This is a genomic window from Methanobrevibacter sp. (assembly GCF_036307625.1).
GTDB lineage: Archaea > Methanobacteriota > Methanobacteria > Methanobacteriales > Methanobacteriaceae > Methanocatella.
Window position 1 is genome coordinate 57,672 of the sequence record NZ_JAXJXF010000066.1, and the last position, 47,412, is coordinate 105,083.

The window sequence follows — 47,412 nt, forward strand, 5'->3', positions numbered from 1 at the left end:
AAAAACGCTAAAGAAGGAAAAATCGACAGAATAAACATACCTACCAATTGTCTGGACGTGTTGGCACAGCATATCTATGGAATGAGCATTGAAAATCCATGGGATATTGATTACGCTTATGAAGTCATCAAAAAAAGTTATTGCTACAAAGACCTGACAAGAGATGATTATGAGGATGTTTTAAGTTATATGGCTGGAGAGTATCCTGAACTTGAAGAGAGATATGTTTACGCCAAAATTTGGATTGATTATGAGAAAAATACATTTGGAAAGCGTGGAAAGCTAGCAAGAATGCTTTATTCAACAAATATAGGTACAATACCTGACAGTTCTGGTGTTTTGGTTAAATGCGATGGTGAAACCGTTGGAAGAATCGAAGAAGACTTTATGGAAAGGCTTAAAAAAGGAGATACATTCGTTCTTGGAGGAAATACATACAGATTCAACTATGGAAAGGGAATGACAATCAACGTGACTCCAGCAATGGGACCTCCAACAATCCCTTCATGGTTTTCACAGCAATTACCATTATCTTTTGATTTGGCAATGGATATCCAAAGATTTAGAGCACACATGGATGTCAAATTTAGATACAGAAGAAGTAAAGAAGAGATAATGGAATTCATTCATGAATATCTCTATGTTGAGGATTTTGCAGCAAATTCAATATATGAATATTTTGTAGAGCAGTTCAAATATGCAAAAATACCAAGCAATCAGCTTTTACTAATCGAATATTACAAAGGATTTGGAGGAAGACGATTCGTAATATTCCATTCCCTGTTCGGCAGGAAAGTTAATGATGCTCTTTCAAGAGCAGTTGCATACATAGTTGCCAAAAGATACAACATTAATGTCACCATTTCAATATCAGACAACGGTTTTTATTTAAGTTCAGATGGCAAAATCGGTGGGCTGGAGTCATTTAGGGAATTAACCCCCGAAAACTTTGAAAACATACTGTCACAATCATTAAATAAAACCGAAACACTGGCTTCAAGATTCAGACATTGTGCCGGACGATCATTAATGACCTTAAGAAGATACAAGGGAGAGTCAAAATCTGTCGGACGCCAACAGGTCAGGGGAAAAATACTATTAAAATTCGTGCAGGAAATGGATGAAAATTTTTCAATTTTAAAAGAGGCCAGAAGGGAAGCATTGGAAGACTATATGGATGTTAAAAATGCTTTGAAAATAATCGAATGGGTTGCTTCAGAAGAAATGGAAGTGAAAACAATAAATACTGTTATACCAAGCCCATTTGCATTTAATTTAATATCTCAAGGATATCTAGATGTATTGAATCAAAATGATAAGGCAGAATTTACAAAAAGAATGCATCAAGCTATTTTAGATCAAATTAGAGATAAATTAAAAGACATATATTGAACATTCAAACTAAAAAAAATTAAATACTCTCATGAACAATATTAAATATTGACTAAAGGTGATAATCATGACAAAATGGAGAGCAGTAATTATAGGTTTTATATTATCTGTAATTGTTCAATCATTCTTTGCACATTATGATTTTATTGGATTATTAATTATTGGATTCATTACCGGATATATTGCCCATGATGGAGCCCTTGGAGGCTTATGGAATGCAGCCCTTGCCGGTGCATTAGGTACAATTGTCTGTGCAATACTATTCATACTGACCACAACAATTGGCGGAAGCTTTATGGGAGTATTTGGAGGCCTTACTGGATTTACAACATCCAGCATAGTAAGTATTCTCGCAATTATCGAAGAGTTACTTTATTATGCAATTGTCATGGGAATAACAGGAGCCATAGGAGGAGCAATAGCTTCTAAGAAATAAGTTTTTGGAGAAATAAAATGAGAAAATTCACTAATTATAACTTTAAATCACTAGTATTTGGAGCGGCAATAGCTGCAGGATTTGTAATATTGGGATCAATGTATAGCGAATTCCTTTATGCATTCGCATCAATCGGATTTTTGTATGTGGGATACAATGCGCCAAATATAAAAACATCAGCACTACTTGGAGCTTTTGCATCAACACCAGTAATGTACCTTGCATTAGATGGAGTATTTAAAGAAGTACCACCAACAGAACAAGGAAGAATAACCATGATAATTGCAATCCTCATTGTTGGTATGCTTGTTGCAGTCATTGGTGCATGGGCAAAAAGAAGCCGTGTAAAAGCAAAAGAAGAATACGAAAAAAAGCAGAAAATAGGCAAAAACAAAAAGAAAAACAAAAACACTAAAGAACCCCAAAAAGAAAATAAAGGTCTTTTAAGTAAAATTTCAAAAAAAGAATAAAAAAATAATAACTAAATTATGTTATTATTTTTTCTAATTCATCTCTTTCTATACCACGTTTAATTTCTAAAGCAATTCTTCTACCCATACTCATTGGTTTGCCGTATGTTAAGTAGGAGTAAGGAGAACCATCCATAAATGTATTTGTTCCACCATCAGTTCTTGCACTGATTTCAAAACAGATTACTTCAAGATTATCATTGACTAATGTTTGCATACAGAAAGGACCGTTTAATCCAGGAGCAACTAATTTTTTAGCACTTTCTGTTAATTTATCTGCAATATCAAATACTTGTGGAAGTAAAGATTCACGAATTACCGCAGGATGGTTACCAGTTACAACATAAGAAGGACTCAAATCAATGTCCAATTGATCTTTTGCAGGCATTCTTACAAATCCGTCAATACTGGATTCATATCTTGTATCCATACCCATCAATTCTACAGAATCATCAAGTGCAGAGTAGAAATAGTGTATACAGTAATTACATCCTGAAACGTATTCTTCAATGTGAGCTGCTTCAACATCACTGTCTTCTAACCATCCACGTGCTTTCATAGCATCAATTTTTGAATTGAACTCTTCTGTAGATGAAGCTACAAAGTAACCTCTACCGCCTCTAGCACCAGGGAACTTGACCATAACAGGTCTGTCAATTTCATCAGGTCCATTATATTTGAAAGGTATTCTTACATCACCTTCAACAAGCAAAGCTCTTTCCTTATCTCTTTCTGCTTCCCATCTAAGTACATCCCTATTTCCAAACATCGGAACGTTGAATTTATCTTCAACATTATCTAATCCGGCATAAGCAACAAAAGATCCATGAGGTACAACAATTGCGTTCATATCCCTAAGTTTTTGCTGAACATCTTCATTGACAATATCCTTGAATTCATCGACAATAATATATTCATCAGCGACATCGAAACGTTGATATGGAATTTCACGACCTTTTTGACATACGATAGCTGTTCTAAACCCTTCTTCTTTAGCACCTTGCAAAATATGTAAAGAAGTGTGGCTTCCGAGAGTAGCTATTGTGATTTCACTTTTGTCATATCCAGATAAAATATCTAAAATATCTTCCTTTTTAACTTCTCCCATTTTATCTTCTCCTCAAAGAATGATGATATTATATATGTTTTTAGGAATTTATAATATTTTTTATTATTCATGAATGAATTCTAAAAAAAATATTAAAGTGAGAAATTACAAATAATAAGACTATATTTTTATTGAATTATTAAAGGTTGAAAAAAATGTTAATAGGATTAATTTCAGACACACATATCCCAGATAGAGCTAAGGAAATACCTCAAAAAGTATTTGATGCATTTAGTGAAGTTGATTTGATATTGCATGCAGGCGATTTGACTTCACTAAAAGTAATAGAAGATTTGGAAAAAATAGCTCCGGTTATTGCAATTCAAGGAAATATGGATAGGGTCAATGGAATTAATCTACCTGTTGCAAAAGTCATTGAAGCTGAAGGGCTAAAAATTGGAATTGCACATGGGGAAGTTTATCCAAGAGCAGACACACAGCAACTGGTTTATCTTGCTAGGGAACTGGATGTTGACATATTAATTACAGGACACTCCCACCAACCAAAAATAGAGCAAACAGATGGAGTATTATTGCTAAATCCAGGAAGTCCAATTGTACCAAGACTTGCAGACAGAACCGTAATGATACTTGAAATCAATAATAAAGAAGTGGATGTCGAAATTATAAAAATTGGGGCTCCAGTATGCAGTGCTCTGGATTTTGACCAATACAAGAGGGATTGAAATGGGAAGCAAATGGCAAATGGAAAAACATAATGATCCATATTATAAAAAAGCAAAAAAAGAGGATTACCGTTCAAGAGCATCTTATAAACTTAAACAATTAGATAAAAAATATAAAATCATAAAGGAAGGAAACACCGTTGTAGATTTAGGGGCGGCTCCCGGTGGATGGTCACAGGTCGCATTGGAAAAAGTTGGAGAAGAAGGAATAGTTGTTGGTGTGGACCTGAACAGATTCAAAAAGTTCCATGAAGAAAATTATTATGGAATAAGAGGAGATTTTACAACTCCTGAAGTTCAAGAAAAGATTATGGACATCATCGGAGGAAAGGCAAAAGTTGTAATGTCCGATGCATCACCATCCCTTAGCGGAATTAAAAATATAGACCAATTACGATCAATTGATTTGGTAAATGTGGTTATTGAAATAGCCGAGAATATTCTTGAAGAAAAAGGAAATCTGGTAATGAAAGTTTTCCAAGGTCCCGAATATAAATCAATGTTAGATTCCCTTAAAGGAAAATTCAGACATGTCAGGACAACCAAACCAGCATCCTCACGTAAAAAAAGTTCTGAAATGTATGTAGTAGGCTTGGAGTATAAACCAAAAAATAGAAAAAAAAGAAATTAAAGTTTATTGTAGGCATCATTAGCGGATTGAAGTTCCTTTTTAGCGAAATCAATCCTACTGTCCACTTCATTAGATGGTTTACCAGCATCTAAAGCACTTTGAACGTTTTCAATAGCTGAATTAGCTCTAGATAACTCTAGTTTTGCATCATTATAAACCTTAATGTCATTAGCACCACCAGCATAATAAGTAGATTTGACACTCTCAAACTTGGCGGACAAATTAGAATATGATGATTTTAACTCTGCAAGGTCATCATATTGGGTACCTGAAGATATTCCATCTGTAATACCTTCCGAAACCATACTATATCCTACATAAGCTACAACAATAATTGTTGAAATAATCATGATGATTCCAACAACAGAAATTAACATTGAAGTTGATTTGAATATGCTTAGTCTAGATTTCCTCATAATACCCTCAAAATAAAAAAAATTTTTGTATATAAGTATTATTATTAATTTTACTATTTAACATTTACCAATACTATTAGTTATCATATGCTCTGATACAATAATTTTTAAAGTATGAAAAAATAATAATATAGATAATGAATTCTACTGCTAAATCACAAACATCAATTGCAAAATTTGAAGAATTTTTTTCAACTTCATACAAGGACGATGTTTTTGAAATACTTGAAAAATACCCTGATGAAAGATCACTCAATGTAGATTATAATGCATTGGAAATATTCGATCCTGACTTAGCAGATTTATTAATTGATAAACCTGAAGAGGTTATTCAAGCAGCACAAATAGCTATTAAAAACATAGACCCCCTTGTAAAAGATGCGGACATACACATCCGATTTGAAAATCTTACAAACATAATTCCTTTAAAAACATTATTAAGTAAGTATATTGGAACTTTTGTTGCAGCTGATGGCATTGTAAGAAAAACTGATGAAATAAGACCACGTATTGAAACTGGAGTATTTGAATGTAGGGGCTGTATGAGATTGCATGAAGTTGAACAGACTTCAAGCAATACCATTATAGAACCATCATTATGTAGTGAATGTGGTGGACGATCCTTCAGATTGCTTCAAGAAGAATCAAAGTACATAGACACCCAAACCGCTAGAATGCAAGAGCCTTTGGAAAATTTATCCGGAGGAACAGAACCAAAGCAAATGCTAATGGTATTGGAAGATGATTTAGTAGATGAATTAAATCCGGGAGATAAAGTAAGAATTACCGGAACATTAAAAACATTCAGAGAAGAAAGAAGTGGTAAATTCAAAAATTATATTTATGTGAATCATATTGAAGCATTAGAACAGGAATTTGAAGAATTGCACTTATCTGAAGAAGACGAAGAAAAAATTATTGAATTATCAAAAGACCCTAAAATTTATGAAAAAATAATCAAATCCACAGCACCTTCAATTAGAGGATATCGTGAAGTAAAGGAAGCTATTGCATTACAGCTCTTCGGAGGAGCCGCAAAGCAACTGGAAGATGAAACCAAATTAAGAGGAGACATTCATATCCTCATAGTAGGGGATCCAGGTATAGGTAAATCACAGATATTGAAATACGTATCAAGATTAGCGCCCAGAAGTATTTATACAAGTGGTAAAGGTACTACAGGTGCGGGTTTAACTGCAGCAGCAGTCAGAGATGAACTTGGAGGATGGTCTCTTGAAGCAGGTGCATTAGTGCTTGGGGATCAAGGAAACGTATGTGTTGACGAACTGGACAAAATGAGGTCTGAAGACAGATCTGCACTTCACGAAGCACTGGAACAACAGACTGTAAGTATTGCTAAAGCAGGAATCATGGCAACATTAAACTCAAGATGCTCAGTTCTTGCAGCGGCAAACCCTAAGTTTGGTAGATTTGACAGATATAAAATCCTTGCAGAACAAATTGACTTACCTGCACCGATTATTTCCCGTTTCGATTTAATCTTTGTTGTAGAAGACAAGCCAACCAGAGAGGGAGATGCGAAATTAGCAGACCACATCCTGAAAATACACCAGTCAAATACAGTAGATTATGAAATAGAACCAGAATTACTTAGAAAATACATTGCATATGCCCGTAAAAATGTGAATCCTCATTTGACTGATGAAGCAATGGAAGTTTTAAGAAATTTCTATGTGGACACCAGGAACAGTAATCCTGAAGAGCAAGCAGCAGTTCCAATTACTGCAAGACAACTGGAAGCTATTATCCGTTTATCAGAAGCAAGCGCTAAAATAAAACTCAAAGAAACAGTAGATAAGGAAGATGCACAAAAGGCTGTAGCCTTACAGATGGCATGTCTCAAGGAAGTTGGTGTTGACCCTGAAACCGGAGAGATGGATATTGAGGTAATGGAAGGAAGAACACCTAAATCAGATCGAGATAAAATACAAAGAGTTACTGAAGAAATTGCACTTTTAGAAGAAGAATATGCTGGAAATGCACCATTAAATGTTTTAATATCAAATATGAATGAAAAATATGGAATAAGTGAAGATAAAGTTGAAAGCATTGTTCGCAATTTAAGGCAAAAAGGTGTGATTTACGAACCGAATACTGGATATTTCAGAAGAGTTTCCTAAACTCTTTAATTTTTTTATTTTTATTTAACTATTTTTTTTAAAAAAATTTTCCAAAACAACAATACATTAATAAAGGATTAAAATAAAATTTAATATATTATACTTATACTAATTTTTTACGGAGAGATAATATGGATAAATACGAAGAATTATTAGAAAGAGCAATAGACCAATTACCTCCAGAAGTATTTGAACACAAAAGATTTAAAATTCCTAAAGCTTATTCAGATATCCAAGGTAATAGAACATTCATTAAAAACTTTAAAGATGTTGCAGAAGGTTTAAATAGAGACCCACAACACTTATTAAAATTCTTAATGAGAGAATTAGGTACTGCCGGAAATATTGAAGGTCAAAGAGCAATTTTACAAGGTAAATTTACTCATTACCTAATTAATGAAAGAATTGAAGATTATGTGGACAAATATGTTATTTGTCACGAATGTAACAGACCAGATACAAGAATTATCAGAGAAGGTAGAATATTCTTACTTAAATGTGCTGCATGCGGTGCAACAGCACCTTTAAAATCATTATAATTTTACCTTTTTTACTTATTTTTTATTGATAACATGTTTTGTGTAGAGTGCGGAAGTACTGAAAAAAAGATGATTGGAAACATCTGCATAGACTGTTTTTTAAAAGATTTTCAGATGATTGAAATACCTGAACGTATTGAAGTTCAGATTTGCAGCCATTGTAACAGTAAACTTGAGGAAGGTAAATGGAGTGAGGAAAACATTCCAGAAGAAGAAATCATCTACAGAGCACTCGAAAGAAACATCCAAATAGCTGATGAAGTTTCAAATGAAATAATCAACCTTGAAATTGATTCAATGAAAGGAACAATTGCCAGCTGTTATGTTGAAGTTGTTGGAGAAGTTTATGGAGAACAACTTGAGGAAACACATGACAGCGAAGTAAAAATATTAAAAACTGTCTGCCCAACTTGCAGTAAATTGCAGGCAGGATATTATGAATCCGTTATTCAATTCAGAGCAGACAGTAGAGAAATTAAAAAAGAGGAATATGCAAAAGCAGATGAAATTGTTGAAAGAACATTAATCAAACAAAGCAAAAAAGACAAACTTGCATATTGTCCGCAAATAGCTAGATTAAAAGAAGGATATGATTATTACATAGGTTCATTGAAATCCGGCAGAAAAGTGGCCGAAGCATTGAAGGATGAATTTGGAGGAGTTATTAAAGAATCTCCAAGGCTCATCAGTGAAGACAAGTCTACAGGAAAAGGACTTTACAGAATTTGGATTTCAGTAAGAATTCCCGAATTTGAAATAGGAGACTTTATCAGATATGAAAATAGAATTTCACAAGTTCACGACATCGATAAAAATAGAATTATCTGTATTGACATTGCAAAAGATAATAAACAGTTCACAATCCCTTTAAAGAATATGGAAAAGGTAGAGCTTGTTAAAAAAGAAGAAGAAATTGAAACTACAACAATAATATCCAAATCTCCAAAAATGATTCAAATCCTAGATCCAAGCGATTATTCAGCTGTAGATTTGGAAATGAAAGAAGGATTTGAAGATTATAATATCGGAGAAGAAATTAAGCTAATTAAAATTGATGATTACATTTATTTAATAAATTAAGTGATAAAATGAATATTGAAGAAAAAATTCAATTAATTGAAGAAGGAACCTTAGAGATTATAGATATCGAAGAATTAAAAGAAGTTCTTAAAAAAGAACAACCTATAGCTTATACAGGTTATGAACCTTCAGGTAAAATCCATTTAGGACATGCAGTAACCGTGCAAAAATTAAAACAATTACAAAGTTTAGGTTTTAAAATTAAAATCCTTCTTGCAGATTATCACGCATTTTTAAATGGAAAAGGAACTGTTGAAGAAATTGCAGAAACTGCAGAATACAACAAAAAATGTTTCCAAGCATTAGGGCTTGATGAAACAACCAAATATGTTTACGGTTCTTCTTTCCAATTGGAACCTGATTATACAGATAAAGTTTACCAATTAGCAACAATGACCACTTTGAAAAGAGCCAGAAGAAGTATGGATCAAGTAAGTCGTGCTGATGACAACCCAAAAGTAGCAAGCGTTATTTATCCAATTATGCAAACTGTGGATATGGCTGCATTAGATGTTGATGTTGCGCTTGGTGGAATGGAACAGAGAAAAATCCAAATGTTGGCACGTGAAAACTTAGAAAAAATAGGCGAAAACGTACCTGTCTGTATTCACACCCCATTATTGCACGGTCTTGACGGTGATGCTAAAATGTCTTCCAGTAAAGGAAACTACATAGCTGTAGACGATTCCGTTGAAGAAATCACTAAAAAAATCAAAAAAAGCTTTTGCCCACAAGGAGAAGTCAATGACAACCCGATTATTGAAATTGCAGAAACTTTTGTTTTCCCAAATCAAGATACTTTACTTATCAAAAGACCTGAAAAATTCGGAGGAGACATCGAATTAACCCACGATGAATTAATCAAAGACTTTAGTGAAGGTAACTTACATCCAATGGATTTAAAAAATGGAATTAAAGATTTCTTAATTGAATTCTTTGCTCCTGTAAGAGAATACATGGAGGAAAACTAAAATGGTTGAAGAAAAAGAAGAGTTTGAAATGGGTTTGCCAAATGGTGTTGGCGAACAAATGCTTGCACATGCTTTTGAAAAATTCGATATTAAATTAGAACAAACAGAATTCGGACCTAAATTAATAGGTGAATATGATGAGCTTGTTAAAGCAAGAGAATTTTTAGAAAATGCAATTCGTGAAAGAATAAAAGAATTATCAGGAGAATAGATTTCTCCACATACTTTATTTTTTGAAACAATTCCCATATTCAACATAATCCCCAAATTAGCTTTTGGAATGTTAAATTGTTTTTTTAATTCAAAATCATTATCAAACTAATTTTAGACAAAAACGATTTGATTAAATCATTTTTTTACATACTCATTTTTAATGTCCTAAAATATAATTTTATAAATTAAAACCAGTTATTTTAATTAATATGATTTCAAACAAGTTATTTTTTAAATTATTGCTCAAATCAATGAATTTGGAAAATAATCATGATTAAATATGGATAATAATTTATTTTTAGATAAATTAAAGGAAATCATAAAATAAAAGTTATTTAGACTTATCATCAAGTATACTTTATATGTAATAAATATTTGTCAAAAACAAAGCCCTACAAAAAATATTTTTACAATTAAACAGTTAATTAAATCTTATTAAAAATATTATAAAATTTTCAGTAAAGTTTATATATATCTAAATAAAAACAATTAGTTAGACTTAACTTGAATTTTAATAAAGTTAAAATGAATTAGTTAAGTCATAATAAACGAGGTTAAATTAAATGTTTAAATTTGATAAAGAACAAGAAATTTTTGACTTCGCAGGAGTCAAAATGGGTGGACAACCTGGAGAATATCCGACCGTTCTAGCAGGAACTATTTTCTATGGTGGACACAACATCATAAATGATGAATTAACTGGTGACTTCGACAAAAGTAGAGCTGAAACATTAGTAAATGACATGGCATCTATTTCCGACGTTACCGGTAATCCTTACATTGTACAAGTTTTCGGACAAACCGTTGAAGCACTTCCAAAATATATTGAATATATTGGAGAAATTTGTGATGCTCCATTCCTTATAGATTCTACATCCGGTGATGCAAGAGTTGCTGGTGCGCAGTACGCTGATGAAACCGGATTAACAGAAAGAGCAATCTATAACTCCATTAACATGGCAGCAGATAAATCTGAATTAGATGCCCTTGCTGAAACCAACATTTCTGCTTCAATTATTTTAGGATTCAACCCAATGAATGCTACAGTTGAAGGAAAAATGGCCATGTGGGAAGATGGAGACGACGGTGCATATGAAAAAGGTTTACTTGAAGTAGCTGCAGAGTGTGGAATCGACAAATTCATGATGGACACTGCAGTTACTCCATTAGGTCAGGGTGCAGGTATCGCTGCGAGAACTTCATTTGCTGAAAAAGCAAAATGGGGATATCCTGTAGGATCAGGAATTCACAATGTACCGTCCGCATGGGACTGGTTAAGAGATTACAAAAAAGAAGGAAACAAAACCGCATTCACTGTTTGTGATATCGGTGCAAACATTGTTCAGGTAATGTGCGCAGGAGATTTTGTTCTCTTTGGACCTATTGAAAATGCAAGCATCGCATTTCCTGCAGTAGCACAAACAGACATGTTCATATCCGAAGCTGCAAAACCTTTAGGAACAGAACCTGTAGATTACCACCCTATGAACAAGTTAGTATAATTATCAATTGTTAATGCATTTTCAAACCTCAACATCGATTTGTTCCAAAATATCCTCAAAAGTGATATTGCAAATCTTAAACATTAATCCAAAAAATACCGAAAAGCACTGGAGCAAGCACCTCCAGTGCCCCAATTTAAAATTTAACCAAAAATCCACCAACATTTCTAATTTTTAGTTTTAATTTCGCCACCAGAGTTCAGTTTTCAATTGAATAGAATATCATTAGCCAATTCTTTGACATTTAATATGCAACAACTTTATCAAACATACTTTATTTTTTAAACACAATTTATAAAAGTTCAAATAGAATTTATGTCAGTAATTTTTTTAATGAAAATTAATAAAATCAAATAGAATCCAAAAAAACATTATAAAATCTATTTTATAAATTAAATATTATTTTTAATCAATTTTTTAAAAAAATAAGACGAAATAAGAAATATGAAAAACAGAGATATTGTAAAAAAATATCAACCTTACTTGAAAAATCAAGCCCATTTATATACTATAAGAAATTACTTTTAATTAACTGTAGGTGATTGTATGAAACGATTTACAAAAATGGAATATGAAAATCCAGACGACATGGTTTTTGGATTTGCAAAACATCCTGTAAAAACAAAATATGATATGGAAATTGGAGCAGGATATGTAAACCCAATAATAAAAGTAGCTCCCAAAGAAGGCAGCGAAAATTCCATGGAAAGTATGGTTGCAGAATGCAGAAACATAACAATAAGTGCATGTCAAAGAGCCTTAAATATTGGTCTTCCTTCTTTCATCATAGAACAAGAACATATTGCTCAGCAGACCTCAAATCCAGAATGGGCAGGTGCATGTACCCAGGCACAAGTAGAAGTTCTGGAAAAATTCCATGACGAATATGGAATTAAGGTAGCTCTTAAAGCAACCCCTGCAGACATCAGGGACGAAGAAAAAGGCTCAAACTACAGGACATCAGAACAATATCAAAATGTGATGGAATCCATCGAGGAATGCTGTGAAAATGGAGCATCAATAATCTGTATTGAAACCACTGGAGGAAAATCAGTTTCCGATTATGGCATTTCACGAGGAGATCCAAGGGCCATACTGTTCGGTATTGGAGTTTTAGGAAGCATAGACATGGAATTCATGTGGGAAGAGATTGTAAAAATCTGTAACAAACACAATGTAATTCCAGGAGGAGACACCAACTGTTCACAATCCAATACTGCAATGTTTTTAGCTGGAGGATTGCTTGATAAAGACTGTTCACATACCCTTGCCTCAATTGCAAGAGGTATTGGAGGAGCAAACAGTTTGGTTGCTGTTGAATGTGGTGCAAAAGGACCTTTAAAAGATTGCGGATATGAAAACCCAATAGTCAAGTCCATTAGTGGAGTTCCAATTGCAACAGAAGGTAAAAATGCAGTGTGTGCACACTCAGATTTGATGGGTAACCTGATTGCAGGAATCTGCGACTGCTGGAGTAATGAATCAGTTTACCACAGAGAAGAAATGGGCGGAACTACACCTGAAGTATGGCTTCAGGCAACAGGATTTGAAGCTGCTTTAATGAATACTTCAATCCAAACCGGCGAAGAAAAAACATTAAGGGACTTATACACCTTAGCCGACAAGTACAGAGACCCCCAAGCATTAATATTAGCATATGACAATGCATACAGAATAGGTGAAGCGATTGTGGAATATGGTGATGACCCATATCTAAGAAGCATTGCAGCGGCATTGGAAGTTGGAAAAATCATTACCGAAGCTGTTGAAGCTAAAAAGATACAATTAACAAGATTCGAACAAGACAGTTTGAACAGTGCAATTAGAACATTTAATAAATTGCCTGATGACTCAGCTAAATTTATTAAACGTAGCGTCAGAAGATACGGTCGTAAAGTTGAAGATTTCGACCCTAAAAATTATGAATTATAAGAGGGATTGAAATGAGTTATAAAGATTTGGAAGATAAGATAAGCCAAGACAAAATAGCTATCAGATACAATGTTGTTGCTGAAGGAGCTGCAATGAAAGCGGAAGACTATCCTGAAGTAAAAGAAATATTGCCAACTGAAGAGCCATTCAGAAAAATAGCTCTGGAAATTTTATACGAAGACAAGATTAATGCATTGAAAGATGTTAAAAAATCCCTTGAGGAAGGATATTCACCAATAGAACTTATCAACAATGCTTTAATGAAAGGAATCGATGCAGTAAGTACATTATATACAAAAGGAGTTTATTTCCTACCTGATTTAATGCTTGCCGGAGATGCAATGATGGAAAGCGTTAAGGAATGTGAAAAAGTCCTTGGCCACAAAAGCGATACAAAAGGAACAGTAGTATGTTTTGTAGCTGAAGGAGACCCTCACGACATAGGCAAAAACCTAATTTTAATGTTTTTAAGAGCCGGAGGATTTGAGGCAATTGACTTAGGACGTGATGTTGCAGCACAAAGAGTCGTTGAAGCCGTGAAAGAATATGATCCATTATTCATGACAGGTACCGCACTCATGACCACAACAATGACCGCATTTCCAAAAGTTGTTGAAGCACTTAAGGAAGCCGGCCTTGAAGTTCCTGCTATAGGATGCGGTGGTGGAGCAGTCAGAAAAGATTATGTGGAAACAATGGACATGACCGTTTATGGCGTTGAAGCATACCATACTCCAAAATTGGCAGATGCAATCCTGAATGACAACAAAAATTGGGAAGATTTAAGAAAAGAATACAGCGACATTGTTGGAGAATTCGTATCAGAATATGCAAGCTAAGATAATATGGCAGAACATACTGGAATTGCAATAGATATTGGAACAAGCGGCATCAGAGCCCAAAGCTATGATTTGACCACTAAAAAAACAATATCTACAGCAATCACATTAAGACATCCCTTGCCTGGTGCAAATGTAATTGATCATTTGCATTTTGCCATTGATGTTGGACAAAATCAAGCCCATAAACTGTTAATTGACTCAATCAATAAAGTCATAAACAGCTTAGATGTTGAAAATGTTGAAAGACTATCAGTCTGCGGAAATCCGATTCAGTTATCACTTTTCAACAATATTGAAATAAGGGATTTGGCATATTGGGGAGAAAATGCACTGAAAAATCAAAACATCACACCCCCTTCCAGAAAATCCAAAAAGATAAAGGCATCTGAAATAGGATTGGATGTTCCTTCAGATACCGATGTCTATATCCCTCCTGCAATCAAGCATGAAATCGGAGCTGATGCTCTTGCAATGCTTTATAAATCAGGATCCCTTGAAAAAGATGAGGATTCACTGATAATAGACTTTGGAACAAATGCAGAAATGGCATTGATTGTTGAGGGAGAAATCTACACCGCTTCAGCAGCTGCTGGACCTGCAATTGAAGGCCAGACAATTGAAAAAGGAAGACTGGCTTCCCCAAACACAATTTGTGACATTGCAAAAGAAGGAGATAACTGGAGAATGAAAATCCTTGATGATAATTTGCTTGTTCAAAATGGAGATTTAATCAATCCAAACAATGGAAACACCATTGAAAAAAGTGACATGACATCCTGCGGAATTACAGGAACCGGCGTGATTGCGGCATTTTGTCTTGGAATTGAAGATGGAATCATAGAAAACGGTGAAATTAAAGAAAACATATATCTTCAAGATGACATTTATTTAACTAAAAATGACATAAAAAACATTGGAAAAGCATTGGGAGCATTCAGAGCTGCCGAATTGACTTTGGCTGAAAGTTCTGACATTTATTTGGACGATATTGACTCTGTTTATATGGCAGGAGCATCGGGATTTTATGTTGATGCATTGAAGTCCATGAAAATAGGTCAAATCCCCCCATCCTCAACAGAAGTATTCCAAATAGGAAACACTTCATTGGCAATGGCAAAAGACATCGTATTAAACCCAGAATTACTTGATGAACTGCAACGGATAGCTGACGATATTGAAAGCAATCATATAATGCTTGCAACATCAGAAATTTTTGAAAAGATATATTCTCTGGAATTGGCGATTTATGAAGAAGGATTACCATTTGAAAAGTATGAAGAATGGCTTTCAAAATACGAATATCAGGAATTGCCCCCACTTGAGGAAAACCCCAAAATTCATAGGTTGTTTGAAAAGGACATATCAGATGCTGGAGACAAACCAATTAAAAGCATTAACATTTCAAATACAATGAAAACAACCTTTGAAGATTGCATTTCATGCATGGAATGTGTAAATAAATGTCCGGAAAATGCATTGTCATTAAAGAAAAATGAATTCAGTCTGAGAAGCGATTTGTGCTCAGGACTTGGATGTTTAAGATGCGTTAGAAACTGCAAACAGAATGTGTTTAAATACAATCAATTTTACAAAAAAAGTGATGAAAATGAATTATAAAGAAAACCTTAAAAATGCACTTACAGGACAAACTGTTGAAAGAAAACCTTTTGTAAGTGTAACACAACTCGGAACAATAGATGCAATGAAACATTATGGACTGAAATGGCCAGATGCACACCAGGATGCCAATCAAATGGCAACTCTTGCAAGCTCATTATACGAACTTGCAGGACTTGAATGTGCAAGATTACCATTCTGTTTAACTGTAGAAGCCGAAGCATTGGGATGCGACGTCAATCTTGGAAGCAACGAAAGGGTTCCAGAGGTTGAAATTTCACCATTCGAATATGCTGACGACATTGAAGCTACAGACGATTTTACCAAAAGAGGAAGAATACCTGTTGTTTTAGAAGCTATTGATATTTTAAAAGAAAAATATGAGGAATTGCCAATAATTGTTGGAATTACAGGCCCATTCACATTAACAGGACATCTTCTGGGAATTGAAAATCTTGTAAGATACATGAAAACAGATATCGAAGAGGTGGAAATTGCAGTTGAAAACTGTGTTGACGTAAGCATGGACTACATTGAAGAAATCCAAAATCACGGCGCAGACGTAATATGTGTTAACGAACCGACTGCATCTCCAGAATTAATAGCTCCAGATGATTTTAAATCATTAATAAAACCTAATTTGGAAGATCTTGCTGACTACATTGAAGTATTGAAAGTACTGCACATCTGTGGATCCACACAACCTATTATCAAAGACATGGCAACCTGCGGATTTGACGGAATCAGTGTTGAAGAGGCAGTTGACATTCCTCAAGCACAAAAAGAAATAATTGAGGACAATTGCGTCATCCTCGGAAATATCTCAACTTCAAAAACATTGCTCAGCGGCAATTCAAATGAAGTTAAAGGAGATGTTAAAAAAGCAATCGATGATGGAATTGATATTCTAGCTCCAAGTTGTGGAATTGCTCCAAATACCCCATTAGACAACATTAAAGCTGCAATCGATGAACGAAACGAATATTTTAATCTTTAATGTTGAATGAAACAAAAATAGTTGCAATGGAAGAATCTTGGCCAAAGCCATATTCTTCTTTTAAATATTCATCACTTGGCGTTGATGGAGATGAGGATATAACTTCAGACACATTATTAAATCCATCCAGTTCAGGGAAAGGTACTGCAGGCAAAACAAAATATTCATTGCCTTTTTCCAAATTATGATTATGCAGAACATCCTTGAATATTATGAAATCATCACTTAAAAACTGAACGTCCTCGTCATCCAGATATTCCTCTTTTTGGGAATCCGTAAAAATATCATGACCTAAAACTTCACCATCAAACATTAACAGTAGAGTCGGAGTTGGAGGTAGTCTGAAAAATCCTTTTTTGAAGATAACAAATGATACATCCCTTTTAAAGCATTCCTGAATGCCTTTATTGAAAAGAGGGATTAACTCTTCACGACGTTTGGATTCAAAATCAATGACTTTTAAGATATTTTCAGGAGTTAATCTTTCAACCCGAATAACCCCCTCCAAACTTGACAATAGTCCAATAATTTCCTGCATACAATTACCTTATACAATCCGGACAAATTCCAAGATACGGTGCTACGGCTTTTTTAATGTCTGAAGACACCTTATTTATACCATTGTTGGCATCAATAATTTCACAGGTATAATTTTCAGCCAATTTTAAATAGTTCTCCTTAACACCAGCCAAAAAAGTTTCATTTTCAAAAGTATCTCCACCAGATGTTCTTGCAACTGACTTTTTAACATCCAAATCCAGCAATAACAATAAATCCGGTTTTTTAGCATATCTGTTAAGAACTTCAATCCACTCGGCAGGCTCCTGATATGCAAGTGAAGATATGAAAGACCTGTCTGAAATGATTATTTTAGATTTATCTTCCAGTTTATCCATCATCAACATCCTATCAGCTGCAAAAAGCAAACCTAAAATTTTTTGAACCTGGTCAGTGGTTGCATCAGGGCGCTGCAAAATTCTTCGAATCAGTTTTCCAACTTCAGAATCTGTAGGTTCGACCAATGTTTCAACCCTAAATCCATTAGCTTCAAGCCATTCTTTCAATAATCGAATTTGAGTTGATTTTCCGGCACCATCAATTCCTTCAAATACTATGTACATAACATAGAATATGTTTTAATTTAATATATAATTAATTACAAAAAGATAAATGAATAACTTAAAACAGGGTGTATTAATAAAATGGTTTTAGAAGAATTATTGGCTCCGGCCGGCTCTTATGACGTATTGGTTATTGCAGTCAATGCAGGTGCTGATGCGGTTTATATTGCAGGCCAAAATTATGGAGCAAGAGCATATGCCAAAAACTTTTCAATTGAGGAAATTGAAAAAGCAGTTGATTATGCTCATTTGAATGGTGCAAAAGTCCATGTAACCGTAAACACGTTGATTAACAACTATGAGATTAAAGATGTCTTGGATTACCTTTTCAAATTATATCAAATTGGAGTTGATGCAGTTATCGTGCAGGATTTCGGATTAATCTGGCTTTTGAAAACATTTATTCCGGACTTGGAGGTTCATGCATCAACACAGATGGGTCTGAACAATTACTCATCAATAAAATGGGCGAATAAGAATAACATTAAACGGGTCGTTCTTCCAAGAGAAGTTAACATCAAACAAATAAAGCAAACAACAGAACAGCTTAAAAAAGACAACATAGACATGGACATAGAGGCATTCGGGCATGGAGCACTATGCTATTGCGTCAGTGGAAAATGTTATATGTCCTCATACAACAGTGGGCGAAGTGGAAACAGAGGTGCCTGTGCACAACCCTGCAGACGAGAATACCGTTTGAAATACCGAGGATACAATATAGGAAACGGCTATCTCTTATCAACACATGATCTGGCAACCTATAACCACCTGCAAAAAATTTCTGATGCCGGAGTGAAATCATTGAAACTTGAAGGCAGGATGAAGTCCGGAGATTACATCGGAACAATTGTAAACAGTTACAGAAACCTCATTGACGGAAATGAAGGAGATTACAAAAAAGATTTGCACCTTGTTTTCAACAGACAATTCACCAACGGATACATGATGGGCGATAAGCCAGGAGAGGTGATGGGAAGAGGCCATTCTGGCCATGAAGGACTATACATTGGAGACATTGTTGATATTGATGGCACCAAAGTAACAATCGAGATTAAAAACAAAGAGATTCCAGTCATTCTTGAACCTGGAGATGGAATTGCATTCAAATATAACGGAAAAATAAAGGGAATTTATTTGGAGGACATTGTAAAGCAGGATGAAAATGTAATCATCATAAACACCACACGCCTCGTTAAAGTGGGAACTGAAGTGTTCATCAGCTATTCCAAATCAACCCACGAGTATCTAAAACAATTCGAAAAGGAAACAATAAAAAACAATGTTCCTCTTAGCTTATCCTTAACATGGGATGAAAATCTTAATCTATTTACCAAAGTTGAGTACTATCTGGATGATGAATTAATCAACTTCAGATACAAAACGCTGGACAAGTTTGAAAAAGCCAAAAACAAACCAGTAACTGAAGAGATTATAGAAAAACAGCTTAAAAAGACTGGAGGCACCCCATTTTACATTGATAAAATCAGATTTAACAACATGCCCCATGACATATTTATTCCAATTAGTGAAATTAATCAAATCAGGCGTGAAATACTTGACACCGCAACAGAATTTTTAAGGAATCATTACACTCCAACCAAAAAATCCGTCAAGGCAATCCGTAAAAATTTAACTAAATTTTATGAGGATTACGATAACATTAAAGGCAAAAACAAAAGAAAAACTCCTAAACTGTCAATATTCATCGATGACATTGCACAAATCAAGGCAGCTTCTGGATTTGACCTGAAAAGAATATACTTTGATGGAAATTGCCATTACAACAATCCAAAAGATTATTTTGACAACATAAAAGAAACTCTAATGAAAGGAAGTTTGATGGCATCACCAACAGAATTTGTTTGGGTTTTATCTTCATTCACATCTGAAAAAGAAGCCATCAAATGCAATGAAATAATAAAAGAACTTGAAAATGAAGGAATTATTATTTCAGTGATGGGTGATTTTCCGGGAATGAGCGAAATATTTGACTGTCCAATCTACGGAAATCACAATCTGAATGTTTGGAATAGTTTCTGTGTGCGTGACATGAATGAAGCCGGATTCAATTCATTGATTTTATCATCAGAGCTTTCGGGCGATGAAATAAAAGAGCTTGTCAATAAAACCCCCGACAGAAACATCGATTTGGAGATGATTGTCAATGGAAACCTTGAAGTTATAGTAAGTAAGGACGACTTTACAAACCTGAATGATGGAAAGGATTTCATCATATCAAATGATGCGGATTATGCAATTTTAGAAGACAAGAAAAGGAAAAAATTCAAATATAAAATATTCTTTGACTACAAAAAGCAAAGCCATATCATCAACAAGGATTGTTTATGTTTAATTGAAGAGATGAATGAAATAAAAACATTCGGATTGGATTCAGTGATTTTGGACTGCAGATATTCAAATGAGAAATACACCACCCAAATATTATCAATTTATAATGAAAGTCTTAAAAATAAAAATCAGGAAGAGCTAACCAAATACAAATACGAAATAATGGATCTGTCTCAATCATACATCAACAAAGGCAATTATATTGAAGGAAGATTACACGAGGACAAAAAATGAGAATACCTGAATTACTTGCACCTGTAGGATCAATGGATTATTTAAAAGTCGCAATCAATGCAGGAGCCAGTGCAGTATACCTTTCAGGCAAGGATTATGGAGCCAGAAAGTATGCCCAAAACTTCACATTAGACGAAATCAATGAAGCAGTAAACACAGCCCACTTGCACAATGTTAAAGTTTATGTAACCGTCAACACGTTAATCAAACAGGACGAGCTGGAAGACGTCATGAATTATTTATCAAATCTATATGCAATAGGAGTGGATGCAGTTTTAGTTCAGGATTTGGGACTGGTGGAACTTATCAACAGACATCTGCCAAAGTTAAAGATCCATGCATCCACACAAATGACATGTGAAAACCATCTAAAACTAGATTACATCGAAAGCAAAGGCATTAAAAGAATAGTTCTTCCTCGCGAGATGAGAAAAGAGGAAATCCAAGACCTCAAAACAAATATGGAACTTGAAATATTTGTACACGGTGCGTTATGTTATTCTTATTCCGGACAATGCCTAATGAGCAGCTTTAATGGAGGGCGAAGCGGCAATAGAGGAACCTGCGCTCAGCCTTGCAGGCAAAAATACAAAGTTGAAGGACTTAAAAAAGAGGATTACTATCTGTCCCCCTGTGATTTGAACCTCTTCAATAAATTAAAGGAGATTTCGGAGCTAAATATTGCATGCATTAAGATTGAAGGCAGAATGAGAAACAAAGAGTATCTGGCCATAGTCATAAGCAACTATAGAAAAGCATTGAACAAGCTTAAAAGCGGAAAGGAAATGGAAAGTGAAGAAATAAGCTTAGTTTTCAATAGAGGATTTAGTCAGGGGCAATTCAACAACACTGCAAAAAGAAGTTTGAGGGCAGGTCATGTCGGATTAAAAATAGGAAAAGTTATAGATGCCCGCAAAAATCAAATTGCAATAAAAATCGACGATTCCATTAAAAATATTCCCGAAAAGGGAGACGGATTATTGCTTGTCAAAAATGATGATGATTATGGATTTGAAATTTCACAAAATCCAAGCATTACCACATTAAATCATTTTAAAAAAGGAAAAAACAAACAAATCAAAGATTTGACCCGTAAAAATAAAGTTTTGATAGTTAAAAAAGTACGGCAGAATAAAAAAAGCAATTTCAATCTAAACGAATCAGAGGTTTATCTAACAAAGAAAAACAACCTAATAAAAAAGGCTCGTGAAATCGAAAACAAAGGAAACAGTTATGTCAAATCCAAATTAATTCTTACATTTTCCATCAAAAATAAATTTCCACAACTCAAAGGAAGAGTAACCCTTGCAAATAAAAAAGAAATTGAATGTGAAGTGAGAGGAAATACTCCTTTCGAAAAACCGCTGAAAAAAAGCGTCACAAGGGAAACCATTCAAAAACAATTATCAAAAGTTGACAATTACCCTTACCAAATCACACAAATCAACATAAATTATGACGGAACACTATTCCTACCAATAAGCAAAATCAACGAATTGAGAAGAGAGTTATTTGAAAAATTAGAGCATGAACTGGTTAATTCCACCAAACATAAAACCAAAAAAATTAAATTAAATTTAAAGGAAAGAGAAAAATCAGAAATTAAACCATGTTTTTCATTTTATACCAATAACCTAAGCCATTTAAAAGAAATTAATAATGTAAAAAGAGTTTATCTTGAAATTCCTCCAGAATATGATGATTTAAATATCATTCATGATGAAAAATACAATTTAAACCACATGATTAACTTTTTAAAAGAAGCTATTGAAATCTCAATGACTAAAGACTATGAATTGATATGGAAATGGCCAGATATCGCTCACGACAAATTAATCAAAACACTCAATAAAGTAAGAGGAATATTGAACAAGATGCATTACACCATTCCAATAATGAGCAACAATTTTAAAGGAGAATACGGACCATATTCCATGAATATAACCAACACTGAAACAATAAAAAGTCTTGAAAATTATAAAATTTTAACGCTATCCCCAGAATTAACCAAAAAAGACTATGAAGACATAATTAAATTCTGCGAAAGTCAAAATCAATTGGAAATACTAGTTCAGGGATCTGTCGAATTAATGAAAACACGTTATTCTCTTTTATACGGAAAAGAAATTAAAAAGGCAAAAAATAATTCAAAAAATTTCCTAATTGACAGAAACAATCGCAGATACCCTATTCACAAAAGCATTTCGGGTGAAGAGCTAATCTTATTCAATTGTGAAGATTTATCATTACTTAAAGAAATTGAACACCTAAAACACATTGGTTTTTCAAATTTCAGTATAGATGGTCGATGGAAAGATAATTGCTACTACAAAATTATTGAAATATATGAATCAGCGCTTAAAGGCAATATTAATGAAAAAGAATTGTTAAAGTACAGTCCAAAAAATACCATAGGGAATTACTAATATTACTTTTCAAATGCTCTTGGGAATTTAGAATAATATATAAAAATATATAGTATAATTAAAAAGGGTTTGGTAAAAATGCAAGGGGAACAAATTACATTGCAAAATATAAAAGGAATCGGAGACAAAATCTCTGAAAAAATATTAAATAGTGTTGGAGGAGAAGAAGAACTCCAAAAAATTGTTGATAATGTTGATGTTGAAAAAATTTCCAACATTGACGGCATAAGCCAAAGAAAAGCGATAGAAATAATGAATCAACTATTGAATAATCCAGAATATGAATTCATAAAAAGTGACAGAGCAATGGAACTTTATGAAGACATTATAAATAAAATTTTATCTTATTCAAACACTTCCTACTCCAAAAATAGAATTTTGCTACTATCCCCTTCAAAAGACATCAATAAAATAAATTCAAACCTTGATTTTGTAATGTCTGCAAAGGAACATGTTTCACAACTTCCAATTATCAAATTAAGAGGTTTGATGAAAAATTTAAGAGAAGTTGAAGAAGCAAAAGCAGAATATGATCCGAGCAAAGCAATTCTTGTAGAAAATGAAGAAGACAGTTCATACCTTATGGATTTGGGACTTAATCAATATTACCCAATCATTATTGCAAACGATTCACCATTACTCAAAGAAGAAATAATGAATTATGATTTAGTATTTTACGTTTATTCACAGGGAATTCTTGATTTTGAAGGGATGCCTAACCTAATCATGATAAATATTGAAGAAAATGACTATGAAATTGTTCCCGAAAAGATAATAAACTTTTTTATACAAAATAAAGAACTATTTTCAAGAGTTCATGAAATTCAAAAAATTAGAAATAATGAAAGTGTTCTGGGAGAAATAATCCCAATCATTGAAGAATTGAATATCATTGATAAACGGGAAGTAGATATTGAAAAATTAGTTTATTCTCTTAAGGATGATATGGATAACGAGTTGGAAAAATCAATTAAAACAGTTGACCTTGAAGGAGATGAAATTCTCAACTTATTAAACAATAACTTTCCGCCAAAGATTAGTAAAATATTTGATGAAATTATCAATAAAAGAAAAGAAATTATTCGCGAAGAAACCGGATTGAGTTTTGATCCGTTCCTCAGAACATACCCCATAGAAATCGATGACAATGAAATTCAAAGAGTGACACTAGAACAATCATCTAAAAAAGAAAATGATATTTTTGACATTAAAAAAAGTGCAGCCATTGAATTGAATTCAATTAAAAACAAAGCAATCAAAGAAGTTGAAGATACCATCAAATTTGACTATGAATTCAGTTTAGGCAGTTTTGCATACGAATATGATTTATGCAGACCAGAATTTGGAGATGAAATAAAATTAAACGGAGCACTGCACCTAGAATTAGCACTTAAAAAAGACAAAGACCATGTTCAAAAAATCGATTATCAGCTAACCCAAGATGAAAACATAGCCCTTTTAACAGGAGCCAATAGTGGTGGAAAAACTACACTCCTTGAAACATTGACACAAATATCCATAATGGCACAGATGGGACTTCCAGTTAGTGCAGATGTTGCCGAGATAAAACTTGTTGATGAAATTTATCATTTTTCAAAGAAGAGATCCCTTGATGCAGGTGCTTTCGAATCCTTTTTAAATGTGTTTATCCCAATTGTAACAACAAAAAGTGAAAAATTAGTGTTATTGGATGAACTTGAAGGAATAACAGAACTTGATGCTGCAGTTAAAATTATCTCCACATTCATAGATATGATTAAAGAATCAAATTCCTACGGAATTATTGTAACACATATGGCAAGGGAAATAATGAACTACACCGACATTAGGGTGGATGGTATTGAAGCTAAAGGATTGGACGAAAACTATAATTTAATTGTTGACAGAACACCAAAAATGAATTTCCTTGCAAAAAGTACTCCTGAATTAATTTTAAAAAGAATTTATGAAAAATCAGATGATGAATTGAAAGGAGTATATGCAAGAATTTTGGAAAAATTCTAAAAACATTTATTATACTTATATTACAATCTAATATTAATGAAAGTTAAAACTAGTACTAGAAATGATAACCTAAAGCGTATTAATGAAATATACCAAGTCTTAAAAAAGTACGATTTCGGATATTTAATAGAAGAAAACACTTTTTTAAAGAAATTTCCATTTCTAAGAAACAGTAAGGTTTCTGAAGAACATGAAATTCCAGACAAATCAGCGCCATTGAGAATAAGAAAAGTACTAGAAGAATTAGGTCCAGCATATATCAAATTAGGTCAAATGTTAAGTACAAGACCAGACCTTGTAGGAATTGAAATCGCTAAAGAACTTGAAAAGCTTAGAGATGATGCTGCCGTCGCATCATTTGATGAAATTAAAGAAGTTATTGAATCCGAACTTGACCAACCAATGAGCAACATATTCGTTAACGTTGATGAAAACCCAATAGGATCTGCTTCAATAGGGCAAGTTCATAAAGCTCGATTAAGAAAAACCAATGAAGAAGTTGCAATAAAAGTTCAAAAACCAAATTCAGTTGAAATGATTGAAACTGATATCCAAATAATGAAATTTTTAGTAACAAGAGCGGACAAATACATAACAGCGACAAGGTCATACAATTTACCAGCCATGATTAGTGAATTTGAAAGATCCATTTTTAAAGAGGTCAATTATCTTGAAGAAGTAATGAATATGCAAAATCTTGCTGAAAACTTTAAAGGAGAAAGCTACATTAAAATACCAAAAGCATATCCTGCTTACTGTACTTCAAAAATGATTACAATGGAACTTATTAAAGGAGTCCAAGTTTCAGATTTGATTAACAAAGATTATCCAAATATCAACAAGAGAAGAATTGCAAATTACGGTGTCAAATCATATTTCAAACAAATAATGATTGATGGATTTTTCCATGCAGATCCCCATCCTGGAAATTTAATTGTTACTAAAAAAAACAAATTATGTTATATTGATAATGGAATGATGGGAATCTTAAATGAAGATTTTAAAGAAGATTTAGCAGAATTAATTTTACTTTTAATAAGCAAGAACACAAATAACATCATAAAACAGCTAATTTACATGAATATAATAACAAAGGCACAAAATACGGATGAACTTAAACAAGATATTGATGACATATTAAATCGTTACTATGGTGCGGAATTGCAAAACATGGACGGATTGCTGGAAGATTTACTTAATGTAATGGTTAAAAATGACATAACCCTTCCAAGAGAATTCGTAATGATTGGCCGTGGAATTACTTTAATAGAGGATACAGGCAAAAAGTTAGACCCTAACTTCAATGCTGCAGAAGAACTTAAAAAATTATCACGAAAAATAATAGTCAACAAATATAAACCTGAAAGAATTGCAAAAGTAGGCTTAAACTACCTGCTACAATTAGAGCACCTAGCCAAAGATTTGCCTGACACAATCAACAGTACCCTTTCCAAACTAGAGGAAGGAGACATTGAAGTAAAAGTAAGACTTGCCGATATAAGTGAAATTGCAAACCAACTATCCGTGGCATTAATATTGGCTTCATTGATTCTTGGATCATCTCTAGCATTGTTAAGTGACGTTGGACCTACATTATTTGATATTCCACTATTAGGATTAATAGGATTCTTATTTAGTGCAATACTTGGAGGATTTTTAGTAATTGAATATATGTTAGAAAGAGATTAATGCAAATTTGCCTGACAAACATGTTCAATAAATATTCAAACACAAAATTCATAAGATAATTTTTACTAGTCATATCCATTATAGCCCATACCATATACCATTAAATCCAATATCCCATATAATAGTGCAGTTAAATTCCCAAAAAAAACTTAACAAATGACTTTCCCCTTTGAGAACAGTCCCAAAAAATATATTAAACAACAAAAAGAAAAAAAATAATGATTGGATATGAAATTATTGGATATATCCATTTAAGAGACATAAAAAAGTTAGTTATATTAACTATATCTTATTAACACTACAGTGGAGGATTAATAAATATGAATGAAACTGTTAAGGAAAACTCTTGGATCCCACTAATAGTTGTGGCTTGTGCTTCCTTTATTATAGCTTTGGACGCTACATTCATGAACGTCAGTATTTCTCAAGTTGTTGCTGATTTGAATACCGATGTGAGTACCCTTCAAATGATTATGTCATTTTATACTCTCATCACTGCCGCATTCATGCTGCTCAGTGCCAAGCTTCAGGACATAGTTGGTAAAAAGAAACTGTTTTTAATCGGTACTGCTCTTTATGGTGTCGGCACATTTACTGCATCAGTAAGTTCAAGTGCTGCAATGTTATTTGTAGGATGGTCAGTAATTGAAGGTATTGCCGGAGCATTAATGATGCCTGCAACCATTTCAATAATAAGTGGAACATATTCCGGCGAAAAACGTACAATTGCTTTGGCGATTGTGGGAGTAATGGGTGCAATTGCAGCTGCTGTCGGTCCGCTCTTCGGAGGAGTTATGACAACATTTTTCAGCTGGAGATATGGATTTGCATGTGAATTAATAATCGTTTTCATCATTTTAATACTGCAAAATAAAATACCATCTTTCGCACCTACCGAATCCAAAAGCGATTTGGACATAACCGGATCTATAATTTCATTTGTAGGTCTTGTTTTACTCGTTCTTGGTATTTTAATGCTGTCTAATGATACTTCTACCAGCATAGTTATAATTATTTTAGGATTAATTGCCTTGACAATCTTTGCATTGTTTGAAATCAAAAGAAAAAGAAGTGGAAAAGTACCATTACTTGATATGGACTTATTTAAAGATAGAAATTTGCGTGTGGGAACTACCATTTTGTTATTATCTTATCTTGCAATGGGTGGAGCATTATTTGCAGTTTCCCTGTATCTGCAAAGTGTATTGGAGTTAAATGCATTTGATACAGGTTTGACTACACTTCCGTTGACTGTGGGTCTGCTCATTTTTGCAGTGGTGGCTCCAAGTTTAACTGGAAAAATGAAACATAAGACCATCATGGCAATAGGATGCATAATGTCAATCATCGGATGTCTGATTTTAAGCTATCAGTTTAGACTGGATACAACAACAATAGAGCTAATGCCAGGACTGTTTGTAATGGGAGCCGGACTTGGATTTTTAATGGCATTATGTACTGATATTTCATTAATCAATATTCCTAAGGAAAGCCAAAATAACGCATCAGGAATTAATACAACCGGTCAGACATTAGGTGAGTCATTAGGTACAGCAATTATTGGAATAATTCTAATTCTTGGAGTTATTGGTGGCATTTATACTGCAGTCGATATCTATGCACCAGAACATTCAGGAGACGAACAGTACCATCAAGATGTCTATGATTACTTCCAAAAAGTAGGTAATATAAACGAAGTTAAAGCAGAGAATAGTACTGTTGTAAATATTGTAGATACAATTATTCAAAATGCAATGGCATTCGTAATGCAGGTAACGGCAATCATAATGGGAATTGTTTTTGTTCTGACATTTCGGCTACAGGATAATCATATTAAAAAGCAATGAGAGTTTATCTCCCATTTACCTTTTTAATATTTTGTTAAATTATTTTTTCGTTAAATCTAAAAAAAGCATCATCAAATCTAAAAATTAAATAATTAAAACAATCAATCATCTTTATTTTTTATTAACTCTTCAAGATTATCAATTTTTTTATCCAGGTCATCAATTTTGGCATATAACTCTTGATTTTTAACATCATAGTGTTTTTTTAGTATTGCGGCAGCAAGAGTTGCAGTACCTACGCCTGACAATAAGTAACCTCCCCAAACCAAAAATACGGAATTGATTTTTCCAATGATAGATGAACCCAAAACAGCATATCCATTACTTGTAAATGCATTTGAAACCATTACAAGTGAATTTAAAGGATCAACATGTTCTGCAAGCAGAGTTATGAAAAAACTGATAAATATTATTGAAAACAATAAAATTATAGTTATTCCCAAACCGTTTGACTCAGTATATTCCCTAAACTTATCATAATACACCTTTATAAAGTAAATAAATACTGGAACGTGAATTAAAGCCAAATATCCCACTAGACTTTTGCCAAATAGGAAATATGTCAGAGAACCGTATGGAATCAGCAAGATTAATAAAATCCTATTTTTCCAATTTCTCAGGTCCAATTGGGTTGCAACATATAGGGAAATGAGAATATCAAATATTACAAAAGAAAGCAGGTCTTTTCCAACATAAACCACATTATATAAAATGCACATGAACAGCAAACCCATCATTATCAGGAAAGACATTTGCCTTAATGAATGGAGCTCCTCTTCTGGCAAATATTCTTTTGGATTTAGTAATTTATAGGATGAGTTTTCTAGTTTATTAAAAATGAATCTGAAAATAACCATGAAAACTAAAAAAACAAGGATTTCCAAAACAAATTCTATGAGAGTCAGATAGTTTATTTGCATATATCTTATTTTTGAAAAGTGCCCTATTAATAGTTTAGGCTTTATAAATCAAGATATTTAATTAATTGCATTTTTGAATTTTGTTTCTTAATTGACAGTTACAGACCATTTGAAAATACCAAATAATTACCATATCAAAAAAAAAACATGAATGATGAATAATTAAAAAAAAAAGAAAAAAAAGAGTGGATTGATTATGCTTCAGTATAATAAACCAATAGCTCTGTTGTAAAATAATATTAAGTAAGCTAAAAAGATACCGCCGATAGTATTAATCTACTTAACTTTAACAGTTGTTTTTATTGTGTCTTTACTGTAAGTTACTTTGACAGCGTATGTTTTACCTTTTTTAAGCTTGTTTATAACTTTTTTGGTTAATGTTTTTTGTGCAACACCTTTTGCATTGGTTTTAGCTTTATAGGTTTTGCCGTTGAATTTAAATTTAATAACTTTGCCTTTAACCAGTTTGCCGTTGATTTTAAGTGTTGCTTTTAAGGTAAATTTTTTGGCTGTCTTTTTAACAGTAACTTTGCTTGCTTTAAGCACCTGTTTAACAGTAACAGTATTTTTATAAGTTTTACCGGCATATTTAGTTATTATTGTATATTTTTTAGGAACGTCAGTTATCTTTATTTTTGCTATTCCGTTTTTGTCGGTTGTTACTGTTTTAGTCTTTTTGTTGATTGTAAAAGTGACTTTTGCACCTGCACCGACCGTATGACCATCAGCAGTTACAACTTTAACAGAGAAATATTTACCACCATTATAGTCAACAGCAATGTTTTTATTGTTGATGATTTTACTGTCATCTGCAACTGTATATGCTTTAAGACATGCAATATAACCTAAGTTGTAAGCATCCTGCCAAGGCTGTCCGTCAATGCTGACAAATGAAATGTTTTCAGTATAATGTACTCTAGTATCGGCAAGATCAATGAATGGAACACCGTTTGAGGTAATCACTGCTTTGAAGACATCTCCTTTTTTGATTGGTATGTAATCGTTTAATTTGATGGTATGGTAACCAAGATATGGAGATACTCCTTCCTGAGTTAGTTTTAACACATCATTAACAAAAATTTCGACTTTATAGTTGATGCCACTTTGGTTGAAGTATGTTCCAACTGCTGCAATCAAATCATCATCTAAAGCTTCAAATACATTCATATAACTTGCAGTTGAATTACCTGTATCGAAGCCTTCGCCCCACATTAAATCATACTGATAGTTTTTATTATATGGAACTGTATTTTCAATTATTATTGCAGTTGCATATCGAAATATCCTGTCAGGAATATATTGCAAGAAAGTCTGGTCATAATATGAAACATACAGGAATCCATTTTCTCCAAAATTAGTTCCCCAACTGTTTTTGACAATCCATGCACCGTCACCCGGCGGAATAATTCCGAAATTCTCTTTTGGATAGTTGTCATCCCATCCGACAACTGAAACAGCATGGTTCGGAGGAATAGTTACATTCACATACTGTGAATGAGTGTCAGGCCTATAATAAGGAGTCACATCATCATATGTGGACTGTCCATTGTAAGTTACATCTATAGAACCGTATTTCAGGATTGCCCATTTGAGCTGTGTGCCGTTCGGTATTTCGTTATTAGGTATGAACATAAGATCCTGAACATGAATATCATTTTGGGTTGTAATCACCGGCGAAAGCTTTCCTAACTCATCATAGGTATCAGCACCCTGCATAAATGCTCCAAGCCAGCTCAAGAGATAAGCTGTGGAATCAATGTTGCCTCCCCCTTCGATTGTTTGAGTATCACCGTAAATTGAATATTTCATCATGGTATTCTTCATGTTGTTTTCTGAAAGAACCGCTGCAAGGCCGGTTGCTTTCAATAACGCTGATTCAAGTACTCCAGTCATTCCGAATGTCCAACAGGCGCCCATCCAACCTTGATTTTTGATTGGTGAAACCCATCCCCAGTCACGTGAATCATATCTTGCCGGAAGAGCAGTAACATTGATTACATTGTTGATTAATGTTAACTGCAGACCTTGTCCAACTTGGAATGTTGCATATAAGGTATTGTTGGTTGAGATGTTATCATCATTTCTGAAAGTATTTGTTTCGTCTATAATGGATTGTTTATCGAAAAATGTGTAGATAGGATTTGTGTTGTTTTCAAACAGTGAATTTCTAATGTCATATGATGCATCATAAGCATAGATTGCATTTCCAGCACTTGCAGTGTTGTTGATGAATCTAGAGTCATTTATACTTATTGTAGACATGTCAATGACCATTGCGCCACCGTAAGTAGGATATCCTTCAATAATATCAACACCGTTTGAAGTAAAATTACAGTCATTGATTTCAGCAGAATCAACATATGAAATGTAAACTGCACCTCCATTGTATGTAGCATGACAGTTTGTGAATTCAGTATTGTTTATGATGAGATTTCCACCGAATTGGATATAAGCACCACCAAATCCGGAAGAAGTGTTCCTGAATACTGTATCTAGTATGGTCACATTGCCCGGACTTAAGTTATCACCTCCAGGAATATCTGCAAGAATGGCTCCTGCATTTTTAGCAGAAGTGACGTTGATGAATTCACAATTCCTGAGGTATAGTGCTCCACCACTTTTAAGACCTATTGCGCCTGAGGAGATGTTTGCGGCCAGATTAATAAATTTGGAATTGAGTATTGTAAGAGCTTTTGATTTTTCCATATATATTGCAGGAGTGTAGTTTGAAACGATATTTGCAAATGTGACATTGTCAACATAACCTTCTGCTTCTTTAATAATAATTTGGCCACGTTTGGCATGTATGCCTGAAGTGAATTCTGTGTTGTAGAGGTTTAATTTACCTTTTTCAATGTATATTGATGAGCCGGCATCTCCATAATTATCAATGAATTTGGAATTGTTACAATTAATAGTTACATCTTCATAAACTGCTACAGCACCACCATTTTTACTTGCATAGTTGCTAATGAAAGTTACATTGTTCAATGTCAATGATCCGCTAGCATAGATTGCTCCACCTTTTTCGGCATTACCGTTGATTAGGATTAAATCGTTTATTGTTACGTTGTTTGCAGTAATGTTGAATATTCTTGACTGGTTTTTCCCATCAATTGTACGGCCGTTACCGTTGATGACAAAGTTATGCCTGTCAATGAGAATTCCAATTTTGCTGTCTGTTTCATTGTTGAATTCATAATCATCATATAAATCCAGATATTCTTTGGTTGAGTTTTTAATTGCTTCCTCCAATTCTTTAAATGTCATTGCAGGAGTTGGGACCTGAATTACTGTAACGGTATTGGTGTAGTCCTTGCCGTTGATGGAGGTTGTCATTGTATATGTGTCCGGAGTTTCTGAAATCTTTATTTTGGCTATTCCGTCTTCATCTGTCAGCACTGTTGTTGTTTTTTCGTTGATTGTGAAGTTGACTGCTGCGCCTGCACCGACAGCATGGCCATCAGCGGTCACGATTTTAACAGTAAAGTAGGAGTCACTTCTGTAATCAACTGTGATATCTTCATTGTCAACGATTATGCAATCATCAGCAACTGTGTAGACTTTCAGACATGCAATATATCCTAAGTCATAGGAATCTACCATGGATCCTCCATCGAAGGATATGAATGATGTATTTTGGGTGTAATGTGCCCTGCCATAAGTTAAGTTAACGGTTGGTGCGGCATTTGAAGTTATCACTGCTTTGAAAACATCGCCTTCTTTAATCGGTATGTATTTGTTTAACTTGATTGTGCGGTAACCGAAGTATGGTGACACTCCGGTCTGGGTCAATTTCAATTCGTCATTTACATAAATTTCGATTGTATAATCCATACCTTCCTGATCGAAGTATGTTCCGACAGCTGCAATCAAATCATCGTCCAATGCTTCAAAGACATTCATATAACTTACATTTTGACTGCCTGATTGGAAATCGCCTCCCCATATGAGAGTACGTTGGTAGTTTTTATTGTATAGTTCGGTATTTTCAATTATTATTGAAGTGGCATAATTTGTCACGTCTTCACAGTTCAGTAATGTCTTATCGTAATATGAGATATAGAAGAATCCATTCTCTCCCCAGTTGGTACCGTAACTGTTTTTGACAATCCATGCGCCGTTGCCTGGAGGTGTGATTAGGAAGTTGCTTGCATCATAACTGTCGTCCCATCCTATAATTGAAACCGCATGACTTGGTTCTATGGATTCATTAACATAATGCGCATGGGTTTCTGGATTATAATACTCATTTCTCTCCTCAGATGTGGCTTGTCCGTAAAATGCCACGTCTATGGAACCGTAGTTCATGATCGCCAATTTAAGTAATGTGCCCTGCGGTATTTCCTTGTTAGGTGTGAACATCACATCCTGAACATGGATATCATTCTGGGTTGTGATAACCGGTGAAATTTTTCCAACTTCATCATAGATATCCACATCCTGTGTGAATGCTCCAAGCCAGCTCAACAAATAACCTGTGGAAATAACGTTGGCTCCACCTTCCGTCATCATATTGCATCCATAAATTGAATATTTCAGCATGGTATTCTGCATGTTGTTTTCTGAAAAGTCAGTTGTGATGTTTGCAGCTTTCAGCAGTGCGGATTCCAGTGTACCTGTCATTCCGAATGTCCAGCATGCACCCATTCCTGCCTGATTTTTAACGGATGAAACCCATCCCCAATCACGCAAATCAAATTTCTTTGGAATGGTGTCGACACTGATGGTATTGTTGAGCAATACCAATTGCAGGCCTTCTCCGATTATTATAGTTGAATAATATGTGTTGTTTAGTGAGATGTTGCCGTCATTAATATAATCATTGTTTTCTAAAACAGATTCCTTATCGAAAACAGTGTAGATAGGGTTTGCATTGTTTTCAAATATTGAGTTTTTGATGCTGTATGAGTTATCGTATGCATAGATTGCGCTTCCGGCACTTGCCACATTATTGAAAAATTTAGAGTCTGTTATATCTAATGTGCTCATATCACAGTATATTGCACCGCCATATGTCGGATATCCTTCAATAATGCTGACGCCATTTGAATCAAAGGTACAATTATCGATTTCGGTATTTGTATATGAAACGTAAACAGCACCTCCATTATACTTGGCCTGGGAGTTTATGAATTCTGTATTCTTTAACGTGAAATCTCCACCCAATTGGATGTATGCTCCGCCAAATTCAGAATAAGTGTCCTTAAATTTGCTGCCGATTATGGTCACATTACCTGTAGCGCCAGTACTTCCGGTAACATCAGCAAAAATGGCACCTCCATTTTTGGAAGAGGTAACGTTTTCGAATTCACTATTTTCAATATATAGCTCTCCACCGGTTTTAGTGGCAATTGCACCTGCGGTAATATTGGCTTTTAAATCAATGAATCTGGAATTGATTATTGAAGCTTTAGCAGATTTAATATTTAATGCCGGTGCATAAGATGAAATAATATTGGCAAAAGTAGTGTTTTCTATATATGCTTCAGTGCCGGGAGTAAGGTAAATTTGGGAACCTTTAACGAAATTTTTTGAGGTTATGTATGAATTGTAAAGTTTCGCTTCACTTTCCATAAGAAGGATGGCTGGTCCGTCTTTAGCATAACTATCAATAAATCTGGTAAAATTACAAACAAGGGTTGTAGTATCTAGTCCTATAGCTCCTCCCTGATTGTCTGCATGATTGTTGATGAAAGTAACATTATTTAATGTCAGTGTTGATTCAACAGCACGTATTCCACCACAATTCGCGAAATTACCGTTGATTAAAATCAAGTCATTTAATGTTATATTTTTTCCGCTAATGTCCAATAGTCTTGATTGGTTGTTTCCATCGATTGTGTGGCCGTTACCGTTAAGGACAAAATTATCCTTAGCAATAACAATTCCGCTACTGGCATCGGTTTCGTTGTTGAATTTGTAGTCATGGGTTAAATCCACAACATCTTTACTTTTTATTTCATCAGTCAAGTTGGTGAATGAATCATCACTTGCTGTGTAGATGTCATTCTGAGTGGTTTTAAGGATTTCCGTACTGTCATCAGTTGTGATATCCTCTTGAACCGTTGTTAATATTTCTTTGCTGTCATCTCCTATTGCATCGTCAGTGATGCTTTCTGCTGCACAGACCGCCCCCACCGACATTATCAAAATAAGCATGACAATCAAAATTTTTAAAACCTTCATTATTATCACATATTAATATATGTGAAAATTGATATATAAGCATGTTTATTTAGTTTTGAGAAGTTTTAATGGTGATTATTCTAAATTGTTTGGAAAAAAATGAATGGAATAATAAATTGTAAAAAAAATAAGAGAAAAGTAGATAATAAATTATCTACTTGATTTTAACGGTTGTTTTTATTGTGTCTTTTTTGTAGGTCACTTGGACAGTGTATTTTTTACCTTTTTTGAGTTTTTTGATGACTTTTTTGTTTAATGTTTTTTGTGCAATACCTTTGGAATTGGTTTTCACCTTGTAGGTTTTGCCGTTGAATTTGAAGGTTATTTGTTTTCCTTTTTGGAGTTTGCCGTTGATTTTGAGGGTTGCTTTTAAGGTAAGTTTTTTGGCTGTCTTTTTGACTGTGACCTTTTTGGCTTTGAGCACCTGATTTACGGTTACAGTATTTTTAACTGATTTTCCATTGTATGTGGTTGTCATGGTGTACTTTTTAGGAACATCAGTTATTTTGATTTTGGCGATTCCGTTTTTGTCGGTTTTGACAGTTGTGGATTTTCCGTTGATTGTGAATTTGACGCTAACTCCGGAAGCAGCCACTTTACCGTCTTGTGAGACTATTTTGACTGAGAAGTATTTTCCTCCGTCATAGTCCACTTTAATGTTTTTGTTTTGTGTAATCTTGCAGGTGTTCGCATTAAGATTTACGGTTACCTTGTTACTGCAGGCCTGGCCGTTGCATTCGGTTGTCACTTCATAAGTGCCCAGAACATCAGTTATCCTGACTTTGGCGATTCCGTCATCATCGCTGAAAGCGGTTGTTGTTTTGCCGTTGATTGTGAACTTGACAGCGGCACCGACAACGGCGTGGCCATCGCCAGTCACTACATTGACGCTGAAGTAGGACTCCCCTCCGTAGTCAACTGAAATGTCACGATTGTTGATGATTTTGCTTGTGTCATTGACAGTAAAGACCTTCAGGCAGGCAATACATTCATCTTTATACATGTCGTTCCATTTGCCTCCGTAATATAGGAAGGAGAGATTTTCACCATAATGCGTTCTGGAATATTTCAAATTCACAACAGGCACTGCGTTTGAAGTAATGACTGCCTTGAACACATCCCCTTTTTTAACTGAAACATATTCGTTCAGCTTGATGGTATGGAATCCGTAAAATGGGGACACTCCATTCTGGATCAATTTCAACTCTTCGTTTACATATATCTCCACAGTGTAATTTACACCGCTTTGATTGAAGTAGGTTCCCACACCTGCAATCAAATCATCAGCAGCTGCTTCAAACTGATTGGCATAAATCATGGTGCCATTGACTCCATATTGCTCAGTGTAATCTACAAACTGGCCTGACCATGAGAAGTCGTGTTGGTAATTCTTGGTGTAGGCCACATCATTTTCAAGTATTACTGCAGCGGCATGACTGAAAACATTCGAATCTCCTAAAAATGACTTGTCATAATATGAAATGTAAAAGAACCCTTCTTCACCCCAACCGGTTCCCCAGCTGTTCTTGACTATCCATGCCCCATCGCCATCCGGCTTAATGAGGAAATTGTCTGCAGAAAAATCATCATCCCATCCGACTACTGAGATTTCATGGTTTGAAGTTAAGCTTTCATTGACATAATTTGCGAAAGTTTTAGGATTGTAGTATGGCTTATATGGATTCACATGATAACCTGCAACCAATGCACCGTATTTAAGGATTGCCTCTTTCATTTTGGAAGTTCCTGGCTCATCATTAGGAACCAAAATCATGTCCTGAATGTGGATGATATCCGAACTCGGCAGGAACTGTGAAAGCTTTCCGACCTCATCATAAGGGTCATTCTCTTCAAAAACAGGGCCAAACCAGTCCACAATATATGAAATGGACATTACATTATTTCCTCCTTCCTCGGCTACTTTAAAGCCATTAGGAGAATATTTCAACATTGTATGAATCAGGTTTGATTCTGAAAGGTTAAGGCTCACCCCATATTTCTTCAACATTGCGGATTCCACTACATTCATCGCTGCGAATGTCCAGCAGGCACCCAAATGTCCCTGATGCTTGACTGGAGTTACCCATCCCCAATCTCGCAAATCGAAGCGGGATGGAAGAGTTTCAACGTTTATGGTATTGTCAAGGGATATCCGCTCCTGTGCAACGGAATCGATGAATGTCTGATATGAGTAGGTCTGATTGGTGATAACGCTGTCATCGCCATAATCATTGCCATCCAAATTGACTTCATCACCATCAAAATCTGTGTATATCGCATTGGCGTTGTTGGCGAATGTGCAGTTTGTGATGTTATACTTCGAATCGCAGGCATACACTGCATTTCCAAGATATGCGGAGTTATTTATGAAACTGGAATTGGCCAGTTCCATGGTGCCTATGTCACAGTATATTGCGCCGCCATAGGCTGTATAATCCTCGGATAGGGATGCCACATTGGAATTGAATGTACAATTGTAGATGCTGCTTTTGGCGAATGAAAGATAAACTGCCCCTCCATTATAGGATGCCCTGCAGTTTGTGAAATCTGAATTGTTCATGAACAGTTTACCGCACAATTGAACATATGCTCCGCCAATCATGGACGATGAATTGACAAAGCTGCAATCAAGAATTGTGACATTGCAATCCTCGACTTCATAATCCATCATTATGGCCCCCGCATTTTTGGAGGATTTGGTGTTGATGAACTTGCAATCCCTCAGGTAAAGGTTGCCTTTCCCTTTCAAGCCAAATGCTCCTGCAGACATCTCGGCGCTTAAATTGATGAATCTTGAATTGGTTATTACAATATCTTCGCATTTTTCGAAGGATATGGCAGGGGAATAGATGGCGGATATGTTTATGAAGTTAGCCCCATCAATAGTGGCCGAGGAATCCTTTACCCAAATCTGACCGTATTTGTTAGATATGGATGATGTGAAGTTGGTGTTTTTGACATTCAACTCCCCATTCTGGATGAAAATGGCCGAACCCGATTCTGCGTGATTGTCAATGAACCTGGAATCATAGCAGTTGATCTTTCCACCATGATTTGCTATGGCTCCACCCTTATATGTAATATGGTCACTGAGGAATGTCATGTTATTGGCGATGAATGTGACATTTCTCAATGTCACCTCACCGGCAGAGTCTATGATTCCTCCAATTTCGGATTTTCCGTTCTTAAAAATCAGATTGCTAATTGTTACATTGTTTCCGGTTATGTTGAATATTCCTGATTGCCTGTTTCCATCAATTACATGGTTGTTTCCGTTTATTGTAAAATCGCTTTTGCTGATTTCAACATATCCCTTATCGCTTTCGCTGTTGAATGTGTAGTTGTCCTGGACATCAAAGGTGTCGTCTGATGCATTGATGTCAATTTCCAGTTCTGTGAATGTCTTCGGCGAGTCAGCAAGGTTTTGCTGGTCTTCAGTGCCGATTGTGTCGTTGGCGTCGCTGGCGTAGGCCGCACCAATGGAGAAGAGCAGCACCAGCAATACGCCCAGTATGATTTTTTTCATTTGTTTCACCTATTTTACCTTGACTGTTGTCTTTATTGTGTCCTTGAGGTAGGTCACCTTGACTGTGTATGTTTTACCTTTTTTAAGCTTGTTGATGACTTTTTTGTTTAATGTCTTTTGTGCAACTCCTTTTGCATTGGTTTTGACCTTGTAGGTTTTGCCATTTAATTTGAATGTTATCTTTTTGCCTTTAACCAGTTTGCCGTTGATTTTGAGTTTGGCTTTTAAGGTAAATTTCTTGGCTGTCTTTTTGACTGTGACTTTGCTTGTGGTTAAAACCTGTTTTACGGTGACTGTGTTTTTGACTGTTTTTCCGTTGTATGTGGTTTTGATGGTGTATTTTTTAGGAGTTTGTGTTATTTTGATTTTAGCGACACCTTTGCTGTTGGTTTTAACTGTTTTTGTCACGCCGTTGATGTTGAATTTTACGCTGGCACCTGCAACAGCTATTCCTTCCTCAGTTACAACATTGACGGAGAAGTATTTGCCTCCGTCATAGTCGACAGTAATGTTTTTGTTGTTGATGATTTTGCTGTCATCAGCGACAGTATAGACTTTCAAAACAGCAATTACGCCTTCGCTGTAGGAATCCATCCAAGGGGTTCCGTCGATAGAAACAAATGAAATATTGCTGGTATAATGCGTTCTCATAGTGTCAAGCCTCATGAATGGTATATTTTTTGTGGTTATTACTGCTTTGAAGACATCACCTTCTTTTACCGGTATGTATTCATTTAATTTGATGGTGTGGTAGCCCATATAGGGAGTCACTCCATTTTGAGTTAGTTTTAATTCATCGTTTACATAGATTTCAACAGTATAGTTATCGCCACCTTCCTGGAAGAATGTTCCGACAGCTGCAATCAGATCATCGTCCAATGCTTCAAATACATTCATATAGCTTGCAGTTTTTGCACCAGGTAAGAAACTGCCGTCCCATGCCACAACATATTGATAGTTTTTATTGTATGGAATGGTGTTTTCAATTATTACTGCAGTGGCATGCCCATTCAATTCGTCTGGGCCACATTGTACAAATGATTGGTCGTAATATGAAACATATAAATATCCATTTTCTCCCCAAGCAGGACCCCAGCTGTTTTTGACAATCCATGCACCGTCACCAGGAGGGGTAGCCAAGAACTTTTCTTTTGGGAAATTGTCATCCCATCCCACAACTGTAACAGCATGATTTTGCTGTGTAGGCACATCAACATATTGTGCATATGTTTCAGTATTATAATACAGGCTTACTTCATCGTATTGGGATTGTCCATAATAATTGACATTTATAGAGCCATATTTCATGATTGCTTCTTTAAGTTTTGTACCGTTAGGCACTTCATCATTAGCTATAAATATCACATCTTGAACATGAATGTCTTGAGTGGTTTTGATTACTGGTGAAATTTTACCCATTTCATCATATGAATCCAGATCTTCTGTAAATACTCCGAACCAACTCAACAGGTAGCTTGCTGCAACAGTGTTTATTCCGCCTTCAACCAAGTCCAAATCCCCATAAATTGAATACTTTATCATAGTGTCTTGCATGTTGTTTTCTGAAAGGTCAATTTTGAGGCCTGTGGCTTTTAATAATGCAGATTCTAAGGCACCTGTCATTCCAAATGTCCAGCAGGAACCCATCCAACCTTGAGCCCTAACTGGTGAAACCCAACCCCAGTCACGTGAATCGTATCTGGTCGGAAGAGTAGTGACATTGATAGTGTTGTTAATCAAGGTTAATTGCATGCCTTCCCCAACAATTATTGTTGCATAAAAGGTATTATTGGTTGAGATGTTGTTGTCATTGATGAAAATGTTTGTTTCGTCTATAATGGATTGTTTATCAAAAACTGAGTAAATAGGGTTTGTATTGTTTTCAAATATTGAATTGCTAATGGTGTATGCTGAATCATATGCATAAATTGAGGCTCCTGCACTTGCATTGTTATTGAAGAATTTAGAGTCAACAATATTATAGGTACCCATATCCAACAATATTGCACCACCATAGGTTGGATAACCTTCAATAACATCAACACTGTTTGAATCAAAAGTACAGTTATTAACTGTACCGTTTACATATGAAAGATATACTGATCCTCCGTTATAAGTTGCATGACCGTTTATGAATTCTGTATTGTTTAGGAATAAATCTCCACCTAATTGAAGTAATGCTCCACCAAAGTCAGAATATGTATCCTTAAAGACAGTATCAATTATTGTTAGATAACCACCCTCACCCTCTCCGGCAATATCTGCATAAACAGCACCTGCATTTTTAGAGGATGTAGTGTTTATAAATTCACAATTTTTGATATATATCTCACCGCCAGCTCTAACGCCTATTGCACCAGCAGTAATATCACCTCTCAAATTATAGAATTTAGAATTGATTATTGAAGTTGTAGTATTTCTAAGATACATTGCTGGTGAATAAGAAGAAGTAGAGTTAGCAAAAGTAGCATTTTCTATATTAATTACAGAATGCCTCAAAGCAGCAATTTGAGAATACTTATTGAAAATTTTTGAACTCAATTCCGCATTGTAAAGATTCAATTTACCCTTTTCCACATATATTGCTGAACCTGCTTCAGCATAATTATCAGTGAAATCCGTATTGTCACAGTTAAGAGTTACATTACCGTAAAGCCCTACAGCTCCCCCTTCTGTTTTCGCATAGTTGTTTATGAATGTGACATTGTTCAATGTTAAGGATCCGGTAGCATAGATTGCTCCGCCTTTTTCAGCGTTACCTCCGGTTAAAATCAGATTGCTTAATGTTACGTTGTTTGAGGTAATGTTGAATATTCTTGACTGGTTGTTTCCATCGATTGTGTGGCCGTTACCGTTAAGGACAAAGTTATCCTTGCCGATAACAATTCCGCTTTTGTCATCGGTTTCGTTGTTGAATTTGTAGTCGTGAGTTAAATCCACGACATCTTTACTATTTATTTCATCAGTCAGGTTGGTGAATGAATCATCGCTTGCTGTGTAGATGTCATTCTGAGCGGTTCCAAGGACATCCGAACTGTCGTCAGTTGTGATATCCTCCTGAACCGTTTGTAATATTCCTTTGCTGTCATTGCTTATTGTATTGTCGGTGATGCTTTCTGCTGCACAGACTGCCCCCACTGACATTATCAAAATAAGCATGACAATCAAAATTTTCAAAGCCTTCATAAATATCACATATCAATATATATTAAAAGTGGATATATAAGCATGTTTATTTAGTTTTGAGAAGTTTTAATGATGATTATTCTAATTGGTTTGGAAAAAATGAACGAAGTAATAAATTGTTAAAAAAAATAAGAGAAAAGTAGATAATAAATCATCTACTTAACTTTAACGGTTGTTTTTATGGTGTCTTTTTTGTAGGTCACTTTTACAGTGTATGTTTTACCTTTTTTGAGTTTGTTGATAACTTTTTTGTTCAATGTTTTTTGTGCAATACCATTAGAATTGGTTTTCACCTTGTAGGTTTTGCCATTGAACTTGAATGTTATCTGTTTTCCTTTAACCAACTTGCCATTGATTTTAAGTTTAGCTTTCAAGGTAAATTTCTTGGCTGTCTTTTTGACAGTTACCTTGCTGGCTGTAAGCACTTGTTTTACAGTAACGATATTTTTGTAGGTTTTGTTGTTGTATTTAGTTGTTATTGTGTATTTTTTAGGAATGTCGGTTATTTTTATTTTTGCTATTCCGTTTTTGTTGGTTGTTACTGTTTTTGTTTTCTTATTGATTGTGAAGGTGACTTTTGCACCTGAAAGGGCATGGCCGTCTGCGGTTGTAACTTTAACGGAGAAATATTTACCACCATCATAGTCAACTGAAATATTCTTATTGTCAATGATTATGGAATCATCAGCAACAGTATATGCCTTTATAACGCAGACTTGACTTTCCAAAGATGCATCTTTCCATTCACCATCTTGTAAGTAGAATGATGTGTTTGCAGGATAATGTAATCTTGATTGGGCATGCACTGGACCATTGTTTGATTTGATTTTAACAGTAAAGATATCTCCTTTTTTAACCGGAACAAAAGTGTCCAGTTGGATGGTATGGAATCCATAATATGGGGAAATACCGCTTTGTGTGTGTCTTAAAACATCATTGACATAGATTTCGACAGTGTATTCCGCACCACTTTGATTGAAGTATGTTCCAACACCTGCAATCAAATCATCATCAAATGCTTCATAGATGTTCTTGTATTCGTTTGAAACGTCTAAAAAGCCTAATGCGCCCATAACATTTACTTGGTAATTTTTATTATATGGGACAGTGTTGTTGAGTATAAATGCATATGATTCCATCGCAGTTGCAAATGTGGTATCATAATAGGAAATATAGTAATATCCATTGTCTCCAACGGTTTCTCCCCAACTGTTTTTGATAATCCATGCACCGTCACTAGGCGGTGTGATATAGAAGTTTTCTTTAGGATAGTTGTCATCCCATCCGATAAGTGCAACTCCATGGTTTGGACCAATATTATCTGGAACATATTGTGAAGATCCATTGACATACGGAAGGACATTTGTACCGTAATAAGCAATTCCTACTGCACCATATTTTAAAATAGCCTCTTTTAACAGGTCATTGTCTGTTGAATTTTTACGTGGAGGTATGATGATTAGGTCTTGGATATGAATGGCTGAAGTTGGTGCGATTATTGGTGAAACTTTTCCAAGTTGGTCATATACATCATAATCGGATGCAAATACACCAAACCAACCCAATGCATAACCACTACCGACAACTATGGCTCCGGCTTCAGTCATACCGTCTAAACCGTATCTGGAGTATTGTAGTCCCATATTCTGTATGTTGTTTTCTGAAAGACTCATTGAAATTCCTAAATATCTTAATATTGAAGATTCTAGTGCACCTGCAGTTGCAAACGCCCAACATGACAGCATATTTCCCTGGCTTTTGACAGGAGTAACCCAACCCCATTCACGTAAATCAAATTTAGAAGGGAGTGTGGCAACATCAATTGCATTATTTATTAATTCTATTTGCACTCCAGGAATGTCAACGATTGTTTCATAGAATTCATTGTTCAAACTTGTAGAATTATCTCTACTGTAATTGTTATTATTTAAGGTATTGATTGTCTTTTCAAATGCAGTATAAATATCCATATAAGTGCCATTTAAATCAGAATTATTGTCAAATGTATTGCTTTCAATATCATAATCAGAATCATACAGGTACATTGCCTGACCTGATTGCGCAAAGTTGTTGATTAACTTTGAATTATATAAATTTAATTCACAGACATCACCATAAATTGCACCACCGTAAGAATCACGTCCGACTACAGATCCAAATCCACCATTTTCATCGAATATTGAATTTGAAATAGTCATGATTGAATGAGATGTATATATTGCACCACCATCGAATAATACAACATTATTTGTAAAATTACAATCTTTTATGGTAATATTACCTCCTAATGCCATTATGGCTCCACCAAATCCGGAATTACAATCTGTGAAAGTGGAATTAGTAATTGATACAGGTTTAAACACAGTATCATAGGTATCAATAAATAATGCTCCTCCATTTTTTGAAGAGGAAACATTTACAAATGTACAATTTTCAATCACTGCATTTTCCCGTATTCCTTTTATTGCAACAGCACCCGCAGTAAAGTTGGCATATAAGTTGATGAATTTTGAATTCTTAATAATTGTTGATTTGTCTGACATGATTGCAGTAGAATACTGGGATGTTGTATTTGCAAATATGGAGTTTAGAACAGTAATTGTAGCACCAGATCTTCCATAGACAAATCCCCATACCAATTCTTTAGAACTGCTCATGAATACATTATTGAAAGTTGCAGTAGAATTGGCTATATATACTACTCCAAAACTATCACTAGTTGAATCCGTGATTTTACCATAGTTATTAGTATAGCTTGGACCATTTTCTGTAAAAACTACTCCCCGAACAGCAGTACAGTTATCAATGTTTACATAATTTGTTGTTAGTGAACCTGATGGAATAATGAATGCACTACCTGCCTGAGAGTTTGCATTGATTATGGTAAGGTTATTAACCGTTACATTTGTTCCCAAAATAACAAAAGCCCTAGCCTGATTATTTGCGTCAATTGTATGTCCTTCACCGTCAAGAACAAAATTGTCATTTCTAATAACGATTCCGCCCTCACTATCTGATGAACTGTTGAATTTATAGTCGGCATTCAATTTCAAATAGTTTCCTGTCGCATTTGTTATCTCTTCATTTAATTGAGAAAATGACTGTGGCGAATCGTCCACAGCAACGACATATTCTTGTGTACTTTCCAAAATATCCTGACTGTCATCATATTTAATATCTTCAGTAATGTTTTCTGCTGCACAGACAACCCCCACCGACATAATTAAAATAAGCATGACAATCATAATTTTTAAAGTTTTCATAATTATCACTATGAGTTAATTTATGAATAGTTATTTAAATATATATCATAGTTGATTTAAAAACTAGATATTCAAACTTTAACCATTACAAAATACAGTTTATTAACAAAAAAATTATATCATATATTATTCCTTACGAAATTATAATCATAAGCCCTTTCAGGAAAAAATGAATGTAAAATTACAGTCGGGATGCAGCTATTGATTCTGTTTATCCTGGCTGCTAGCTGGTAACAATAGCCCAGTCAATTATTACAATAGATGCCATTTATCTGATAAGTGATTTTTATGCCTCATAGCACAGGCACAATGTTCAGCAATCGACTTATCAATCATAGTTGTTATAGTGGTTGTTTTAGCAGGATGTACCATAGACCACAACACTGCTTCGGTCGTAGAATTCAACCAAACTTCATTGATTCTACTTGTTTTGCATGTTGTCATGCTTATTTTGACTATCATTTATTTGATGATAAGACCAAGATTGAACGTTAAAATGAGAAATCATAATCTTTTGAAATTAACTTCAGCGAATGTTAAAATAGTAATATCCTTTTTTAATAAAAAGAGAATTTATTTCAACCTAATTTTCTTTTTTTAAATTAATTCTCACAAAAATCTTAAAAAAATACAGAATGGAAATTATACAACTGAACACTTTATTTATGTTTTGATTTCAAAACAAAAGAAATTTTATCGAAATATTTATATTGATTGACAAATAAACATGGTAACAACTCTAATGAGTTTCAATTTTAAACAAAAATTAAAAAAAAAAGGTGATAAATATGGGCGTAGGAGACATAATAGGAGATGCTTTAGGATACCCATTTAGTAATATTAAAGCATTAGTTTTATATGCGGTTTTAGCTATAATCGCAGGAATTATCGGAGGTGCAACTTTAATTTCAAGTGCAGCTTCATTTTCTACAAAAGGTTTTGCCGGATTTGCTTTTAGCGGATTGGCTATTGTCGGAATTATTGTTTTTATTCTTGTACTGTTCTTAATTGAAGGATATGGTTTAGACATTATAAAATATGGTATTGAAAGAAGATCTGATAGTCCTGGAATAGACATCGGAAGACAAATCACAAATGCTGTTAAATTAATTATTGTCAGCATTGTATATTACATTATTCCTGCAATTCTTATTTTCATTTTAAGTCTTTTCCTCAGAGACTGGATTATGGTCATAATCAGCTTAATTTTAGTTATTTTATTTGCTTTGGCTAACTTTATGGCTAAATGTAGATTAGCAAAAACTGATAATTTAGGTGATGCTTTAGCTATTGGAGAAGCTATCGGAGACATTTCCAGAGTAGGATTTGGTAAAATCATTGCAACTGTTCTTGTTATTGTAGTTATCTTAGTAATCGTTGCATTTATCCTTGCATTAATTACTAATATGAATAATACCATTGGTGCTATTTTATTAGGTATTTTTTCAGTTTACTTTGTATTCTTCTACAATAGAGCTATTGGTTTGTTATACTCCGAAGCATAATCAAACCAATCTTTTTTTCTTTTTTTCTTTTTTTATGGGTGTCCGCCAAAATTGATTTTTGATTTTTTGTCAAAAAATTTTTTAGCTTAATTTTTATTATTTTTACTATATTCTTTTAAATTTTTATTTATTTTAATTTTTGTAGATTATTTATTTTTTAAATTGTTATTAGATTTC

At 34.4% G+C, this 47,412-nt stretch carries 31 protein-coding genes (1 of these 31 cut by a window edge); 22 read left to right on the forward strand and 9 right to left on the reverse strand.

Annotation, left to right across the window (positions count from 1 at the left end):
- From UIB65_RS04165 to UIB65_RS04175, 3 genes are all read left to right on the forward strand, one after another.
- Nucleotides 1-1,392, forward strand: partial view of an ATP-dependent helicase gene (locus UIB65_RS04165; RefSeq protein ID WP_330039861.1) — the 3' portion only. It extends 1,206 nt beyond the left edge of the window; the window shows 1,392 of its 2,598 coding nt (coding positions 1,207-2,598); the start codon falls outside the window, past its left edge; the stop codon is at nt 1,390-1,392.
- A gap of 67 nt (nt 1,393-1,459) precedes the next feature.
- Nucleotides 1,460-1,828, forward strand: coding sequence for a DUF5518 domain-containing protein (locus tag UIB65_RS04170; RefSeq protein ID WP_330039862.1), 369 nt, complete (start codon nt 1,460-1,462; stop codon nt 1,826-1,828).
- Between the two features lie 17 nt (nt 1,829-1,845).
- A complete protein-coding gene (locus tag UIB65_RS04175) occupies nt 1,846-2,298 on the forward strand; it encodes a hypothetical protein (RefSeq protein WP_330039863.1) in 453 nt (150 codons plus the stop codon).
- 16 nt (nt 2,299-2,314) lie between these two features.
- On the opposite strand, the gene UIB65_RS04180 is transcribed toward UIB65_RS04175, so the two are convergent.
- A complete protein-coding gene (locus UIB65_RS04180) occupies nt 2,315-3,406 on the reverse strand; it encodes a formate--phosphoribosylaminoimidazolecarboxamide ligase (protein ID WP_330039864.1) in 1,092 nt (363 codons plus the stop codon).
- Nucleotides 3,407-3,552: 146 nt separating this feature from the next.
- On the opposite strand from UIB65_RS04180, the gene UIB65_RS04185 reads away from it, so the two are divergent.
- Together UIB65_RS04185 and UIB65_RS04190 are read left to right on the forward strand one after the other, a co-directional pair.
- Complete coding sequence (locus UIB65_RS04185; RefSeq protein ID WP_330039865.1) at nt 3,553-4,092, forward strand: metallophosphoesterase; 540 nt, start codon at nt 3,553-3,555, stop codon at nt 4,090-4,092.
- Nucleotide 4,093: 1 nt separating this feature from the next.
- A complete protein-coding gene (locus tag UIB65_RS04190) occupies nt 4,094-4,723 on the forward strand; it encodes an SAM-dependent methyltransferase (protein ID WP_330039866.1) in 630 nt (209 codons plus the stop codon).
- Here the strand turns inward: UIB65_RS04190 and UIB65_RS04195 are convergent.
- Nucleotides 4,720-5,139 carry a hypothetical protein gene (locus tag UIB65_RS04195; RefSeq protein WP_330039867.1) on the reverse strand — a complete coding sequence of 140 codons (420 nt, stop codon included), beginning with the start codon at nt 5,137-5,139 and terminating at the stop codon, nt 4,720-4,722. The genes UIB65_RS04190 and UIB65_RS04195 overlap by 4 nt on opposite strands.
- 137 nt (nt 5,140-5,276) lie before the next feature.
- Between UIB65_RS04195 and UIB65_RS04200 the strand changes: the two genes are divergently transcribed.
- From UIB65_RS04200 to mtaA, 10 genes are all read left to right on the forward strand, one after another.
- Nucleotides 5,277-7,280, forward strand: a complete 2,004-nt coding sequence (locus tag UIB65_RS04200) for a minichromosome maintenance protein MCM (RefSeq protein WP_330039868.1) — start codon at nt 5,277-5,279, stop codon at nt 7,278-7,280.
- Nucleotides 7,281-7,411: 131 nt separating this feature from the next.
- The gene (locus tag UIB65_RS04205; protein WP_330039869.1) at nt 7,412-7,819 is read left to right on the forward strand and encodes a translation initiation factor IF-2 subunit beta; all 408 of its coding nucleotides are present in this window, start codon (nt 7,412-7,414) and stop codon (nt 7,817-7,819) included.
- A 24-nt stretch (nt 7,820-7,843) separates the two neighbouring features.
- Complete coding sequence (locus tag UIB65_RS04210; protein ID WP_330039894.1) at nt 7,844-8,899, forward strand: NMD3-related protein; 1,056 nt, start codon at nt 7,844-7,846, stop codon at nt 8,897-8,899.
- An 8-nt stretch (nt 8,900-8,907) separates the two neighbouring features.
- Nucleotides 8,908-9,870 carry a tyrosine--tRNA ligase gene (locus UIB65_RS04215; protein ID WP_330039870.1) on the forward strand — a complete coding sequence of 321 codons (963 nt, stop codon included), beginning with the start codon at nt 8,908-8,910 and terminating at the stop codon, nt 9,868-9,870.
- A 1-nt stretch (nt 9,871) separates the two neighbouring features.
- A complete protein-coding gene (locus tag UIB65_RS04220; RefSeq protein WP_330039871.1) occupies nt 9,872-10,081 on the forward strand; it encodes a hypothetical protein in 210 nt (69 codons plus the stop codon).
- A gap of 565 nt (nt 10,082-10,646) precedes the next feature.
- A complete protein-coding gene (mtrH, locus tag UIB65_RS04225; RefSeq protein ID WP_330039872.1) occupies nt 10,647-11,585 on the forward strand; it encodes a tetrahydromethanopterin S-methyltransferase subunit H in 939 nt (312 codons plus the stop codon).
- Nucleotides 11,586-12,131: 546 nt separating this feature from the next.
- Entirely contained in the window at nt 12,132-13,517 is a 1,386-nt protein-coding gene (gene mtaB, locus UIB65_RS04230; protein WP_330039873.1) for a methanol--corrinoid protein co-methyltransferase MtaB, read from the forward strand.
- Nucleotides 13,518-13,528: 11 nt separating this feature from the next.
- Nucleotides 13,529-14,356 (forward strand): methanol--corrinoid protein MtaC, encoded by an 828-nt coding sequence (gene mtaC / locus UIB65_RS04235; RefSeq protein ID WP_330039874.1) that lies wholly within the window; start codon nt 13,529-13,531, stop codon nt 14,354-14,356.
- 6 nt (nt 14,357-14,362) lie between these two features.
- Nucleotides 14,363-15,976: a methylamine methyltransferase corrinoid protein reductive activase gene (locus tag UIB65_RS04240; RefSeq protein WP_330039875.1), complete on the forward strand. Its 1,614-nt coding sequence runs from the start codon at nt 14,363-14,365 to the stop codon at nt 15,974-15,976.
- The gene (mtaA, locus tag UIB65_RS04245) at nt 15,966-16,973 is read left to right on the forward strand and encodes a methylcobamide:CoM methyltransferase MtaA (protein ID WP_330039876.1); all 1,008 of its coding nucleotides are present in this window, start codon (nt 15,966-15,968) and stop codon (nt 16,971-16,973) included. Before UIB65_RS04240 ends, mtaA begins: the two co-directional genes overlap by 11 nt.
- Here the strand turns inward: mtaA and UIB65_RS04250 are convergent.
- The gene (locus tag UIB65_RS04250; protein ID WP_330039877.1) at nt 16,963-17,511 is read right to left on the reverse strand and encodes a hypothetical protein; all 549 of its coding nucleotides are present in this window, start codon (nt 17,509-17,511) and stop codon (nt 16,963-16,965) included. The genes mtaA and UIB65_RS04250 overlap by 11 nt on opposite strands.
- A gap of 4 nt (nt 17,512-17,515) precedes the next feature.
- Nucleotides 17,516-18,094: a dTMP kinase gene (tmk, locus tag UIB65_RS04255; protein ID WP_330039878.1), complete on the reverse strand. Its 579-nt coding sequence runs from the start codon at nt 18,092-18,094 to the stop codon at nt 17,516-17,518.
- Between the two features lie 81 nt (nt 18,095-18,175).
- Here tmk and UIB65_RS04260 point away from each other — a divergent pair, with 81 nt between their 5' ends.
- From UIB65_RS04260 to UIB65_RS04280, 5 genes are all read left to right on the forward strand, one after another.
- A complete protein-coding gene (locus UIB65_RS04260; RefSeq protein WP_330039879.1) occupies nt 18,176-20,680 on the forward strand; it encodes a U32 family peptidase in 2,505 nt (834 codons plus the stop codon).
- Nucleotides 20,677-23,106, forward strand: a complete 2,430-nt coding sequence (locus tag UIB65_RS04265) for a U32 family peptidase (RefSeq protein ID WP_330039880.1) — start codon at nt 20,677-20,679, stop codon at nt 23,104-23,106. Before UIB65_RS04260 ends, UIB65_RS04265 begins: the two co-directional genes overlap by 4 nt.
- 78 nt (nt 23,107-23,184) lie before the next feature.
- The gene (locus UIB65_RS04270) at nt 23,185-25,110 is read left to right on the forward strand and encodes an endonuclease MutS2 (protein WP_330039881.1); all 1,926 of its coding nucleotides are present in this window, start codon (nt 23,185-23,187) and stop codon (nt 25,108-25,110) included.
- 36 nt (nt 25,111-25,146) lie between these two features.
- Complete coding sequence (locus UIB65_RS04275) at nt 25,147-26,799, forward strand: AarF/ABC1/UbiB kinase family protein (protein WP_330039882.1); 1,653 nt, start codon at nt 25,147-25,149, stop codon at nt 26,797-26,799.
- Between the two features lie 320 nt (nt 26,800-27,119).
- Nucleotides 27,120-28,646 carry an MFS transporter gene (locus UIB65_RS04280; protein WP_330039883.1) on the forward strand — a complete coding sequence of 509 codons (1,527 nt, stop codon included), beginning with the start codon at nt 27,120-27,122 and terminating at the stop codon, nt 28,644-28,646.
- A gap of 101 nt (nt 28,647-28,747) precedes the next feature.
- On the opposite strand, the gene UIB65_RS04285 is transcribed toward UIB65_RS04280, so the two are convergent.
- From UIB65_RS04285 to UIB65_RS04305, 5 genes are all read right to left on the reverse strand, one after another.
- Entirely contained in the window at nt 28,748-29,503 is a 756-nt protein-coding gene (locus UIB65_RS04285; RefSeq protein WP_330039884.1) for a hypothetical protein, read from the reverse strand.
- Nucleotides 29,504-29,842: 339 nt separating this feature from the next.
- Nucleotides 29,843-35,755 carry a C1 family peptidase gene (locus UIB65_RS04290; RefSeq protein WP_330039885.1) on the reverse strand — a complete coding sequence of 1,971 codons (5,913 nt, stop codon included), beginning with the start codon at nt 35,753-35,755 and terminating at the stop codon, nt 29,843-29,845.
- Nucleotides 35,756-35,909: 154 nt separating this feature from the next.
- Nucleotides 35,910-39,281, reverse strand: a complete 3,372-nt coding sequence (locus UIB65_RS04295) for a C1 family peptidase (RefSeq protein WP_330039886.1) — start codon at nt 39,279-39,281, stop codon at nt 35,910-35,912.
- Nucleotides 39,282-39,290: 9 nt separating this feature from the next.
- Complete coding sequence (locus UIB65_RS04300) at nt 39,291-42,467, reverse strand: C1 family peptidase (RefSeq protein WP_330039887.1); 3,177 nt, start codon at nt 42,465-42,467, stop codon at nt 39,291-39,293.
- A gap of 155 nt (nt 42,468-42,622) precedes the next feature.
- Nucleotides 42,623-45,730: a C1 family peptidase gene (locus tag UIB65_RS04305; protein WP_330039888.1), complete on the reverse strand. Its 3,108-nt coding sequence runs from the start codon at nt 45,728-45,730 to the stop codon at nt 42,623-42,625.
- Nucleotides 45,731-46,076: 346 nt separating this feature from the next.
- Between UIB65_RS04305 and UIB65_RS04310 the strand changes: the two genes are divergently transcribed.
- Nucleotides 46,077-46,331 (forward strand): hypothetical protein, encoded by a 255-nt coding sequence (locus UIB65_RS04310; protein ID WP_330039889.1) that lies wholly within the window; start codon nt 46,077-46,079, stop codon nt 46,329-46,331.
- A gap of 187 nt (nt 46,332-46,518) precedes the next feature.
- The gene (locus UIB65_RS04315) at nt 46,519-47,235 is read left to right on the forward strand and encodes a DUF4013 domain-containing protein (protein ID WP_330039890.1); all 717 of its coding nucleotides are present in this window, start codon (nt 46,519-46,521) and stop codon (nt 47,233-47,235) included.
- Nucleotides 47,236-47,412: the final 177 nt, after the last annotated feature.

Excerpts from the sequence above, each read along its gene's own strand:
- UIB65_RS04170 (WP_330039862.1), top strand. The coding sequence starts at position 1,460 with ATGACAAAATGGAGAGCAGTAATTATAGGTTTTATATTATCTGTAATT.
- UIB65_RS04175 (WP_330039863.1), top strand. The coding sequence starts at position 1,846 with ATGAGAAAATTCACTAATTATAACTTTAAATCACTAGTATTTGGAGCG.
- UIB65_RS04180 (WP_330039864.1), bottom strand. The coding sequence starts at position 3,406 with ATGGGAGAAGTTAAAAAGGAAGATATTTTAGATATTTTATCTGGATAT.
- UIB65_RS04190 (WP_330039866.1), top strand. The coding sequence starts at position 4,094 with ATGGGAAGCAAATGGCAAATGGAAAAACATAATGATCCATATTATAAA.
- UIB65_RS04195 (WP_330039867.1), bottom strand. The coding sequence starts at position 5,139 with ATGAGGAAATCTAGACTAAGCATATTCAAATCAACTTCAATGTTAATT.
- UIB65_RS04200 (WP_330039868.1), top strand. The coding sequence starts at position 5,277 with ATGAATTCTACTGCTAAATCACAAACATCAATTGCAAAATTTGAAGAA.
- UIB65_RS04205 (WP_330039869.1), top strand. The coding sequence starts at position 7,412 with ATGGATAAATACGAAGAATTATTAGAAAGAGCAATAGACCAATTACCT.
- UIB65_RS04215 (WP_330039870.1), top strand. The coding sequence starts at position 8,908 with ATGAATATTGAAGAAAAAATTCAATTAATTGAAGAAGGAACCTTAGAG.
- UIB65_RS04220 (WP_330039871.1), top strand. The coding sequence starts at position 9,872 with ATGGTTGAAGAAAAAGAAGAGTTTGAAATGGGTTTGCCAAATGGTGTT.
- mtrH (WP_330039872.1), top strand. The coding sequence starts at position 10,647 with ATGTTTAAATTTGATAAAGAACAAGAAATTTTTGACTTCGCAGGAGTC.
- mtaB (WP_330039873.1), top strand. The coding sequence starts at position 12,132 with ATGAAACGATTTACAAAAATGGAATATGAAAATCCAGACGACATGGTT.
- mtaC (WP_330039874.1), top strand. The coding sequence starts at position 13,529 with ATGAGTTATAAAGATTTGGAAGATAAGATAAGCCAAGACAAAATAGCT.
- UIB65_RS04240 (WP_330039875.1), top strand. The coding sequence starts at position 14,363 with ATGGCAGAACATACTGGAATTGCAATAGATATTGGAACAAGCGGCATC.
- mtaA (WP_330039876.1), top strand. The coding sequence starts at position 15,966 with ATGAATTATAAAGAAAACCTTAAAAATGCACTTACAGGACAAACTGTT.
- UIB65_RS04250 (WP_330039877.1), bottom strand. The coding sequence starts at position 17,511 with ATGCAGGAAATTATTGGACTATTGTCAAGTTTGGAGGGGGTTATTCGG.
- tmk (WP_330039878.1), bottom strand. The coding sequence starts at position 18,094 with ATGTACATAGTATTTGAAGGAATTGATGGTGCCGGAAAATCAACTCAA.
- UIB65_RS04260 (WP_330039879.1), top strand. The coding sequence starts at position 18,176 with ATGGTTTTAGAAGAATTATTGGCTCCGGCCGGCTCTTATGACGTATTG.
- UIB65_RS04265 (WP_330039880.1), top strand. The coding sequence starts at position 20,677 with ATGAGAATACCTGAATTACTTGCACCTGTAGGATCAATGGATTATTTA.
- UIB65_RS04270 (WP_330039881.1), top strand. The coding sequence starts at position 23,185 with ATGCAAGGGGAACAAATTACATTGCAAAATATAAAAGGAATCGGAGAC.
- UIB65_RS04275 (WP_330039882.1), top strand. The coding sequence starts at position 25,147 with ATGAAAGTTAAAACTAGTACTAGAAATGATAACCTAAAGCGTATTAAT.
- UIB65_RS04280 (WP_330039883.1), top strand. The coding sequence starts at position 27,120 with ATGAATGAAACTGTTAAGGAAAACTCTTGGATCCCACTAATAGTTGTG.
- UIB65_RS04285 (WP_330039884.1), bottom strand. The coding sequence starts at position 29,503 with ATGGTTATTTTCAGATTCATTTTTAATAAACTAGAAAACTCATCCTAT.
- UIB65_RS04290 (WP_330039885.1), bottom strand. The coding sequence starts at position 35,755 with ATGAAGGTTTTAAAAATTTTGATTGTCATGCTTATTTTGATAATGTCG.
- UIB65_RS04295 (WP_330039886.1), bottom strand. The coding sequence starts at position 39,281 with ATGAAAAAAATCATACTGGGCGTATTGCTGGTGCTGCTCTTCTCCATT.
- UIB65_RS04300 (WP_330039887.1), bottom strand. The coding sequence starts at position 42,467 with ATGAAGGCTTTGAAAATTTTGATTGTCATGCTTATTTTGATAATGTCA.
- UIB65_RS04305 (WP_330039888.1), bottom strand. The coding sequence starts at position 45,730 with ATGAAAACTTTAAAAATTATGATTGTCATGCTTATTTTAATTATGTCG.
- UIB65_RS04315 (WP_330039890.1), top strand. The coding sequence starts at position 46,519 with ATGGGCGTAGGAGACATAATAGGAGATGCTTTAGGATACCCATTTAGT.